The organism is uncultured Methanobrevibacter sp. (assembly GCF_937898925.1).
Taxonomy (GTDB): domain Archaea; phylum Methanobacteriota; class Methanobacteria; order Methanobacteriales; family Methanobacteriaceae; genus Methanobrevibacter.
In genome coordinates, this window is sequence record NZ_CALDKF010000067.1 from 1 (window position 1) to 57,228 (window position 57,228).

Annotated in this window: 52 protein-coding genes; 29 read left to right on the forward strand and 23 right to left on the reverse strand. The window is 31.8% G+C overall.

Annotated elements, in window-relative coordinates; genetic code table 11:
• The 3 genes from Q0409_RS05290 to Q0409_RS05300 all read left to right on the forward strand — a co-directional run.
• The coding region (locus Q0409_RS05290) for an alanine--glyoxylate aminotransferase family protein (protein WP_298535835.1) at positions 1-866 on the forward strand (866 nt) is incomplete at its 5' end.
• Positions 867-949: 83 nt separating this feature from the next.
• Positions 950-2,608, forward strand: a complete 1,659-nt coding sequence (locus Q0409_RS05295; protein ID WP_298535837.1) for a phosphorylcholine transferase LicD — start codon at positions 950-952, stop codon at positions 2,606-2,608.
• 32 nt (positions 2,609-2,640) lie between these two features.
• Positions 2,641-3,843, forward strand: a complete 1,203-nt coding sequence (locus Q0409_RS05300; protein WP_298535839.1) for a hypothetical protein — start codon at positions 2,641-2,643, stop codon at positions 3,841-3,843.
• Positions 3,844-3,888: 45 nt separating this feature from the next.
• Here Q0409_RS05300 and Q0409_RS05305 read toward each other — a convergent pair whose 3' ends face one another.
• On the reverse strand, positions 3,889-4,680 hold the full coding sequence (locus Q0409_RS05305) for a GNAT family N-acetyltransferase (protein ID WP_298535841.1): 792 nt from the start codon (positions 4,678-4,680) through the stop codon (positions 3,889-3,891).
• Between the two features lie 210 nt (positions 4,681-4,890).
• On the opposite strand from Q0409_RS05305, the gene Q0409_RS05310 reads away from it, so the two are divergent.
• The 5 genes from Q0409_RS05310 to Q0409_RS05330 all read left to right on the forward strand — a co-directional run bounded on the left by Q0409_RS05310 (position 4,891) and on the right by Q0409_RS05330 (position 12,014).
• Positions 4,891-6,549: a phosphorylcholine transferase LicD gene (locus tag Q0409_RS05310; RefSeq protein ID WP_298535924.1), complete on the forward strand. Its 1,659-nt coding sequence runs from the start codon at positions 4,891-4,893 to the stop codon at positions 6,547-6,549.
• Complete coding sequence (locus Q0409_RS05315) at positions 6,539-7,738, forward strand: hypothetical protein (protein ID WP_298535843.1); 1,200 nt, start codon at positions 6,539-6,541, stop codon at positions 7,736-7,738. Before Q0409_RS05310 ends, Q0409_RS05315 begins: the two co-directional genes overlap by 11 nt.
• Positions 7,739-7,813: 75 nt before the next feature.
• Positions 7,814-9,964 carry a glycosyltransferase gene (locus Q0409_RS05320; protein WP_298535845.1) on the forward strand — a complete coding sequence of 717 codons (2,151 nt, stop codon included), beginning with the start codon at positions 7,814-7,816 and terminating at the stop codon, positions 9,962-9,964.
• 53 nt (positions 9,965-10,017) lie between these two features.
• Positions 10,018-10,785 carry a phosphocholine cytidylyltransferase family protein gene (locus Q0409_RS05325; protein ID WP_298535847.1) on the forward strand — a complete coding sequence of 256 codons (768 nt, stop codon included), beginning with the start codon at positions 10,018-10,020 and terminating at the stop codon, positions 10,783-10,785.
• A complete protein-coding gene (locus tag Q0409_RS05330) occupies positions 10,743-12,014 on the forward strand; it encodes a CDP-glycerol glycerophosphotransferase family protein (RefSeq protein ID WP_298535849.1) in 1,272 nt (423 codons plus the stop codon). Before Q0409_RS05325 ends, Q0409_RS05330 begins: the two co-directional genes overlap by 43 nt.
• A 68-nt stretch (positions 12,015-12,082) precedes the next feature.
• Here Q0409_RS05330 and amrS read toward each other — a convergent pair whose 3' ends face one another.
• The 6 genes from amrS to Q0409_RS05360 form a co-directional block, all read right to left on the reverse strand.
• The gene (gene amrS / locus Q0409_RS05335) at positions 12,083-13,108 is read right to left on the reverse strand and encodes an AmmeMemoRadiSam system radical SAM enzyme (protein WP_298535851.1); all 1,026 of its coding nucleotides are present in this window, start codon (positions 13,106-13,108) and stop codon (positions 12,083-12,085) included.
• 76 nt (positions 13,109-13,184) lie between these two features.
• Entirely contained in the window at positions 13,185-14,306 is a 1,122-nt protein-coding gene (gene thiL, locus Q0409_RS05340) for a thiamine-phosphate kinase (protein WP_298535853.1), read from the reverse strand.
• A 76-nt stretch (positions 14,307-14,382) separates the two neighbouring features.
• Positions 14,383-14,844 carry a GNAT family N-acetyltransferase gene (locus Q0409_RS05345; RefSeq protein ID WP_298535855.1) on the reverse strand — a complete coding sequence of 154 codons (462 nt, stop codon included), beginning with the start codon at positions 14,842-14,844 and terminating at the stop codon, positions 14,383-14,385.
• 11 nt (positions 14,845-14,855) lie between these two features.
• On the reverse strand, positions 14,856-15,323 hold the full coding sequence (locus Q0409_RS05350) for a nucleoside deaminase (protein WP_298535857.1): 468 nt from the start codon (positions 15,321-15,323) through the stop codon (positions 14,856-14,858).
• Between the two features lie 166 nt (positions 15,324-15,489).
• A complete protein-coding gene (gene cfbA / locus Q0409_RS05355) occupies positions 15,490-16,473 on the reverse strand; it encodes a sirohydrochlorin nickelochelatase (protein WP_298535859.1) in 984 nt (327 codons plus the stop codon).
• 274 nt (positions 16,474-16,747) lie between these two features.
• Complete coding sequence (locus Q0409_RS05360; RefSeq protein ID WP_292776890.1) at positions 16,748-17,146, reverse strand: Zn-ribbon domain-containing OB-fold protein; 399 nt, start codon at positions 17,144-17,146, stop codon at positions 16,748-16,750.
• 329 nt (positions 17,147-17,475) lie between these two features.
• On the opposite strand from Q0409_RS05360, the gene Q0409_RS05365 reads away from it, so the two are divergent.
• Positions 17,476-18,513 carry a hypothetical protein gene (locus tag Q0409_RS05365; RefSeq protein WP_298535862.1) on the forward strand — a complete coding sequence of 346 codons (1,038 nt, stop codon included), beginning with the start codon at positions 17,476-17,478 and terminating at the stop codon, positions 18,511-18,513.
• 11 nt (positions 18,514-18,524) lie between these two features.
• A complete protein-coding gene (locus Q0409_RS05370) occupies positions 18,525-19,601 on the forward strand; it encodes a hypothetical protein (protein ID WP_298535863.1) in 1,077 nt (358 codons plus the stop codon).
• Between the two features lie 134 nt (positions 19,602-19,735).
• On the opposite strand, the gene Q0409_RS05375 is transcribed toward Q0409_RS05370, so the two are convergent.
• Entirely contained in the window at positions 19,736-20,905 is a 1,170-nt protein-coding gene (locus Q0409_RS05375) for a Cdc6/Cdc18 family protein (protein ID WP_298535865.1), read from the reverse strand.
• Positions 20,906-21,837: 932 nt separating this feature from the next.
• Complete coding sequence (locus Q0409_RS05380) at positions 21,838-22,308, reverse strand: DUF2299 domain-containing protein (RefSeq protein ID WP_298535867.1); 471 nt, start codon at positions 22,306-22,308, stop codon at positions 21,838-21,840.
• 152 nt (positions 22,309-22,460) lie between these two features.
• Here Q0409_RS05380 and Q0409_RS05385 point away from each other — a divergent pair, with 152 nt between their 5' ends.
• Positions 22,461-23,486 carry a cobalamin biosynthesis protein gene (locus tag Q0409_RS05385; RefSeq protein ID WP_298535869.1) on the forward strand — a complete coding sequence of 342 codons (1,026 nt, stop codon included), beginning with the start codon at positions 22,461-22,463 and terminating at the stop codon, positions 23,484-23,486.
• Positions 23,487-23,638: 152 nt separating this feature from the next.
• Here the strand turns inward: Q0409_RS05385 and Q0409_RS05390 are convergent, their stop codons facing one another.
• The 3 genes from Q0409_RS05390 to Q0409_RS05400 form a co-directional block, all read right to left on the reverse strand.
• Complete coding sequence (locus tag Q0409_RS05390; protein ID WP_298535871.1) at positions 23,639-24,640, reverse strand: ARPP-1 family domain-containing protein; 1,002 nt, start codon at positions 24,638-24,640, stop codon at positions 23,639-23,641.
• An 80-nt stretch (positions 24,641-24,720) separates the two neighbouring features.
• Positions 24,721-25,086, reverse strand: a complete 366-nt coding sequence (locus Q0409_RS05395) for an HIRAN domain-containing protein (protein WP_298535873.1) — start codon at positions 25,084-25,086, stop codon at positions 24,721-24,723.
• A gap of 317 nt (positions 25,087-25,403) precedes the next feature.
• Complete coding sequence (locus Q0409_RS05400; protein ID WP_295607239.1) at positions 25,404-25,658, reverse strand: UPF0147 family protein; 255 nt, start codon at positions 25,656-25,658, stop codon at positions 25,404-25,406.
• A 275-nt stretch (positions 25,659-25,933) separates the two neighbouring features.
• On the opposite strand from Q0409_RS05400, the gene Q0409_RS05405 reads away from it, so the two are divergent.
• From Q0409_RS05405 to Q0409_RS05420, 4 genes are all read left to right on the forward strand, one after another.
• Positions 25,934-26,440, forward strand: a complete 507-nt coding sequence (locus Q0409_RS05405) for a Panacea domain-containing protein (RefSeq protein WP_298535875.1) — start codon at positions 25,934-25,936, stop codon at positions 26,438-26,440.
• A 182-nt stretch (positions 26,441-26,622) separates the two neighbouring features.
• Entirely contained in the window at positions 26,623-27,336 is a 714-nt protein-coding gene (locus tag Q0409_RS05410) for a DUF2162 domain-containing protein (RefSeq protein WP_298535877.1), read from the forward strand.
• 59 nt (positions 27,337-27,395) lie between these two features.
• Positions 27,396-28,061 carry a MotA/TolQ/ExbB proton channel family protein gene (locus Q0409_RS05415; protein ID WP_298535879.1) on the forward strand — a complete coding sequence of 222 codons (666 nt, stop codon included), beginning with the start codon at positions 27,396-27,398 and terminating at the stop codon, positions 28,059-28,061.
• Positions 28,062-28,144: 83 nt separating this feature from the next.
• A complete protein-coding gene (locus Q0409_RS05420) occupies positions 28,145-28,477 on the forward strand; it encodes a DUF2149 domain-containing protein (RefSeq protein WP_298535881.1) in 333 nt (110 codons plus the stop codon).
• A 163-nt stretch (positions 28,478-28,640) separates the two neighbouring features.
• Here the strand turns inward: Q0409_RS05420 and Q0409_RS05425 are convergent, their stop codons facing one another.
• On the reverse strand, positions 28,641-30,731 hold the full coding sequence (locus Q0409_RS05425) for a right-handed parallel beta-helix repeat-containing protein (RefSeq protein WP_298535883.1): 2,091 nt from the start codon (positions 30,729-30,731) through the stop codon (positions 28,641-28,643).
• Between the two features lie 564 nt (positions 30,732-31,295).
• Between Q0409_RS05425 and Q0409_RS05430 the strand changes: the two genes are divergently transcribed.
• Positions 31,296-33,131: a nitrous oxide reductase family maturation protein NosD gene (locus Q0409_RS05430; RefSeq protein ID WP_298535885.1), complete on the forward strand. Its 1,836-nt coding sequence runs from the start codon at positions 31,296-31,298 to the stop codon at positions 33,129-33,131.
• Between the two features lie 65 nt (positions 33,132-33,196).
• Here the strand turns inward: Q0409_RS05430 and tsaA are convergent, their stop codons facing one another.
• From tsaA to Q0409_RS05445, 3 genes are all read right to left on the reverse strand, one after another.
• Entirely contained in the window at positions 33,197-33,688 is a 492-nt protein-coding gene (gene tsaA, locus Q0409_RS05435) for a tRNA (N6-threonylcarbamoyladenosine(37)-N6)-methyltransferase TrmO (RefSeq protein ID WP_298535887.1), read from the reverse strand.
• A 72-nt stretch (positions 33,689-33,760) separates the two neighbouring features.
• Positions 33,761-34,351, reverse strand: coding sequence for a class II aldolase/adducin family protein (locus Q0409_RS05440; protein WP_298535889.1), 591 nt, complete (start codon positions 34,349-34,351; stop codon positions 33,761-33,763).
• Positions 34,352-34,444: 93 nt separating this feature from the next.
• Positions 34,445-36,223, reverse strand: a complete 1,779-nt coding sequence (locus Q0409_RS05445; RefSeq protein ID WP_298535891.1) for a DNA-directed DNA polymerase II small subunit — start codon at positions 36,221-36,223, stop codon at positions 34,445-34,447.
• 365 nt (positions 36,224-36,588) lie between these two features.
• Here Q0409_RS05445 and Q0409_RS05450 point away from each other — a divergent pair, with 365 nt between their 5' ends.
• The 4 genes from Q0409_RS05450 (at position 36,589) to Q0409_RS05465 (ending at position 40,841) form a co-directional block, all read left to right on the forward strand.
• Positions 36,589-37,404, forward strand: a complete 816-nt coding sequence (locus Q0409_RS05450; protein ID WP_298535893.1) for a hypothetical protein — start codon at positions 36,589-36,591, stop codon at positions 37,402-37,404.
• A gap of 76 nt (positions 37,405-37,480) precedes the next feature.
• Positions 37,481-38,611, forward strand: coding sequence for a cysteine-rich small domain-containing protein (locus tag Q0409_RS05455; protein WP_298535894.1), 1,131 nt, complete (start codon positions 37,481-37,483; stop codon positions 38,609-38,611).
• A 121-nt stretch (positions 38,612-38,732) separates the two neighbouring features.
• The gene (locus tag Q0409_RS05460) at positions 38,733-39,341 is read left to right on the forward strand and encodes a potassium channel family protein (RefSeq protein ID WP_298535896.1); all 609 of its coding nucleotides are present in this window, start codon (positions 38,733-38,735) and stop codon (positions 39,339-39,341) included.
• A gap of 159 nt (positions 39,342-39,500) precedes the next feature.
• A complete protein-coding gene (locus tag Q0409_RS05465; RefSeq protein WP_298535898.1) occupies positions 39,501-40,841 on the forward strand; it encodes a magnesium transporter in 1,341 nt (446 codons plus the stop codon).
• A 109-nt stretch (positions 40,842-40,950) separates the two neighbouring features.
• On the opposite strand, the gene Q0409_RS05470 is transcribed toward Q0409_RS05465, so the two are convergent.
• On the reverse strand, positions 40,951-43,266 hold the full coding sequence (locus tag Q0409_RS05470; protein WP_298535900.1) for an alkaline phosphatase family protein: 2,316 nt from the start codon (positions 43,264-43,266) through the stop codon (positions 40,951-40,953).
• Positions 43,267-43,596: 330 nt separating this feature from the next.
• On the opposite strand from Q0409_RS05470, the gene Q0409_RS05475 reads away from it, so the two are divergent.
• From Q0409_RS05475 to Q0409_RS05495, 5 genes are all read left to right on the forward strand, one after another.
• Positions 43,597-44,301 carry an ABC transporter ATP-binding protein gene (locus tag Q0409_RS05475; protein ID WP_298535902.1) on the forward strand — a complete coding sequence of 235 codons (705 nt, stop codon included), beginning with the start codon at positions 43,597-43,599 and terminating at the stop codon, positions 44,299-44,301.
• A gap of 76 nt (positions 44,302-44,377) precedes the next feature.
• Positions 44,378-46,672, forward strand: coding sequence for an ABC transporter permease (locus Q0409_RS05480; protein ID WP_298535904.1), 2,295 nt, complete (start codon positions 44,378-44,380; stop codon positions 46,670-46,672).
• 229 nt (positions 46,673-46,901) lie between these two features.
• Positions 46,902-47,240 (forward strand): hypothetical protein, encoded by a 339-nt coding sequence (locus tag Q0409_RS05485; protein ID WP_298535906.1) that lies wholly within the window; start codon positions 46,902-46,904, stop codon positions 47,238-47,240.
• A gap of 18 nt (positions 47,241-47,258) precedes the next feature.
• Positions 47,259-47,603 (forward strand): hypothetical protein, encoded by a 345-nt coding sequence (locus Q0409_RS05490; RefSeq protein ID WP_295607199.1) that lies wholly within the window; start codon positions 47,259-47,261, stop codon positions 47,601-47,603.
• Positions 47,600-47,968, forward strand: a complete 369-nt coding sequence (locus tag Q0409_RS05495; protein ID WP_298535909.1) for a HEPN domain-containing protein — start codon at positions 47,600-47,602, stop codon at positions 47,966-47,968. Before Q0409_RS05490 ends, Q0409_RS05495 begins: the two co-directional genes overlap by 4 nt.
• A 2-nt stretch (positions 47,969-47,970) precedes the next feature.
• Here the strand turns inward: Q0409_RS05495 and pyrB are convergent, their stop codons facing one another.
• From pyrB to hisG, 5 genes are all read right to left on the reverse strand, one after another.
• The gene (pyrB, locus tag Q0409_RS05500; protein ID WP_298535926.1) at positions 47,971-48,894 is read right to left on the reverse strand and encodes an aspartate carbamoyltransferase; all 924 of its coding nucleotides are present in this window, start codon (positions 48,892-48,894) and stop codon (positions 47,971-47,973) included.
• Positions 48,895-49,037: 143 nt separating this feature from the next.
• Positions 49,038-49,181, reverse strand: coding sequence for a hypothetical protein (locus Q0409_RS05505; protein WP_292787820.1), 144 nt, complete (start codon positions 49,179-49,181; stop codon positions 49,038-49,040).
• Between the two features lie 29 nt (positions 49,182-49,210).
• Entirely contained in the window at positions 49,211-49,375 is a 165-nt protein-coding gene (locus Q0409_RS05510; RefSeq protein ID WP_298535911.1) for a hypothetical protein, read from the reverse strand.
• A gap of 100 nt (positions 49,376-49,475) precedes the next feature.
• The gene (locus Q0409_RS05515) at positions 49,476-50,285 is read right to left on the reverse strand and encodes a fumarylacetoacetate hydrolase family protein (protein ID WP_298535913.1); all 810 of its coding nucleotides are present in this window, start codon (positions 50,283-50,285) and stop codon (positions 49,476-49,478) included.
• Between the two features lie 70 nt (positions 50,286-50,355).
• Positions 50,356-51,219 carry an ATP phosphoribosyltransferase gene (gene hisG / locus Q0409_RS05520; RefSeq protein WP_298535915.1) on the reverse strand — a complete coding sequence of 288 codons (864 nt, stop codon included), beginning with the start codon at positions 51,217-51,219 and terminating at the stop codon, positions 50,356-50,358.
• A gap of 501 nt (positions 51,220-51,720) precedes the next feature.
• On the opposite strand from hisG, the gene Q0409_RS05525 reads away from it, so the two are divergent.
• Positions 51,721-51,924 carry a histone family protein gene (locus Q0409_RS05525; protein WP_292787827.1) on the forward strand — a complete coding sequence of 68 codons (204 nt, stop codon included), beginning with the start codon at positions 51,721-51,723 and terminating at the stop codon, positions 51,922-51,924.
• A gap of 134 nt (positions 51,925-52,058) precedes the next feature.
• On the opposite strand, the gene Q0409_RS05530 is transcribed toward Q0409_RS05525, so the two are convergent.
• The gene (locus Q0409_RS05530; RefSeq protein ID WP_298535917.1) at positions 52,059-52,931 is read right to left on the reverse strand and encodes a hypothetical protein; all 873 of its coding nucleotides are present in this window, start codon (positions 52,929-52,931) and stop codon (positions 52,059-52,061) included.
• 529 nt (positions 52,932-53,460) lie between these two features.
• Between Q0409_RS05530 and Q0409_RS05535 the strand changes: the two genes are divergently transcribed.
• From Q0409_RS05535 to Q0409_RS05545, 3 genes are all read left to right on the forward strand, one after another.
• On the forward strand, positions 53,461-53,928 hold the full coding sequence (locus tag Q0409_RS05535) for a hypothetical protein (protein WP_298535919.1): 468 nt from the start codon (positions 53,461-53,463) through the stop codon (positions 53,926-53,928).
• 39 nt (positions 53,929-53,967) lie between these two features.
• Complete coding sequence (locus Q0409_RS05540) at positions 53,968-54,429, forward strand: hypothetical protein (RefSeq protein ID WP_298535921.1); 462 nt, start codon at positions 53,968-53,970, stop codon at positions 54,427-54,429.
• Positions 54,430-54,655: 226 nt separating this feature from the next.
• Positions 54,656-57,228 (forward strand): hypothetical protein (locus Q0409_RS05545; RefSeq protein WP_298535922.1); only part of this gene is annotated, 2,573 nt, incomplete at its 3' end.

Sequence of the window (57,228 nt, forward strand, 5' to 3'; positions counted from 1 at the left end):
AAGCAGTTATCATGAACTGTTTTACTAAAGAAGATAATTTAATTGTTATAGATGGGGGATCCTTTGGCCATCGCTTCACTCAAATTTGTGAAGTTCACGAAATTCCTTATAAATCTGTCAAAGTAGAAAATGAAACTTTAACAAGAGAAATGATTGATGATGTTATCGGTGAAGAGGAATTTACCGGTTTGCTGGTAAACTTAGATGAAACTTCAATAGGCCAATTATATGATATTGAAATGTTATCTGAACTATGTAAGGAAAAAGATTTAATATTTGTGGTAGATGCAATTAGTGCTTTTTTAGCTGATGAAATAAATATGGATAAATATGGAATCGATGCAATTATATTAAGTTCTCAAAAAGCATTAGCTTTAGCTCCCGGTTTATCCATTGTGGCAGTTAGTGAAAGAATGATGGATAGAATTGATGTAATAGACTCTAAATCCCTTTACTTTGATTTTAAGGATTATTTGAAAAATGGTGAAAGGGGCCAAACACCATTCACTCCAGCTGTAAGAGTGATAATTGAGCTTGAAGATATGGTTAAACGCATTGAAAAGAAAGGTATTGATAATGTCATTAAAGATACCAATAAAATAGCTCTATACTTTAGAAAAAGAATAAAGGAAATTGGATTAGATTATCCAAGTTATCCGTTATCAAATGCTGTTACCCCTGTTATCTTTCCCGATGAAAATGCAGATATAGTTTATAGAGAATTAATTGATAAATACGGATTTACAGTTAATCCAAGTGGCGGAGAAAATGCTAAAAAAATGTTTAGAGTAGCTCATGTAGGTAATCATTCAATCGAAGATACTGAAGAATTGATTTTAGCTATTGAAGAGATAATTAAAAAATAATTTTAAATTTAATCATGAAAACAAGGTGAAATTTTAAAAAATATAATTTTTAAATGAAATAGGAGAGAATTCAATTGAGTAAAATGAATGATTTACAAAAAAATCTATATCAGTTATTAGTTGAATTTGATGAGATTTGTAAAAGATATGATATTAAATACCTCCTAGCAGCGGGAGCTTCATTAGGTGCTATTAGAAATCGTAGTTTTATGCCATGGGACGATGATATTGATTTATACATCACAAGAGAAAACTGGAATAAATTAAGACACATTTTAGAAACAGAAAAAAATGTTTTACCTGAAGGTCGTTCATTCGTCTATAAAGAAAACACCCCATATTATTGCAATCCCCTTCCTAGATATGTTGATACAACAACAACCAACATATATATTTCACAAGCATTTACAGGAAAAGCGTGTGGACAACACCTAGAATTATTTATATTTGATCCTCTGCCAGTTGGAGATGATGAAAAAGAAAGATATCTTGAAAAATTGCACATTTACACTGAATTGTTATCTCCTTATTTTATTGTAAACAAAAATACCTCTCTTGAAGACTGGCAAAAACATTACAAATTATATAAAAAATATTGTAAACGAGTTGATAGGGAAGGTGAAGAAAAGGTTCTAAAAGAGCTGGAAGATGAACTAACCCAGTATACACATGAAGAATGTAATCAATATATCATGCATTGGGGTATAAAAAATTACATTTATAATAAAGAACATTTTGAAGAATTAGGAGATTTTGGAAAATTTGAAGATGGACAATTCCCTATAGGTCACTATACTGAAGGAATACTTAGAGTCGCTTATGGTGACAGTTGGATGTACATTCCAGTTTATGATGAACAGATTTCACACAATGGTCTAAAAAATGATATCCCATTTGAGGAATATACTAATCGTTATCTTAAAAAGATTGATCGTGAAAAAGTCTTTAAGAAATACAAGAGGAACAAACGTAACAATGCTGAGGTATTTTACAATCGTAGAAAAGTTGATTTGTTAGTTGCAAAAGCTAAAGTTAAAGCAAGCTATATACATATCAGGGAAAAAATTGAGGGTAAAGAAGATTATTTGTATGATTTACTTGAAAATAAAGATTATACCTGTCTGAATGAACATTTTGAAGATTTTGCTAGATTACAATCTATTGGTGATGTAAGAAAATACAATATTATGGTTCCAATATCTGATAAGAACCTTCAAACATTCTTATTTGGTTTGATTGAACAAGGCCAATATTATGAAGTAAATAAATATTTAAATGTGCGTAAAGCACAAGAAAAACATTTAGGGGAAGAATTTAACGAAATTGAAAATATTTGTGAAATCTGTAGAGAATTGTCTATAGCCAGATACGATAAAAAGGATTTAGAATTAGTCCAAAAATTGGTTGACAAATATGAAGAATCATATCCTGATTTACTAGATATATACCGTGCTAAAATATGGGTAATGGAAAACAAAGCCAAGACCGAAGAGGATTATAAAGAAATTGATGAATTATGTAATAGTGTATTAAAAACTTATTTCTTCGATGGGGAAATAATGGCTATACAAGCTAAAGCAAAATTAGAATGTGGCCAGAAAGAAGAAGCTATGAAACTCTATAAAAAATCTGTTGAAAATACTCGTAATGGTATTATTTGGCAAAAAGTTGAAGATGAATGCGGTTATAGTCGTATGAATGTTGAACGTGAGCTTATTAAAGAACTTAATGGTGAGGAATAGCACTACTGAAAATCATATGGAAAGGGGTAAAAATGAAAACCAAACAAGAAATACAATTAGAGTTACTTCAAGAAATAGATGAAATCTGCTCACAAAACAACTTAAAATATATTTTTATTGGGATAAGTGCATTAAATGCATACATTAATCATTCAATAAAACAAGATAATGGAATTGTTAGCGTTGCGATGACACAAGGGGATATAGATCGGTTTTGTGAAATTGTAGAAAGCCAATCCAGAGATAATCGCTATGTTGAAGGAATTTTTAATAATCCTAATTTTTTGGAATTATATGTAAATTATGGTAATAAAAATACAACTGAAATCGACATGCTTGCTAGAAATAAAAACAAACATCATGGAATAAATGTGCGAATTTACCCTATTCTTAAAACAGTGCAATTAGATGGAACAAGAATTACAACTTATACACCTAGATTGTCAAAAGAAAGAGAAATGCGAAAATTTATGAGTAAAACCGTTGAAAATAAAAAATTTTGGTTTGGAAAGGCTGGAATTGACATTTTGAATGGTGCTTATAGTTTAACTGGTGGAGGCAAACGTTATTATAAAGAATTAAAAACCCATACTTTTATTGATAAATGGGAAGATATTCAAAAATATTCTAGAGTAAGTATCATTAAAAATGAATTAGATAGCAAATTATTTAAAGAAATTGATAAGATTGAATTTGATGGTATAAAATTATCAGTTCTCAAAGATATTGAGAGTTATTTCAGCGCATTATACGGAGAAAAATTTAAAGAAATAAAAATCATTCCAAAAAGACAGAAAATGCGTGAAATTGTTGATACTGAAATTGGTTATGAAGAAATTATTGAAGAGATAGAAGATCTTATCAAAGAAGCAAAAGCAACTCGTGAAGAAGTTATGTGGGGAAGATTAAAAGTATATAGAGAAAAAATAGCTGTTGATAATGTATGGAATTTAGTGAAAATGACAAATAGTGAAATTGAATTCACTGAATTTTTCGAAAAAAATATTGACCGTTTATCAAATTTTAACATTGATGATGATAAAGAGCTAGAAGAATTATACAAAGAATTAAGCCCAATTATTGAAACATTGCAAGATTATTCAAAAATAGGAATGACCTTCTCTATTAACCCTAAAGCTGATGATTTGATTAATAGAGTCTTAATAAAGAAAGGTAAGAAGAGTTTAGTTGATAAAATGGAAAAGATTTCTAAGAAAAAATTTTTTGTTGAATAGATATTAAAAATTAAAAAATTAATAAAAAAATAAATTTAACTATTTTCAATCGATTTTTGACAATTTAGACCATTCTTCGATTTTTTCAAAGCCTACTCCATAGTGCATCCTTTCTGCAGATGGAATATAGAAAAATGAAAAAATTCTTTTATTCTCTTCTAATAATTCCTTACAAAGAGAAGATAATGTTTCTTTAGAATAACCTTTTCCCCTATATTTAGGAGAAGTGATAACACCACCTATAATTGCCAATTCTGGAAGTTCAGCATATGTTCCAGCATGACAAATAATCTCATTGCTTTCATCATCACGTAAAACAAAGTTTCGTCCGAAACTTTCTTTTTTTCTTTCCATATATTGTTCAAATAGTGATTCAAAGCCATAAGGTTTTCCAATACCCTCATCTTCAGCAACTATTCTAACTATTTCTTCTATTTCATCCAGTGGCGCTGAATAAGCTTTAGGATTTGAAGGATATTTTAATTCCATTAACTCGCCAACAGTCCCAGTTTCTTGTTCATACTCAGGTAAAAAATCTTTGAGTTTATCTATAATTGGTTTAATTGCAAAGAGGACATGTGTATCTTTTTCTTTTATGAAATATGCAATTTCTTCTGTAATCAAATTTTGTTCTTTACTATAAATTTGGATACCGCCATAATATTCACTAATGATAGCACATATCTCCTCATTTTCACATTGTATCCAAACATTGAAATTTTCATCATCAAGTCCAAATTTCTTTAAATCAATATAAATGTATAAACATTTCCCGTAATCTTCACCAATATATTCAAAAACAGTTTCAATATTTTCATCATTACATGGTATAATCATTTGAATCATCACTCATAATCTTCATATCTATTTTTTTAATTAATTTAATATAAAACTATTCATAAAATGAAAAATTTATGAAATCTGTTGCAAAGCAAATATAAAATGAACAATTAAATTTTCATTAAAAAAAAGAAGATGAAACCATCGAAAAATTTATTTTATTTTATTATCATATTTTATATAAAGGAGAGAATTTACTTGAATAGAATGAACATTTTACAACAAAATCTGTTTAACTTATTAACCGAATTTGATGATATTTGTAAGAAATATGATATAACTTATTTTTTAGCAGCAGGAACTGCATTAGGAGCCGTAAGACACCATCGTTTCTTGCCATGGGACGATGATATGGATTTATATATTACTAGAGACAATTGGAATAAGTTAAGAAATGTATTAGAAACAGAAGAAAATGTTTTGCCTGAAGGAAGATCCTTTGTTTATCATGAAAACACAAAATATTATCGTAACCCTATACCTAGATATGTTAATAATGAAACAACAACTATTTATAAAACACAATCATTAGCTGGAAAAGCTTGTGGTCAACATCTAGAATTATTAATTTTGGATCCAATGCCTAAAGACGAAGAAGAACAACAGGAATTTATAGACTTGTTGAGGGTTTACACTGAAATATTATCTCCATTTTTTGTAGTGTGTAGAAATTTATCTTTAGAAGAATGGGAAGAGCATTACAAATTATATCAAGAATACTATGAAAGAGCTGAAAAGGAAGGAGATGAGAAAATTCTTCAAGAACTATCAGATAAATTGCAAAATTATTCACTTGAAGAATCTGAGAGATATTGTATGCGTTGGGGGAATGTTATATATACATACAATAAAGAACACCTTGAAGAAAGTAGGATTGGATTATTTGAAGGAAGAGAATTCCCTATAAGCAAATATGCTGAAACCATGTTAAGAATTGCTTATGGAGATAGTTGGATGTATGTGCCAGAAGTAGAAGATCAAGTTGTTCGTAGTCCAATTACAAATTTATCCATGCCTTTTAAAGAATACACTAGTCGTTATTTAGAAAAAATCAATCGTGAGGAAGTATTGAAAAAATATAGAATTCTTAAACATGGAAACGCTAATATGTTCTATAAACGTAGAAAAGTAGATTACTTGGTTGCTAAAATTAATGTAAATGTTGAATCAAAAGAAATTGTAAAAAATCTTAACAAAAATGAAGAATATTTATGTTCTTTATTAGAAGAAAAAGATTATGAAAGCATATTAGTTGAATTTAATGATTTTTGCAACTTGCAATTAAGGAGAGATGTAAAAAAATATAATATATTTGTCCCAATATCAAAAAGAAATCTGAAAACATTATTATTATGCTTTATTGAAAAAGGGCAATATTTCGATGGAAATAGATATTTAAAAATCTATAAAGATCAAGGCGAAACACTTGATGATGAATTAATCGAAATTGAAAATCTTATAAATATCTGTAGAGAATTATCTATAGCTCGTTACGATAAAAAGGATGTTGGATTGGTTGAAGAATTAATTGAAAAATATGAGGAATCATATTCTGATTTACTAGATATCTACCGTGCAAAAATATGGGTAATGGAAAACAAAGCCATGAACGAAGCGGATTATAAGGAAATTGATGAATTATGTGGGAAAGCATTAGAACTGTATCCTTTTGATGGAGAAATAATGGCTATACAAGCTAAAGCAAAATTAGATTGTGGTAAAAAAGAAGAAGCAATGAACCTTTATAATAAAGCTATCTATAATACTAGAAATGGTATTATTTGGCAAAAAGTTGAAGATGAAGTGGGAATTAGTCGTACCGATATTGAACGTGACTTGATTGAGGGGTTAGAAGATGAAAACTAAAACAGATATACAAATAGAATTACTTCAAGAAATTGAAGAAATTTGTTTAAAAAATAACTTAAACTATGTTTTAGCAGGCGAAAATGGGTTAAATGCTTATCTTAACCACACTATAAAAAATGGCCCTATAGATGTTTCTGTTGCAATGACCCAAGGGGATATAGATAGATTTTGTGAAATCATCGAAAAAGAATACAAAAACAATCGATACGTGGAAGGAATTTTTAATAGCCCTAAATATAATCCATTTTATGTTTCATATGGAAATAAAAATACCACTTACTTCAATGTTGTCAATATTGATAATAGAATTCATCATGGAATTCAAGTACGCATATATCCGATTCGTAAAGCAATGGATTTAAATGGGAATAAAATTGAAGGATGGACTCCAAAATTAAAGAAAGAAAGAAAACTTCGTCAAAAATTAAATAAAAGAATAGAAAGCAATAAATTTTGGAGAGAAAAATTAGCTCAAAAAGTATTAAATATCCCTTACTCATTAACTGGTGGAGGAAAACGCTATTATAATGAAGTTAAAAAGAACATATTCATAGACAAATGGGAAGATATTCAAAAATATTCAAAAGTCCGTATTATTAATAAAGAAATAACTACAGAATCATTAAAGGAAATACAGAAATACGAAGTTGATAATATAAAATTATCATTACCTAAATCTGCTGATACATATTTCAGTGAGATTTTTGGAAAAAATTTTAAAGAAAAAAAGATTAAATTTAAAAAAGATGGTGTTAGAGTAATAATCGATACAAAAACTAGTTATAAAGACATCATTGAAGAATCCAATGATTTGATCTTAGAAGCTAAAGCACTGGAAGAAGAAATTACAGAAGAAGCAAGTAAATATAATAGGGAAAGGAAAACAACTAAAGATCTATGGCATCTAGTTAATATGACTGATGATCAGGTGAAATTTATAGAATATTCAAAAGACAAAACTGATACTTTATTAAAATATAATTTGGAAGATGAAGAAGAATTAGATATAGTTTACAGTAAATTGAAACCTATAATTTCATCATTAAGAAAGTATTCCAAAGTAGGAATGACTTATTCGATTAATCCTGATATAGATACATTAATAGAAAATGTATTATTGAAAAAAAATAAAAAATTGCTTAAAAAAATTCAGAAAATAAAAAAACAAGAATATTATGTAGAATAATTTAAGCTGATTATTTGTAAAGATAATTAATGGAAGAGGAATACACCAATAAACTTTCAAGGAAAACGTGAAAAAATGGGAAATCCTAAAATATCCGTAATAATACCTATTTATAATGTTGAAGAATATATCGAAGATACATTAAATTCTTTATTAAATCAAACCATCATAAAAGATATGGAAATTTTAATGATTGATGATGGTAGTTTTGATGGTTCTAGATACATAATAGAGAAATATGCACTAGACTATGAAAACTTTTATGCATACCATAAAGAGAATGAAGGTCCTGGTATCGCAAGAAATTTAGGTATTGATTTGGCAAAGGGGGAATATATCCATTTTTTAGACTCTGATGATTACGTCTTGCCAACTACATATGAAAGGGCATATGAAATAGCTAAAAATAATAATTCAGATTTTCTTAGTTTATTTGGCGTTAGAATGAGAAGATACAATATCACTGATAGTTACATTTACAATAATGCTTTTAAAAACATCATAGGTACAATTGATTCCGCAAAGCTTGAGGATATGCCAGAACTCATATGGGATACCTTTGTCACAAATAAACTTTATAAAAAAGAATTTTTAGAAAAAAACCATTTGAAATTCATTAAAGAAAAAAAGTATTATGAAGATGTTATATTTGCTTTAGGGGCATATGGCCTTGCAGAAAAAATCTCATTGACAAAAGAAATTTTCTATTATTGGAGGAAAAGAGAAAATTCTAATTTTTCAATTACCCAACAGTATAGTGATATAAAAAATTTTAAAGATCGTATAAATATGATCAATTCATGTTACGAAATAGCTGAAAATGCAAATTTTAATGATGATATTAAAAATGAATTGTTTTTTAGATGGATTAATTATGATTTGAATATTTACTTAAGAATCTTTTATGAATATGATGAGAAATATTATCAGGAAATATTTGAGGAAATAAATAAAATTTTAAATATCATTCCAGCAGAAATGTTGGAAAGTTTAAATTCTGCAAAAAGAATTATGTATAAAATGATTAAAAATAAGGATTATATCGGTTTAAAAAATTTTTCAAAAAAATATAAAGAATTAATGAAAAATCCTCATATTCCAGATGGTCTAGATGATGACTACATAAAATACATAGATTTTAAAAAAGATGCAGAATATGAAAAACTTATTGTAAAAAGAGAAGAAATTACTTTTGATGACGAGAGTATTTATATAAATTTTAATGAAAAAATAAATTATTTAAATTATAATTATCCTCACGAAACAAAAGCAAAACTTGTTGACAGAAATAACAATGAATATTCTTTAGAAGTTTATGAAAAAATAGACGATGAAGTTACTTCAGAAGAGAAACTAAAACAAATTATCATTCCTATCGATTTGCTTTTTGAAAAAGATCATTTGAAAATTAAGATAGAATATATAACAGCCGATTTCAAAAAAGAATCTTTTTTAATAAATTCAAAAAGAGAAATAATAGAATTTGAAAATTTTGATGTAGAAATTGGGATTGAAACCAACAGATTATTTTTCATGAACATACGCCCAACTAACAATTTAAATATGCAGATACATGATATTGAATTTGATAATGGCATTTTTAAATTATATGGGGTTTCAAATGAAAGAATAGATAATATGTTTCTTGAAAATGTAATAAGTTTTGAAAAGATCTATTATCAAGTTGAATCCGAAAAGGAAGATGATGATGAATTTAATATTAAGTTTACCATTCCATATGTAGATATTTTAAATGCCCCCGTAAGAAAATGGGAAATAAAAGTAGATGGAACATTTAAAATTATTGAACTTAATAAAAGATATGAATTCTATAGTCAACATACAAAAATATACTTTGTAAATACTAGAAATAAGTTTCTAGTATCAAATGATTTCTATAATATATTTGATGAGTTATATGAGAATAATATTGAAATATATGAATTAACTAATGATAAGAAAGAATTAAAAATATCCAATAGAACATTAATCAAAGAAAACAAAAAATTAACAAAAAAGAATAAAAATCTAACAAACAAAAACAAAAAATTAACAAAAAAGAATAAAAATCTAACAAACAAAAATACTAATTTAACTGAAAAAAACAAAATTTTAAAACAAAATAATGATAAACTTAAAAAGAAAAACATTAAATTAGAAAAGAAAATTGAAGAGTACAAATCAAGACTTGCAGTTAGATTGGCAGATAAAATGAAAAATATTTAGTCATTGAAAATTATAGAATTATTCAAAAAATTTATGTTTATAAATGTGATAGAATGATAGGTGTTATATTATCAGCAGGAATGGGTACAAGACTGATGCCCCTCACTAAAGATATTCCAAAAACATTATTGAAAATAAATGAAGTCACTTTGCTTGAAAGAATGATTAAAAACTGCATCGATGCAGAAATAAGCAAATTCATAGTGGTAGTTGGCTACAACAAGGAAAAAGTCATTGACTTATGTCCTGAAATAGCTGAAAAGTATGATATAGAAATAAAGGCCATTGCAAACGAAAAATACGATGTCACCAACACTTCCGTATCAACATACATTGCAAGCAGTTTCATTGAGGAAAACGATCTGGATGACTTTGTCTTAATCAATGGAGACAATGTTGTTGACCCTGAAATAATTTCCAGAATAGCCGATTCAAACAATACAGGAATGATAATCGATAACTTCAAGGAACTTGATGAAGAATCTTTCAAGCTTATAATTGATGATGAATCATTCAATGAAGACAAGACAATGGCTAACGGCAAGATCAATTCAATTGGAAAAGGGTTGGATATCCCATCATCCACTGGAGAATTCATAGGAGTCTCTAAGGTAATAGCTGAAGATATTCCTGTTTTCAATAGGATTTTAGAGGAATTGATTCAAGAAGATCCTCAAAATTATTATGATTATGCATACAAGGACTTAAGTGAAATCAAAACCATAGACTTTGTCTTGACAAACGGCCTTAAATGGACTGAAATAGATGACCATAAGGATTGGGAAAATGCACAAAAGCTTGTAAAAGAATTGGAAGGATAGAAGACTTAAAACAAATAGAAGGTATAATGATGGTGAACTTTAAAAAAATCATGAAGGATATTGCTAAATACTCTGTAAGAGCTGTTTACATATTGGAATCATACATTATCCCTTCAAATGAAAAGGTCATCCTATTTGAATCAAGCAGTGGCCGCAATTATGCAGGAAGCCCAAGATACATCTACGAAGAGATGGTAAATCAAGGCCTTGATGATGAGTACAAATGCGTATGGTCCCTTTCAAATACAGACATTGAAATTCCTGGAAAGGCAATCAAGGTGAAAAGGTCCTTTTTCAAATACTTATTCTATACTCTAAGAAGCGGTGTCTGGGTCCTTGACTCAAGGCATTTGTATTACCTAAGGAAAAACAAGAATACACGATACATCCAGACATGGCATGGAACCCCATTTAAGAAATTGGGATTGGATATGGATGTACTGGACATGAGCGGAAATACCGATGTTGAAAGGTATCGTGAAGACTTCAAAAGGAATACAAGAGAGTGGCAATACCTTCTCTCACAAAATGAATACTCCTCCGAAATATTCAGAAAGGCATTTGACTTCAAGGGTGAAATGCTCGAAATAGGATATCCTAGAAATGACGTCTTGTTTGAAAAGAACAATGAATCAGACATTGCGGAAATTAAGGAGAAGCTCAATATTCCAAAAGACAGGAAAGTGATCCTATATGCCCCAACCTGGAGAGACAACCAGTACACAAAGGCAGGGGAATACAAGTTTGCAAGCACTATGGATTTTGATGCATTGCATGAAAACTTCAAGGATGACTTTACCTTGATAGTCAAGTTCCACTATTTGGTAAAGGACAAAAGCATTGACTGGAGCAAATACGATGACTTCATTATAGAATGCGATGAGGAATGGGACATTCAGGAACTTTACCTCATTTCAGACATCATGATAACAGACTATTCATCTGTCATGTTCGACTATGCCATATTGAAAAGGCCTATGATCTATTTCACTTATGACATTGACGATTACACTAAAAACGTTAGGTCATTCTATTTTGACATTTTTGAAGAAGCGCCAGGACCTAAAGTCGAGACAAATGAGGAATTGATTGAGCTACTGAAGAATTTTGATGTCAATGCCTACAATGATGAGTTTGGTGAAAAGTACAGAAAATTCAATGAGAAATACAATCAGTTCGATGATGGAACCGCTTCAAAAAAAGTTGTGGAATTGATTAAAGGCAATTAATCAATCTCCAAAAAAGTAGCTAACGATAATGGCTACTATCAAAAATAAAAAAACATTCTTTTTATTTATCATTTCAAAACAAAATTCAACTTATGGCCGCAATTGGCACAATGGCCATTTTCTATTCTATTTTTATCTCTGTTGCAATACCTTTCCCTTGCAATGAGAAGCTCACCGCAATTAGGGCAATAGCTATTGTTGTCAGCAGGCATGTTTCCCAAATAAACGTATTCAATTCCCATATCAACAGCTATTTCCTTAGCCCTTATGAGATAATCTATTTTTGTAGGACTCTTGTCGCTCATCTTATGCATTGGGAAAAACCTTGAAAAGTGAATGGGAACATCCTCTCCCAATTCATCCAATACGAAACTGCAGATTGACCTTATGTGATCCTCATCAGTGTTCAGGTCATTGATCAGTAAGGTTGTTATTTCCAAATGTGACTTGCTTTGATGAATGGCATGCAGATTGTCAAGTACAATGTCCAATTTGCCTCCACATATTTCCCTATATAGATTGTCATCAAAGAACTTCAAGTCAATGTTGAATGCATCAATGAATTTTAAAGTTTCGCTCAAGGACTCTTCACTCATATAGCCATTTGAAACATATACATTTTTAAGATTTTCCTTATGTGAAATCAAAGAGGTTTCACGGGCGAAGTCAAAGTATAGTGTAGGTTCATTATAGGTCCAAGAAATCGATAGGCAATTGTCATTAATGGCATTTTTAACGATGTTTTCTGGCAGTATTTTAGTTGAGTTGAATTCATCATAAGAATTCATGGATAACATATAGTTCTGACAGTTCAAACATGAGAAATTACACCCAAAACCACCTATTGAGTATGTTGAAGAACCAGGCAAAAAGTGATAGAGAGGCTTCTTTTCGATAGGATCAGTGTGGCAAGAAGCGATTCTCTGATAGTTGATTGAAAACAATTTTCCATCCATGTTTTTTTGAGTCTTGCAGAACCCTAAACCACCATCAGCTATTCTGCACATCCTACCGCATAGATTGCATTGGACTGTTTTTTCAGCTGATGAATTATCTTCATATAGTTTAGTGTAAAAGCTGGATTCCTTCATCATGAAAACACCTGATAGATTTGTTAGAAATTTTATGACATGGGATAAATTCTATTAATGAAACAAGGTTAAGCATTGTCTATTTGAGATGTTGATAACCTCTTGAGCTTATTTTTTCAATCTGACCATTTGAGAGTACTATTTCAACTGTATTATTGTCAGTGATTTCACCTATAACATAATAATTCATTTCTGTTGACAATTGATCCTTAATTTCTTCGTTTATTGTAAACAGAAATTCAAAATCCTCACCTACATGTAGGAACAGGTCAAGGTAACTTAAATCCAATATATTGGCTATTTCCTTGAATCCATCCTCTACAGGAAGCTTTTCCTCATAGATTCTTATTCCTTTAGTATAGGAATTTGATGAATTGCTGTCATGACAATACTTTTTATCTGAATTCAAGATTTCATAAAATTCGCTTGCAAGACCATCTGTAATGTCTGTTGCAGAAATTCTATTTTTGGCTATGTTATGTTCTCTTAAAATATGGCCTTCATCATATTTCGCTTCTGGCTTTAATGCCTTTAGAAGAGCCAAATCAATGATTGTTGAATCTATTTCCTTGATTTTTTCTATCTTTTCCTGATAGAGATTTAGGTCTTTTTCCTTAAGGGCCAACAATTCAAAGCCAAGTGCGGCATATCCCAATTCATCGCTTATGCAAACCAGGTCTCCCTTTTCAAATCCGTATTTCATCAAGGCCTTATTTTTGTCAACCTGGCCAATGGCTGTTCCTGAAATTATTATCTCATTTGCCTCGTTGGTGTCGCCACCAATAAGAGGAATGTTGTAATTGTCACAAGCCCTGATGACTCCACAGATCAAATCATCAAAGTCATCCAGCAGCATGTCTTTTGGAATGGCTATGTTCAATAGGAATCCTATGTTTTCTGCACCCATGCTAGCAAGGTCGCTTACATTGACCACTACTGACTTGTATCCCATTTGAAAATAAGTCATGCCTTTTGGGAAGTGGCTTGATTGAATCAGCATGTCTGTAGAAGAGACCAAATAGCTATTGTCATCCATATCAACATTTGTAAGTGCAGAATCGTCTCCAATTGATGTGGCAAAGTTGGAAAGGTCAGTGTTGTTGTCAAATCCACAAGATGAACATGTTCTGGATTTTTCTATTATTCTTTCAATAAGGCCTTTCTCACCAATTTCAGAGACTTTGATTTGGCTTGATTTCATATGAAAGTATTTGATTTTTTTAATATAAAAAATGTTTTAAAAAAAGAGTAAAATTTTAGGAAAAAATATAATTGAACTAGAAAATCAGGGACTTGAACTGTTTTTTCATGCAAATGCACAAATCGTCTCCTTCAAAGATGCCGAAATTATCGACAATTTCATAATCCAGTTTTCTATAGAGATTGATTGCTGCCTCATTGTCCTTGCCTGTTTCAATAACAGAGTACTTGAAATTCTCTTCCATTGCCAATTTTTCAAGCTGCTTTATAAGCTTATATGCAATCCCTTTTCTTCTGTATCTCTTCTTGACATAGACCCTTCTGATTTCGATTGTGTCCTTGTCAATCAATCTGAAGCTTGCACATGCAATCGGCCTTCCCCAATTCAAGGCAAGGATTACAATATGTGGATCTGTCAATGCATTGTAGTCCAAATATCTTTCAACCACATCCCCAAGCTTGAAGAAGTATTCATTGTCCAGCTGCCTTGTAAGCTCAATGAACCTTTCATCCTTTTCGTTTGTAATGACTGATTCCATATTACCACATATCATTTCTTTAGTTCTGTAGTGTTTCCTACCTTTGCAAGCTCACGCTCCCAAACTCCTGGGTTTTCACTTACAAAGCTTTCAAATAGCTCCTTGCATCTTGAATCGTTTAGAACGATGATTTCAACATCATTGTCCTTCAACAGATCTTCAGCACCCATCAAGGTTGTGTTGTCACCTATAACAACTTTTGGAATATTGTATAGGAGCACTGCTCCAGAACACATTGGACAAGGTGAAAGTGTTGTATAAATGGTGCATTTTCTATAATCATCATAATCAAGGCCCTTTGCATTTTCAATTGCATCCATTTCACCATGAAGAATTACTGAATCGTTCTGTATAAGTCTGTTATGGCCTCTGGATATTACTTCATCATCCTTTACAAGAACTGCACCAATAGGTATTCCACCTTCAGACAATGATATTTCAGCCTCCTTGATTGCTTCATCCATAAACTTCTTATGCATAAAATACCCCATGATTTAGTTTTATGATATTTCAATATTATATTTAAAAAAAGACCATTAATAATTTTTACTAAAAGAGGATAGAAATTGAAAAAAAGAAAAAAAGACCAAGAGTATAGAAAAAACACTACATTTAAAAAAAAGAAATAAGGGAATTAGAATATGATTATTCTAATGCCTTTTTAACCATATCTTCAAGGATTTCGATTAAGATGTCATCATCACAGATTGGGTCTGGGTATAATATTTCCCCATCAAATTCCATTTTGACATCGTCATGGCCATGATGATGGTGATGATGTCCATGAGAATGACTATGGCCGTGATCATGGTCGTGGTCGTGACTGTGATCATGGTCATGAGAGTGAGAATGCCCATGGTCATGATGATGGTGATGGTGATGGCCAGTTCCATCATCTTCAATGAATCCTAAAATTGTTGGAATGTCCCTTGTGGTGTGTGCTCCAGGAGCAATGAACACTGGAACGACAACCAGTCTTTCAACTTCGTTTTCGCTTACAAGCTTGTTGATTGAAGTTGGAATGTTAGGGTCTACAAGTTCCATGAATCCAAAGTCACATGGATAATCAGTTTGAGCTTCAAATTGTCCAAATAAGTCTGTAATGAACTCTTTGCTGTAATTCAATCTGCTTCCGTGCACCACCAATAATACTCCGGTTTTTGCATCTGCGTCAAGCTCTGACTCTTCAAGTGCGCCGCTTATTTTATTGTTGATTATTTTCAATAGCTTTGGATTAGGGCCTATTGGACCTAATAAGTCTAATTCTCCATCGAAATCAACCTCTTCAAGACCGTATAAGTAATGTCCTTCAGGATAGTTTCCATCAGGCTGTCTTGGGTCCACTTCCTTAGGCTCAAGGCCAAGAATGATCGGTATGTCAATGTTAGTGTGAATTCCTGCAGCCAAAAATACAGGAGTGGCTATAATGCGCTTTAAATCAGGGTTACGTTCCTTTAAAATTTCAATTGCCTGTGGCAAGTTTGGCTTTGCAACTTTCATGTAGCCTACTTCAGCATCAAATTCTGTCTTTGCCTTGAATTTAGCGCATATATTTTTAAAAACTTCCTCTGCATAGGGAAGAGTACTTCCATGACTTAATAATAATACGGCAGTATCTTCATAACTCATAATAATCACATATAAATATTATCAATATATTCCATATTCCATGATTAGTAATACTTTAATAAAACCATCATAAAACTGAAAATTCCTCGTGAATTTTACTTAAATTGTTTTATACTATAAATTATTGCTTTATAGTTAATAAACTTTGTTAATAATTAATTAAATTAAAATTAAGATAATTTCTAAGTAATAATATTTTAATAAAAATATTAAAAAAAGTATTACTAAAGATTTATAAAAAATAAAATAGCAAAATTGCTATTTTAAAATAAACTTATTTTACAATCTTAAATTTGAATCCGTATGAAATGACACCATCAGGGCCGTCTTCACGGATTTTTCTAAAGACCATTTCTACAGGGTCTCCGATTTGAATATCATCAACATCTGCGTCAACGATTTGTGCAGTTACCTTTGCACCTTCTTCAAGCTCAATGATAGCTACAGCATAAGGAGCTATTTTCTTGAAGTCAGAAGTAGGTGTTCTAATTACAGAATAGGTAAATATTTTTCCTTTTCCTGAAAATTGGATATCTTCAATGTTTCCTTTTCTTCTACAATCAGGACAGATTACTCTTTGTGGGAAAAACACTTGACCACAAGTAGTACATTTGGATCCAACAAGGTTATATCTTTGTTGGATATGACGCCAGGTTCTTACAGTATCAGACATTAAATTCCTCCTAATATAATAAGCATGATGAAAATGATTAAAAATTTCATTAATTATTTTTGTTTTTATTTATTTTTTAATTTTTTAGTTAATAAATATTATCTTTACTTATAACACTATTTTATTTATAATTCATCTATAATAAAGTTTTAAGTTAAATGGCTATTCTTTACCAAATGAAGTTTCAACAAATCATTAAATTATAACAAGATTGAAAAATTATAATCAAAAAGTAATTTACAGTATCTTTATTAAATTATAATGATTTTAAAAGATTAAAATTAAAATTGAGAAAGATATAAATATTATTTTTAATAATAAGGCTATTAATGAGATTTAAAAGAAAAATAAATAAAAATAATGAGGATAAGGATAATGGAAAAAATTCAATAAAATCTGCTTTCAATGATGAGAACGGAAATTTTTCAATAATTACAAGCAGCTTGCTTCTAATCGGTTTCCTCTTGCTCTCAATAATTGTCCTGAACATTGCAATTGAAGAAAGGAATGAAAGCCATGAAATCATTTCCTCAAATAATTACCAATATGTCATGAATGATTATATTCGAAATCTTCCAATTTTGGAGCGAGAATCCCTTGAGGAACTCAGTGAAGAAGTCATGAAGAATAAAAGGCCATGTTTGGATTCCAAAGGCGATTTGAAGGAAATTGTTGATGGGAAATTATCTGATTACAATCAGCAATACTATGACAACTATAATATTCAAATAAACTCTTCTCTAATAGCTATTGAAAATACATCCAACCCCTTCTCCTACAAATTCAAGACATGCATAAGAAGTGTGAAAGGGGATTATTATTTTGAGAATATTGCATCTTCAGATGTGGATTGCATTGGATTAAAGGATCCTGTTCCATTGCTGTATTGCAAAGGCTATCATGGCCTTAGCTTGAATGACACTGACTACTATTATGGTGATTCGTTATCTGAATTCTTAAGATCGAATGGTGTGGAGAATTACTCTTTTTATGTTAATGCCAACTCTCCATTGATTATTAGAAAATGTCCATTTGACCCTTACAAGCATCATGGAGATGACAATGGAAAGGTTATGAAAAACTGTAGGGACAATGGATATTATCATGAAAGCAGAGATGGAGCATGTTATCTATGCAGACTTGAAGGAAAGGGAGGGTGTGAGCATTACGGTTTTGAAACGTTTATTAATCCTCAAAAGACAAATGAAACAGGCCGTGTCTCTGCATGCGGATCAGACCATGTAATATTCAGTGATGACATTTATCCTGGAGTTGAAGTTATCTATAATAGTGAAAATGGATTGAATGAGATTCTGTATCTTGACCCTCATGGCCATAAGGTCAAGTATGGAATGAGTGGATTTTAGGAGTTGATATTATGGGTGATATAATCAAGGACCAATACGGCCTATTGTACTCCAGTGAACTGCTTCTATCAATCATAGTTCTCATTTTCATAATAGGGATAATTTCTAATCTAAGTGATGGCCTTAATGAAAAAATGCTAACTGAAGAAGAACTTTCATCTCTTGAAGCTATTGCTATCGAATCATCTGATTATCTTTTGAACAATCCTGGAAATCCTGAAAATTGGGAGGAAGATGAGAGATTGAATAATGGAATTGTTTCAAAGAACATCATTCCGGGTCTTGCCATCAAGAATAAGAATGTGGAGAATGGTGAGTTTTTTGATGAAAGTGCAAGTAGTGAAATGATAATGTCAAATGCTATTTCATACAATAAGCTGATGAAAATCAAAAACAATTACAATTCACTTGTAGATGAAAACATGTTTAATGATAGTGTTCATAGTTCAATGGCTATTTATCCTTTAAACAGTAAAATAAGGCCTATAGAGATGGGATATGATTTTGGTAATGAGAATGATAATGTCAATGATAATGACATTGTGACTGTGAATAGAACTGTGAAATGTGACTTTTATTCAAATTTTGCAGTGTATGATTTCAATGACTTCGAGCTGTTTGGAAATGATTATAACAAAGATATGTTTTGTAATCATGACACTAATCCTAATTTAACTAATCATTCAAATGATGGAAGATCTCTTTGGCTTTGTAAAAACTTTAGAGTCTATAAAGAATCTTTAGATGCGTATAATTATTATTTAATTAGTGATGAATGTGTGAAGAACACAGGCACTTATTGGATCTTAGAAAGTCTTAATAGAACAAGCGAAAATGAGGAAATTTTAAATCAAGAAGTCATTGAATTAAATCCCTTCTTTTTGGAAGATTTAGAAAATTCTTCTGGAGAAATATACTCTATACATTTTAATGTTCCAAAAAATAGAATTGATGATTTTAAAACTGTTTTAGTGGCCATTCCAAAGAATATGAGCGATGTTTTAATATCAAATGATGAATTGAATTATGATTACTTTAGAGTGCAGGATGTAAATTTCATATTAAAAGTAGGAATGAATAAAATATAAAAATTGAAAAAAAAGTTAAAAAAAGAAAAGATGATTTTATTTCATCTATAGGAAAGAATTTTGATCAAACTTTTTCCAAAAGTTTGGAAAATTTTGGTCCAGGTTTTGCGCTCCGAAGGAGCGGAAAAGCTGGGCTATAAAACACTATACAAATTCTCTTCCAAAAGATCTGTATCAATTTGCAAGTTAATGATATTGGTTCTACCTTTAGCTCTGCCTTTTGATACAGTGTTTGTGGAAATGATACCTAACATCTCTAACTCATTTACAAAGTCAAAGATTCTTCTATAGGTAACAGCATCACCTTTTGAAATCTCCTTATAAGCCTCAAATAACTTACCTGAAGTGATTTCCTCTCCTTCCTGAGTCAATCTTAAGATAGCTGCAAGTACCCTTTGCTGTTGGGTAGGCAATGTAACAATAACATCCTTTACCTTGTTGTACTCAATGACATCTTTAGCTTCACGCACATATTGGCCTAAAACCTTTTCAGATCCCTTGTCGATTGCAATGTCTCCTGCACTTTCCAACAAGTCAAGAGCGTATCTTGCATCCCCTTCCTCTTTTGCAGCCATAGCTGAACATAATGGAATTACGCTGTCTTCAAGAGTGTTTTCATAAAATGCAAGCTCTGACCTTTCATTCAAGATGTCAGCCAATTGCTCTGCATCATAAGGTGGGAATACAATCTCCTTATCCATTAGACTGCTTGCAACTCTTGGCTTAATGAATTGCTTGAAGTTAAGGTAATTACTGATTGACAAAATTGCAATGTTGTCTGTTCTGGTAAGGGTATACAACAATCCATCACCATCCTTTTCAAGAAGAATGTCCACTTCGTCTAAAATTACAATCAAGATACGGTTTCTTCCAAATACATTTCTCTTTAGGACATCTCTAAATGCATTTACAATTTCGCCTTTTGTCCATCCACGATTTGGAACTTCCCTTCCTAACTTTTGACATAAATAGGTAAGAACCTGATACTCTGTATTGAAATCTGTGCATCTTACATATTCAACTGAAAGGGTAACAGGCTTGTCACGAGCTGCTTCTATCAATTGCTCTCTAGCAAATTTTGCAGCTGCTGTCTTTCCGGTTCCTGTCTTACCATAAATAGTAATGTTTGATGGAGTAGTTCCCTTCAATGCCTCTACCCAGTATCTTGCAATGGCTGTAATCTGTTCTTTCCTATGTGGCAAGTTATCAGGTAAATAACGATGATCCAAAGGTTTCTTATCCTTGAAAATGTTATCGTCAAGAGGCAAGTATTCATCAAGCCCTTCGAAAATATTGTCACTCATAATAATCATCTCATAAATAAATAATGTGTTTTTTAAAGTCTGAAATGTGTTGCAGAATTTAAAATAACCCTTTTTAATAAAAATTAAGCATAAGATCTAAAATTAAATTTAAAATTTTAGAAAAATTAAGTTTAAGATATTAAAAAATAGAAATTTTCATTTTCAATAGTAAAATTTCAACTGTATTACTATTGTTTATCATACTATATATTTAAACCTTTTTATTATTTCAAAATTAAAGAACATTCTCAAAAATTCAAACAATGGAAAAACTTTAATAATATTAGCTGAATTGCAAGTGTAATAAAGAATTTAAAATTCTTATAAACCAATTTTACAGTTGAAATGATTGTCTATTTTAAAATAAATTCAAATTTTCACTTCAATTAGAATAATTCAATAAATTTATTATAATTTTTTAAAATTAATGAAAAGTTATCTTTTGATTTGAAAATTACAAGCTATTTATTATTTAACAATGATTTAATAATTTCCTGAGGCTTAAAAAGTAAAATATTTGTAAAAAATAGTTAAAAAAAGACAGAGAGTACCATTTCAAGTGAAAGCAAAATTGGTAAAAAACGAAAATGAAGGGATGTATTTCAAGTGTAAAATTTTTTCATCAAAAAATCAAAAATCATTATTTGAGCTTTAAATCATTAATGAAGAATTTTAATGAAGAATTTTTTAAAAAAAGACAGAGAGTTAAATTTCAAGTGAATACAATTGAAATAGACCCGTCGAGTCTTTCAAGACCCTCGAAATCGTTTCACTAGAAACACACCTCTCACTCTCTAAAAATCATGGAAAAAGTAGGAATAAAATAGGAAATCAACAAGCATAAAAATAGAAAAAATTCATTGAAAATAATTAAACAATAAATTATAAAAAATAAATGATAATAATAAAAAAATATAATAAAAAATATTTAATCATAAATCAATTTTATTACTGCTTTTAATAGATCCATATGTTTTACCAAGAATCCATATGCATTGAAGTTTTCCTTTGAATACTTTCTTTATTGATTTAATAAGAACATGTTTTGAGAGCCCATCTTCAAATATATCTTCTGTAATGATGAATCTTGTCAATTGGTCATTCGGATGTTCTAATTCAAAATCAAGAAGCATTTCATTCAATGAAAATCTCACATTCCAAATGAATTCCTGATTGATATCTTTAGGAGTGCTTTTGATAATGTCTTGCTCTTCTTGGGAAACCTCAGTTGCACATCCTATTATCAATACATCCTCTTTTGTTTTAGGATTTATTATGTCCATTGTATTATTGCTTGGAAAGTTAATTATATAATGAAAATTAGCGTTTTCATCATAAATTCTTTCACGAAGAATATCCTCTTCCAATAACCAGTTTCTGATTTGCTCTTCATCTATTGCCATATTATCATCCATTAAATAAAAATAATTAATTGTAAAATTTCTTATGAATTTTAATATAAATCTAAAATAAAAAATTAATAAAAGATTTGGACTTTCAATTAAATTTTTACTATCAATAAATTATATATAGTTTGCTAATATATTTAATTTTAATGATAACTGAACTTTACTCAAATTCAATTTACATGCTGCTTACAATACTTTTGTTTGCTTTGGCATTTGATTTGCTGATTGGAGAATTTCCAGCTAAAATGCATCCTGTTGTATGGATTGGAAACATCATCAGCTTTTTCAAGAAATATTTCATCAAATATGACAATAAGATCTCTGGACTTATTGTTTCAATCTGTGTAATAGCTGTTTCTTCACTTATCGTATTAGTGCCAATGCTACTTATCAAGCATTTCATGTATCTTAATGATGGAATGATATATCTGTTCAAGCTAGTGGCTCTATTGTTGTTGTCATCAACATTTTCAGTTAAACTGCTCCTTGATTCTGCACGTGATGTGGAAAATGACTTGAAAAACAACAATCTAAAAAAGGCACGTCAGGCAGTTAGCTACTTGGTAAGCAGAAAGACAAGTGAATTGAATAAGGAGCATGTCATATCCGCTATCATTGAAACATTAACTGAAAACATTCCTGATTCATATGTTTCAACTATTTTTTACTATTCAATTATCGGTATAATAGCATTCCTTTTAGGATTCAATGATTTCACTGTTGTTATATTGGCTGTGCTTGCGGCATTGATCCATAGGGTTGTCGATACCATGGATTCCATGCTTGGATACAAGACAGATGAGCTTTATAACATTGGATTTGTTCCTGCTCATTTGGATGATATATTGAATTACATTCCGGCCAGGATATCCGGATTTTTAATAATAATATCTGCAGCATTCTTGGCTCTCAATTGGAGAGGGGCATATTACATAATGCAAAGGGATGCAAGAAACTGTGACAGTCCAAACTCAGGATATACAATGGCAACAGTTGCAGGAGCATTGAACATTCAACTTGAAAAAGAGGGAGTCTATACATTAGGTGACAATTTGCATCCATTGAAAGTAGAATGCATTGAAAATGCTATAGACATTGCAAGACTTACCATATTCCTGATTACAATATTTTTCTTTTTCGTATTTATGGATCTTATTCTTCTTCAATTATAGAAGAACTATTTTTTAATTTTTATTGATTTTTTTAAAAAAAGAATGTTAATTTTTAATTTTGATTATAATAAAAAGAGTATGGTGTAAAAGGATATTACTTTATAAGTGATTAATTGATGCAAAAAGAGCTTATAAAAATAAGAAAGATGAAGTTATATGATAACTTCATTAATTACTAAATCCTTGAAGAAAGTCATGTGAATGAGTTCATCTTCCCAGATAAGGCCTGAACCAGATCCGAAATCATTTGAAAACTTGATATTGTCTCCAAGCCCAATGGATTTTTGGGACTTGAACTCGCTATCGGAAATGTTTTCCAAAACATTCATGAGCTCCAATCTGTCAATATTGTCAACGGATTTCTTCTCTACAATAGCTTCAATGATATAGCTTCTGCAGAGCTTTTCATGATACTGCTTGTAAATGCTATGATTGTAGAACAATTCCAATCCTTTGATTTCACCATTCACAATGAAGATAACACCATTTTGCCCATCTTCAATATGGAACTTGCTTAAGTAGTCATTTTGCTTATCCTTAAGGTTTTCATAACTGTCATTCAATGCACTGGTCATGGATTTGAAATTTGATCTGGATTCAAATTCACTTATTGAATCCCAGACTTCCCCTTGATAGTCACGGTCTTCATAGGAAGCTCTTGATTTTCTGCTTCTTGTACTGTGATTAGCAGAATACAATGATGGCTTGAAGGTTCTTGATGCCTCACCTTCTCCTCTGGTGTGCCATCTGCCGTGTTCAGTGCAGCTGACAGGAATATTGATATTTGATTTAGCTGGAATAAGCAAGGTGTCATTTATGATACGGTTTTGCATTGCACCGGTAATCTCATCACCATCAATCAATATAAGTGGAACAACAGAATCGTTTTTGCATGAAACGGTATTTACAGTTGAATTATCCAATTCCTTGATTTCAACAAGGCCCATCTCATAACCTTTCTTAATGGTAAGGAAATCCTTTTTCCCAAAGAAATCAGTCTTTATTGGAATTGCTTCAACATTTTCATACTTTTGGCTATCCAATAGCTCTATGGATACTTTAGTGCCGTTTATGTCAATGAATGCAAAGTTTTCAATATTCTTTAAATCTTCATTAATTCCACCCTTTTCAAGTTTTTCGTTTGATTTTTCCACATTATCACCCCGTATTTGTTTTATACTATTCAAACTAATTTGCATTAGATAATTTATAATTTTAATTTTTGATAAAATGCTTAAATGAAATTCACATCATTTTCAGGATCTTTTCTAAGTTCAGCAAGCTCATCCTCTTCGATGACTTTAGCGATTACATTCTGATGTGAAATGAACTTTACGATTGCATATGCATTTTCATCATCAATCTTATCGTAAACCCTACCTGAACTCATGGTACCTCTAACAACAGTTTTAGTGCTGTTAGCCAAGTATCCTACCTTGCCGGCATATCTCATTTCAACTCTGATTGCCTCTGAGTCATGATTATTATCCGGCTCTTTGATAAGCTTTAAAATAGAACCAATTTTGAATATTTTCTTTCCATGAAATTGGTTAAAACAGATTACAGTTACATATTTTTCATTAAATTTTTCATCGTTCATACATTTCACCCCTTAAAAAATAGCATGTACTCTATGTTATGAAATCCGTTACTTATAAAGGTTTTTAATTTTGAAGATTTTTGATAAAAATAAAATTATTTAATAATAAAATCTATTAATTTTACACTTGAAATGCACGTCTAGATTTTCTATAATTCTATCTAATTGAAATATAGCTAATTATAGCAAATATTAATGTCTTAAGAATTTTATAAAAAATGAAAAATAATGATAAATTATTGTAAAAAATAGAGAATTGTTAAAAAATTATTAAAATATTTAAAAATAGTAAAAAAGAATAAATTAAATTGGAAAATTTATACGGTGATAGCTTCCAATTTAGATAAGATTTCCCAAATTAAGGTTCTTGCATGAACTGGGATATTAGGGTCGTTACTGATTTCATCTAACTTTAAGATTACAGCACTAGCTCTTACAGTTGGATCTTCACTTTCATCATTTAAGGTTTGGAAAGATTCATCTGCAGCTCTTCTGATATTACGTGGTACGCTTGGGTTTTCCATAATATGTTTTAAAATTGCGGATACTTCTTCAAAAGTTTCTTCTACCATAATTATTCCTCCCTATTCATCAATTTTTGAAAATATTATCAAAATAAGTATAAATCAGTTTCAAAAAAAGTAAATAGTCTATAACAATATAAAATATGCTTTTTAAAGTATATATATTTATGGTATATTGTTAGTAAATTAAGAAATGATTATCTTTTTTAAGTTTTAATGAAAAGTTTATTTTGAATTAAATCATTATTTTTTATCTTTTATAGGTTCAAATAAAAAGTTTTTAATAATTCATTTGTGATATATAATTTCAAAGAGGGTTTAAAATGGAATTTGATAAGGATAAATTCAAAAACGTATTGCATTTCATAATCTACAAGTGCGGTTTCAAAAATACTGTTGGAAGAACAGTGCTTCACAAGCTGCTTTACTTTTCAGACTTCAATTATTATAAGGAGTTCAACCAATCCATAACAAATGAATCATACATAAAGAAGGAAAGAGGCCCTGTACCAATTCATTTTGAAATGGCTATAGAGGAATTGGTTAATGAAAATAAGATAAGCTTGGGAAAGCGTAGATTGCCATGCGGAAAGATAATGAATAGATACTTTTCCCTAAAAGGGCCTGAAATGGATTTCAAAAAAGAGGAATTGATTGTAATCAATAAGGTCATTAAGGAATTGAGTCATTTAAACGGCAAGCAGATAGGGGAGTATTCTCTATCAGATTACCCTGTAAAAAAGACTGAAGATAATGAGATCATTGAATATGGATTGGCATTATCCGGTAAGTCTAAAAGCAAAGATAAGGTTTTTGTAAAAATAAATTGAAATATTCTATTGAATGTAACTTATTTTCATATTAATAAAACTTCATAATATACTTATTTTTTTAATTTTATCAAAAAATTAACTTTTTTTCTTCTTTGATAAGAATGTATTTATATATTGTAATACATATTTTAAAACACCGATATATTATTAAATGATTTTTTTGAATTACAGGTGTTTTTATGGATATATTAAGTGCATTATGGCAACTAGGGGTTTTTGCAGCTGTTATCCTTTTTGGCACAAAGCTTGGAATAGCCAGTGGATTGGCAAATCTCTCAAAAAGGAATTTGGCTCTATTGTGTTTAGCTTATGGTGGAGGAATAATGCTTCTATCTGCTATTGCATCCTTATATACAAAGCAAATTACAGAAATAATTAACAGCTATAACTCTATTATTTACCTAATCATGGCCATCATCATGATTTTTTCAGGAATATATACAATTAAAGAGTGGAAAAAACATGAAAACAACACCATGAGAACTACTAGAATGATTTTAGTTGCTCCTTGTCCTTGCTATTTTGGATCTATTTTAGCCAGCATTATAATGGCAGCTCCTACAATTGGATTAGGTGCCTTTTCACTAAGTCAGTATGTTGCCATTGCAATGGTTTTGGTGATATTGATAGGATATTTTGCATCTAATTTAATAGTTAAATTCCTTAAAAAGCCTTATCCAATCGTTATTGGAAATTTCATGTTGTTTTTAGGAATTTATTTCCTTTTGTCCTCTATATTGATACCTAATATAATTCAAGCATTCAATCAATCCATGAGATTCATGACAATTCCCTCTTTAACTTCCTTGGCCTTGACATTTTTGCTTGCTATTGGAATTGCAATTATGGGAATCATGATTTCTCGAAGGAATGATTTTTTAATAAAGTTTTGATTTTTTGATAATTATATTGAATTTATTGAAATGATATTTTTTTATTGTTTGGTGGTGAAATGGTAACGGTAATTCCAGGAAGTGATATATTAACTTCTGCATTGAATGTCATATCTCAAAGTTTGCAGATACCAGTAATCATATTTCTATTGGCATTTGCAGTATTCGCAGTATATATTATAGGAAGTCTTATCTCAGAATACAGTTCTCATAAGAAAGTGCCTGTTAAATTAGTCAGAGATTTGATTTATAGGATAGCTAATTGTGAGGACATAAATGATATTCAAGCCATTATAAAGAATGCTCCTATTCAACATTCTCAAAAAGTGGTTTTAATAGAGATTGCAAAGTCAAAAGACTTAAGAGAAGACACTAGACGTGCTTTGGCTAGAAAGTTATTTGAAGAGGAACAGGATAAGATTGAAAAGAATCTTCAAAAAACAGACATTGTAACAAAAATTGGACCTACCCTTGGATTGATGGGTACACTCATTCCAATGGGACCTGGGCTTGCTGCACTTGGAAGCGGAGATGTAAACACTCTTGCAAGCGCTATCATAGTTGCATTTGACACTACTGTTGTAGGTATTGGTTCAGGGGCAGTGGCTTATGTGGCTGGAAAGATTCGCAGACGATGGTATGAACAGTATCTTTCCAATTTAGATGCTTTGGCTGATACTGTTTTGGACAGGTTAAAGAAAGAGGATGAAATTAGAGGTAAATAATTTTTTGATTATTATTACTATTATTTTATTTTATGCGATTCTATACGATTCTGATACTTAATCTATGTTTTAGGGGTAATGAGATGGTACGTCGTCAAGGTGGAAAGAGATTGTCTGAAGATACTGAGGATCCCATGTCTGGAACTGCAAATTTAGTTGATGCAATGCTGGTTATTGCAGTGGGACTTTTGGTGTTTTTGGTTATTTCATGGAATATGCAAGGTGTCATTTTCTCTGACATGACTCAAGAGGAAAAGCAGAATGTCATGCAACAGATGAGTGAAGTCAGTGAAGTGGATCAAGGCCAGCAATTGAACGAGACTCCTGATGTAAGCAATAAATCCGGTCAAGGATACACTGAAATGGGTAAGGTATATCAGGACCAGTCAGGAAAATTGATTATGGTGGAAGAGTGATTTCCTCTATCCTTTTTTTTATTGAGCTTAAAAATAGTTCGTTAATATTAAAATTATTAATTTTTTATTTATCGAGTATTCATTATAGTTTTTTGCGAAATGATAATAAAAGAAAAAAAGAAAATAAGATTTTTGAGAAATTCCCAAAAATCTAATCATATACTTATTTTACTGTAAAGTAAGCTTTTTTGCTAATTGCTTTGTAGGTGTTGTCACCTGCAAATTTAGCGGTTGCAGTGAATTTGCCTTTTTTACTTACCTTTACCTTGATTGTAGCTACACCTTTAGAGTTAGTATTAGCAGAGAATGTTTTGCCATTTACTTTAATGGTGATTTTTTTGCCTTTAATCGCTTTGCCTTTAGAGTCTCTAAGAGTGAATTTTACTTTTTTGACCTTTTTCACTTTTAAAGTAGCTTTAGCAAAAGTAGCTTTAACCGCTTGTTTTTTGACAGTTACCTTAACGGTTTTAAATGATGCTTTATAATCATCATCACCAAGGAAACAAAGTGCATAGTAGTATGTTCCTGCAACTCTGTTTACAGTGATTTTAGCCACACCATTAGCATTTGTAGTAGCTGTTTTTGTAACGCCATTCACGGAATAAGTAATTACTTTGTTTGCAATGGCATTTCCATTTGCATCTTTCAAGCTAATGGATAGAGTTTTGGATATTTTTGCAGTTGCATTCATTGCATTAGCATTGATGGAAGTGGCTGTTATGGTTTCAACTTCACTTTCACCATTTTCACCGATTTGCAAAATAGCACTCCAAGTGGATTCCTTCAATCCGTTGTAACCAGGATATTTCACTGTCATATAATGTTTGCCTTCTTTAAGTCCGGTAATGTCTACATATACTGCACCAGTAATGTCAGATTCTCCACTGTAGTCAACGCCATCGATAGTTACATTGATCAACTCCCCTGCATCTATGTGGTTGTTGTCATCGTTCCTCCAGATTTTCACTGTAATGTTATTGTTTAATTTAAGGAGAGTGTCGGTGATTACAGTAATTGAATCAGCGCTAATTTCAATTGGATCCATAGTTTCCTCATCTCCAATACCGAAGTATACTTGAACATATGTGGTGTTGGTAGCTTCTGTTTGAGAAAATGTTCCGCTTGTTAAGGATACATAATCGGAGTTAGCTTTCACTATGTTATAGGTGAAGGTAGGAGGCATTGGAACAAATACTAAACCAGAGTAATCGTTGTTTTCTCCAATGACAATATTACTGTATCCGCTTGCAAGCAAGAACCCGATTTTTGTTTGATTGGTGAATTTGTTTCCATCACAGAAGATGTTTGAGGAACCATAACAGGTAATTCCTACATCACAGTTATTAAGAGTGTTGTTGATTGCCTTGTGTCCAGCACTGTGCATGAGATATATACCTTCCCTTGCACCAATGACAGTATTGTTTTCAACGATACAATTAGGGCCAGATCCATGTCTTACATCAATACCATGATTTTTTGGATTGATAACAGTATTGTTGTAGATGTGAGTGCGAGCAGAACCAAAGGAAATAATACCCATATCGCTTACACCAGTAATGGTATTGTATCTTACAATGGCATCGTAGTTTGGATTGGTGAATTTACTTCCAACGTAAAGACCAAAACGTCCACCGGTGATGTTGTTGTTTTCGATTATACCGTTGGTGGTGTTGAAGATAATTACACATGATGGTGTTTTCATATTAGCTTGAGTTACTCCTTTACAAATGAAGTTAAACCCACTAAGGGTAAATCCATTAACATTTGCAACTTCAAAAATACCATCATAATAATTGCTCATTGGAGGTTGTCCAATTAATGTTGCACCATTACCATTGATGATAATGTTGTTCAAAGTTGTTTTTTGAGTCACATTTTTCTTAACAGGATTTCCATCATCATCCAATACAGGATTTCCTTCCTCATCTAACTCAGTTTCCTCAACAACTTTATCTTTGGTTATTTTTAAATTAACATCATTATATTCTCCTGGAGCAAAATTGATTTCAGTATTATCTTCCAATTCTGCATCTAATTTTGCCTGTATCTCTTCATTAGTCATTGAATTGTCAATATCTAGGGTTTTTGTAGTGGCTTGCGGGGTTTCGCCATCTCCATCAGCCAATACAACATCTCCAGCATCAGATGTAACAGAATCATCGATTGCAGAAACATCTTCAGATGCGGAAATACTACCAAGTGAAAGGATAGTCACAATGACTAAAGTAGCAATTAGTAATATTTTTTTATTCATAAAATTTCCTCATTTTTGTTTAATTATAGTTATAATATTACAAAATAACATATAAAATAATAAAATTATTTATTTTTAAAAAATAAAAAATAATTGTTAAATTAAAACATAATTAACAATTTTAAATAATTTTTTTGATACACGATATGAAAAATTATACATCTTGTATCTTGAGTAATTATTTATTAGTTATTCTATTTAAGTTTTTATTCTTATGAGTTTTGTTTTAAAATAGTTTTTTTATAATTTTAAGGAATTAAATTGGTAAAATCTATATATATAAAGATTTAAATACTTGTTTATTAATAAAATTAAATATAAATCTTTTAAATATATTTTTTTATTTTTAAAGGATCTAATTTTTAAAAAAATAATTTATTTAAAGTTGTATTTTTCTTAAATAATGGATTATGGATTGATAAAATGATTTTACAGATAGGAAAATTGAATAATTTAAAAAATAATCATTTTTTATTTTTAATTTTTCTAATTATCTTAATTTTTTCTTTAATAAGTTCTGTATCTGCATTAGATAATTTAAATAATGAAAATTATGATAATACTATGGTTTTAGAATCAAATAATGATTTAAATTTAGATAATTCACTTTTATCCGATAATAATCTTAAATCAACTTTTGAATTTGAAACTGAAAATAATATCAGTTCGATAAATTCAGTCCATAATATACGTTCTAATACATCAAACGATGATATACAATTTATCTTCGATAATTCAAAAGACGGAGATACAATTCAATTTAATGATAAGGAATATAACAACATTTCCATCATCGTAAATAGAAAATTAAATATTATTTCCGAAAGCAATTCCATAATTCACACTTCAAGCTCTATAAATGATAATGCAAACAAAAATGGAATGATGAATTCATTTGGCTTTTATTTCACTGAACTTGCTACAGGATCTACAATTAAAGGGATAAGATTACAGGTGAATTCCGATTACGGAATCATTGTTAAGGATGCAAGCAACATTATCATTAGTGATAATATTGTTTCAGGTGGGAAAAAGGCAGGGATTCTTTTGGAAAATTCCAATTTCAATACAATAAACGATAATAATATTACTAAAGGCTATGATGGATTAAGACTCGAAAACGTTAACAGAACCAATATAAAAAACAACAATATTTACTCCAATAAACGCAATGGCCTGGTTCTTGACGGTGTTTTTCTAAACAATATCACAAGGAACTATATTGCAAAAAACAAATTGGATGGTTTTCTTTTAAGAAATGCCAAATCCAATCGCATTCTAAACAACACTATAATTGACAATGCAAACAGCGGATTAAGGCTTGAGGGGAACACTACCAGAAACACTATCCAATATAACAATATTTCAGCTAATGTAATGAACATATATGCAAATTCATTGACAAATGGGGATATTATATCTCAAAACACCATTATGTATGCAAAGAAGTCAAGCGACACTTATACTACATTGGACAATACCGGTGCAGCTATTGTATTTGCTGAAAATTACAGTTCATCCCCATATGGGAAAATGTTGTTTGAAAGGAATTCAATTGGCTTTAATGAGCAATGGGATGCAAAAAGCACCATGGATCATCCAGCGGTAGATATTGGTGCTAACTGGTACTTTGATAATGACGGAGAATATGGATTGGGTCATATATGTCCTATGGTATTCGGTAAAGCTTTAGACCCTGAAGACTTTAAACACTTGTCTATGGGTTTTGGTGGAGATGAAAATGGAATATTTGGCCAACTATACAATGGAAACACTCCAAGTGGAGCCGGATCATTTTACATTGATAATGTCAATATCAATGGAAAGGATTATGGGTCCGTTAGGGTTGGTGAGGATGGCCGTTTTGATTTGAAAGATTTGAATCTTGATGAATTGCCATCAGGGTCTGTAATAACCATTACAATTGGCAGCCATAGTTTCAACATCACCATTGATGATAAGGTGTCTTCAAACAAAACAAAAGATTATAATGAATCCAGTAAAGACCCACAGAACAATAATATGCCTAATGATAGGGATTATTCTAAAAAAGATGGGAATAATCCAAAAACCATAGGCAATGGTACCGGTAATGGATTAGGAATCAATAAAGGTTTAGGAAGTGGAGAAGGCAATTTTACAGGTAGTGGAATTGCAGTTGGAGACCTTTCAGGTCAATCTAATGGCGGTACAGGAGACTCTGGTGAAAATGGTGGTGGCAGTGCATCTGAAGGAGCAAAAGCTTATGAGATTTTAAAGGAAGAAAATACTCCAATCACAGCTAAAAACAGTCAATTGATTGCGGTCTTTGGTGTTGCACTTGTAATATTGATAATAGCATTAGGATACAGAAGCAAAAATAAGGATGATTTCGCAGATGATGGAAATTATAATCTCTAAAAATCTTATTTTTATTTGTCATTTATAAAACTAATTAGATTTTCTTAAAAAAAAGAAATGATAAATTATTTGAAGAATCTATCATCTGCCTTTTGGTTTTTAGCCTTTTGATGCTTGGTTTCAAACCATCCGATCTTGATGTCATCAACTAAAGTGTCTTCAAATAGCTGAGGAACGTATGGCTTGATGTCAAGAAGTGGAGTGCCGTCAAGTATGTCCACATTGGAAATGTACAATACATCATCTTCCACCTTATCCAATTTTACAGTAGTCATTCCAATATTGTTAGGTCTTTTTGGAGATCTTGTAGCAAAGACTCCATGTGTTTTATTGTCCATAAATGGCTTTACTTCCAAAGCATTTCCATTTGTCTTATGTAAGTGATAGATAAGTATTAGATGTGAAAAACCATCAATATCCTTTAATCCAGGCTTGAATTCATCTTTTAGACATATTTTTCCTTCAATTCCTTTTGCACCAGTTGGTTGGATTGGCATTCCCTCTAATTCCTTAAATGGGGAATGGATTGTTCCAATAATTTCAAATTCGATTTTCATACTATCCTATTTTATTTTTGATGTATATAAACTTTTACAACGAAAAATAATCATCATTAATTTTCAAGTTCATTAATAATTTTGTTCAATTGAATTCAAGACATGGGTTACAAATTGGGTTTTAGCTATTTCCTCAACGAATTCAACAAGAGCAGCAGCTTCTTTTACTGTTTCTCCAGTAGCTATAACTCCATGGTTTTTTAGGATGATTGCATCCTCTGTCTTAAGAGCTTCACTTGCAGCTTCAGCAAGTTCCTTGCTTCCAGGCTTGAAGTATTCAATATCCTTCAAGTATTCAGACTTAATGGCTCCAAATCCTTCAAGACGCTTTATTTTCTTCTTTGAAAATGCAAATCCTGTTGCATAAGGTGAATGGGTATGTGCAATTCCATAAACCTCAGGCTTTTCCCTGTATATTGCCAAGTGCATTCCAACTTCAGATGATGGCTTTCCTTTGGTTAGGAGCTCACCCTTTTCATTCACGAGAACAATGTCCTCTTCCCTTAAGTCTGCAAGGGATTTTAAAGTAGGTGTAATGGCCACTATGTCGCCGTTTTCACCTTTGAATCTTGCACTTACATTGCCAGCTTTTCCAGAGACCAATCCTCTTTCAAATACATATGCTGACATTTCAACCACGGATTTAACAATTTCCTTTTCCATATTATCATCCTTAATAAATATCAAAGTTCATAAAAAAAGCAGATAATATTAGCTATTAAATAGCCAATTATCTTAAATTTCTATTTTAATCAATTAATCAATGAATTTCAATTGCTTGTAATTGCCGCCTACATCAATTATAGGAACCTCTGCAGGGGTTGGCACGATGTTATAGATTTTCTGGAACTCTGTTTGAGTCTGGAAAGTACCTGAATTTATGCAGTGAATTCCCTTATAGTTTGTATAGGTGTTAATGTGAACGTGTCCTGTATGCAATACATCAGGGACGCTATCAATAACCAAATGATCCTCAAGCTCTGAAGCAAGTGGGGTTCTCTCACCATACAATGGAGCCAAATGCCTTTTTCTTAGGAATTCCTTCATTACAAGGTCATTGCGTTCATGTGAGAAGTCATTTGATCCCATCACCATGTCATCTATTCCTCTTCCATGGTAAATCAATACCTCAAGGCCATCCAAGCTGACAGTACTTGGATTTGATAGGAACTCTACATTATTTAGCTTGTATAATGATTTAGCGTACTTTTCAGGAACAGCTGGCTGTGGCTCTGCAACTCTTGAAGCATCGTGGTTTCCAGGAGTGATGATGATTTTAATGTCACTTCTGATATCACCAACCAAACGTGCTGCCTCATCGTATTGGGCAGTGATGTCCTTAATGGCCAATTCCTTATCCTGGTTTGGATAAACTCCAATACCGTCTACAATATCTCCACCGATAATCATATACTTAACGTTATTAGCCATTTCCCTTTGCTCTTCGCTTCCAAAATCTCCATTAAGCCATTTGGTGAATCTGACAAATGCATCTTCAAGGAATGTTGAACTTCCTATGTGGATGTCGGATGTGAATACAGTACCGAAGTCAACCTCTTTCCTATCCTTTCTTGGAACATCAGGGTCAATGAGATTTTGGCAAATTGCCAATTGGTTTTCACTTTGGCCAGCTCTTTTTTGTGCAATTACACCAATCACTTCATCTCTCATTAGGTTTCTTGCAGCTCTGATAAGCTCATCATTGTCCTTGCTTACTAAAATAGGCATGGAACCTGTATCATCTTCCACTTCAATAAGGTAATGGCCGTTTTTAGTGCTTCTGATGTCTGTAATCATTACGATTAGGTTCAAGTCAGTTTGGTTTTCAGTGATTTCATTGATCTTTTGCCAGGTTCGCAGTTCAGGTCTTTTTTCCAATATTCCAGATAATTTCTTGTATCTGTTTTGGAAGTAATCGATTAGATTTCCAATCTCTCCGCTAGTGTATGATTTATTGCTTGTGTCTTTCAGGACCTTGAATTTGTCAAAGCTGACTTTTGATTCAGTCAAGTTTCTTTTGTATTTAACTTCAACCTCTTTTGAAACCTCAGCATCTTCGATTTTCACCACATGCTCACTAGCATAGCCAGGATTGACTTTAGCTTTAATTTCTTCCTTAGGCTTTTCTTCAGCTTTAGGTTTATTAAGTTCAATGCCTTTTTCTGGTGTAGTTTGAGGTTTTAGTAAGTCTATACCCTTTTCTTCAGCTTTAGGTTTTTCAAGCTCAATACCAGTTGGCTTGTTTGTAGGAGCTTTAGTCTCCAGTGGTTTTGTTTGTATCTGTGCTGGCTTTTCAACTGCCTTAGGCTTTTCATCCATAATAGGGCTTTTCATTTCTAAATTGAGCCCTTCCATTTTCATAATGGTGTCAACATCAACTGGAACCATGTCTTTAGAATAATTTCCGCTTTTCAATTTAACAATAATTTCTGAACTTAAATTTATAGGATTTTTAGAGCTTTTGATTAAATCATATGCCTCTGGAGATAATATTATCCCTTTCCTTGCAAATTTAATTAGAATTTCAGCAGTCATGTACATTACTTCCTTATTTTTGGCAAAATCATTTTGTCGTTTTTTAGATTTTGCTCACGAAACAGTTCCATTACATTCGTCATTACATTCGTTAATGTTTTTATTTCAATCTTATAATTCAATCTTATATTTATATTATCTTTTTATTGTTAATAAAATAATCTATATTGCATTATTTTTCGATAATCTTATTATATATAAATAATATAAACTATATCATTATAAGATACTAACAATATATCTTCATCACATTTAAAACTTATTGAAGGCAATGAAAAATATAAGTTTTATTGATGAAATATAGAAATATTTGCTTATAAAAAATTTAAAATAATTAAAAAATTAATTCATAAAGGGTATATAAAATGAAAATTTCAAGAATAATACTTATCATATTGTTATTTTTTGTCTTTTTTGAAATAGGACTATTCAGTTCCTATACTTTAGCAACTGGAGAAGTTCCTGATCCAGGAGAATTAATAAATATGCAAGTCAGCACTGTAACCTCATTTTTCAGTCCTGACAATGTCGGCGGATTGCTCATTAAAGATCCGGACAATGTAAATGTAACAAATAGATATGAATTGGCTGACAAGCTATCAGAAGTGGCGGATGTAGATGGGGTCAATGTAGATAACATGACTGTCACAACCGTGGATGACACTGACAAGGATGAGTTTAATGTAACTGTAACCGCTTTCGGTTATTCCAAACCTAGTGGAAAATCCGGTTCAATCATCATCAATGGTGAGCCTGATTATAAAATCATTGCTACAGCTACTGCTGAACACAACATAAACGGTATTGAAGTTAAGTTGGATACATTGAAGGTTGATTCAATCTTGAAGATATTTGATGCTGATGACAATAGCTATTCCATATTGGATGAAGGCAATTCAAGCTCTAAGTCAAGTTCCAGCTCAAAATACAAATCAAGTTCAAGTAGCAGTTCAAGCTCCAGCTCAAGCTATAGCAGTTCAAGTTCATCCAGTTCCAGTTCCTCTGATTCAGGATCAAGTTCCTCATCTGAAGGAGGCTCTTCTTCCGGAGGATCTTCAGGAGGTTCTAGTGGCGGATCATCATCTGGTGGAGGCTCTTCCTCTGGTGGTTCATCTGGAGGGTCCACTGAATCTACAGGCGAGCTATTAGCGCCTTTATTCTATATTTTTAGCTTTAGCTAATTTTTAGCTAATCATATTTATTAAAGATTTACAAAAGATAAAAACAATAACAGAACGTCCTTAAAAAGGTGATATGATGATTAATCTTATTAGCATGGGTTCTGATATAGGAAACATTACCATAAATGCATTCAATGCCATAATTGAAGCAGATATTATAGTCAATTATGACAATATCGATTTAAGCGATTTGGATACATATTTAAAAGACAAGGAAATCATTTCAAATGGCTTAGAAAAGTCAAATGAGGTAATCGTTGGCTTGGATGAGTCAGAGTCTATTGAAGAGAATGATATCTATTCAAAACTTGAGGAATCCTATTCAAAAATAGAATTGGCCATTTCAAGGTCTCAAGACAATAATGTCGCTTTAATCTGCTCCAACAGGAGTAACATTTATGGCATAGCCAATCTATTGATTCAAATGAGCTCAAAGTATAATGATGTCGAGTTTAAGATTTATCCGGCTGTTTCCCCTATAGATTACAGTTCAGCCGTATTGGGAGCTCCATTGAATGATTTTGTAGCTATTGACTTAAACAATCCTCTCGTATCAGACAAAGAGCTTAAAAATAAGATTAGGTTGGCCTTAAAGAATGACTTTGCTTTATTCATTCACAATCCAATTGGCGACAGTGGTGACAAGGCCAATTTCAATATCTTGAAGGAAGTCATTGATGACTTCAACAATGAATTATTGGTAGGAATCGTGAATGAAGGATATAGATATGAAATCTCAAAGTTCAATGACATCAATGATGAGAGCGTTAAAGAGAATTCATCTTTGATTATAGGAAACAAGTTGACTCACAAGCTTGAGGATTATATGGTGACTTCCTCTGACTATATAGTCAAGCCTAAGTTCATTTCACAAAACATTGATTTCTTTGAAAGGTACTTGAAGGACGAGACACCTAAGGGCCTTGACTATGATTGCGAATATTTGCCATGCCATAAGGAATTGGAGGCATGTGATTTCTGTTATTGTCCTTTCTATCCATGTGCTGATGGATTGACTGGCGGTGAATGGATCAAGGACAAGGATGTATGGAGCTGTCAACACTGTGACTGGATACATCTTGAAGAGCCATGTCAGGCAGTAAGAAAAGGACTTGAAGACATTTTGGAAGATAAAAATGATTTGAAATCCAAACACATGGAACTATTGAAATTGAGACGTGAATGTCTATTGAAAACTTTAAAATAAATTTTTAATTTAATTTTTTATAAAATTAATTCAATCAATATTTTTTAATTTAATTTTTTAAATTATAGAATAATCAAATTATACTTATTTATTACATATTAAAATAAAGAAGGTTTTGAAAATGCCAAGTGTAAAAGATATTTTAATTGAAATGAAAGACATGTCGGAATTAATGGTTGATTTGGCTTATTCTGCTGTTTTATTCAACAACAAAGCTGCAGCAGAAGAGGTATTGACCCTTGAAAACAGACTCAACAGCATGAATTATGAGATCAAGAAGCAATCTCTTGTAGCTGCACGTTCCCTTGAGGATGCGGAAAAATTGACTACCTTGCTTGAGATTGCAGAAGCTGCTGAATCCATGGGAAACGCTGCAAAGGATTTAGCTGACTTGACATTAAAGGGATTCGAGCCACACCTTGTATTCAAGATGGTTATGGAAGAATCTGAAAGGAACATCATTCGTGTAAATGTTGAGGAAAGCTCTGCTTTAACAAACCAATCCTTAGGAGAATTGTTACTCCTCAACCGTACCGGTATGAGAATCATTTCCATCAGACGTGGGGATTCCTGGATTTATGGTCCTGACAAAAACACTGTTATCCTTGCAGGAGATGTTTTGATTGCTAAAGGATCCGAAACAGGAACTGAAATTATTGAAAAATTAGCAGATGGAGAAATGCATTTAGAAGATTTAGGAAATATTGAAGAATTTATTGATGACGATTAATTCAAATTTTGATTTATTGTTTGTGTACTTTTAGAGTTTATATGAATTTGATTTTTTTTATTGTTTGTGTATTTTTAGAGTTTATATGAATTTGATTTCAATTAAATTATTTATTTAATATGTATGGATGTGACACTATGATGATAGGAGGTGAACCAGTTGAAAAGTCTAATGAAGATGGTACGTCAATTTGGGGAATCTCTCATCACATTGGTTGTTAGCATTATTCTATTTTTATTCAATGCTGTAAAGTTCATCGTTTCACTTCCAGCACGTTTTGTAAGCTATATAAGAGAATTTTTAGCTGACACCGATTCTGTTTTAAAGGAAAGCCTTATCGCCCTTTCCATTTGTGCTGTAGGTGACTTGTGTGCAGGTATCATTTTAGGAAATATGGAATTCTTCCTGCAGACCTATCCTGGACTTATGGTAATCATTCCTGGAGCTATTGGAATGAGAGGAAACATCTTCGGTTCCTTCGGTTCAAGATTAAGCACTCACCTCCACATTGGTACAATATCTCCAGAATTCAAAAGGTCAGACCTTTTGGATGAAAACATTACAGCATCAATTATATTGACTATGGCTCTTTCAGTCTTGCTTGGAGCTATTGCAAAGGTAATCTGCATATTATTCAATTTCCCAAGCATAAGCCTATTTGACTTTGTATTGATTTCATTCATTGCAGGATTGATATCAACTGTAATCATGCTTCCAATTACAATGTTCATTTCACTTAAGAGTTTTGAAGGGGGTTGGGACCCAGATAACATCACAACACCTTTCATTGCAGCTGTAGGAGACTTCTTCACCTTGCCTGCAATCATTTTAAGTGTCTTGATTGTAAATCTAATAGGTTTCGATCCAATCGTCAAGATGGTATTGTTTGCAATCATTATCTTGATTACAGTGGTTTCATTGATTTCAGGATACACTGCTGACAATGAAGTAAGGCATATCGTTAGGCAATCCACTCCAGTCCTGTTCTTCTGTTCCATATTGGGAACCGTTGCAGGTGGAATATTGAACAACTCACTTAGCACACTCCTTAAGAACCAGACATTGCTGACCTTGGTTCCATTGTTCTCTGGTGAAAGTGGCGGTTTGGTAAGCATTTTAGGTGCAAGATTGTCTTCAGGTCTTCACTCAGGTTTGATTGACCCAGTCTTGAGACCTAAAAAGCACACTATGGAAAACTTCATAGCTATTGTGACATTGGCTGTAGTGATGTATCCTTTGATTGGATTCTTGGCTGAATCATCTACAATAGCTTTCAATAACATTGGTGTAGGATACCTTCAATCAATATTGATAAGCCTGCTTGCAGGTATGATCTTGATTTTAATCATGTTGCTTGTAGTCTTCTATATCTCTACCATTTCATATAGAAGAGGTCTTGATCCTGATAATATTGTGATTCCTTTATCTACAAGCCTAACAGATTCAATATCCACATTGATTTTAATTGTAGTGTCTTTAGGTCTTTTAAGCTTGATTTAATCTTGAATAGTTATTTATAATGTTTTTAGGTATTAAACTTGATTTAATTTAAAAAAATAGTTGGTTTTATTGATTAGTTATTTTAAAAAAGACCTAATTCTTTTTTATTCTATTTTTCATTCCAGGACTTTTCCATTTCACTTTTAAAGAACTTATATACATTTTCAGAACCGAATATTTCCTCTTCCAATGACCATTCGCTTGGATATAGGATGAATGGATATTGCTGGTTTCCTCCAGCACCTCCATGGCTTCCGATCAATTCCTCAAATGCATAGACCTCATCACTGTCAATGTCATATGCACTGTTTACCAAAATGTCTGGCACATGTGCGAATCCATCTGTTCTTTTAAGCTTTCTGATGGTGTTTTCTCCAAACCTGTCGAGGAAATGATTTCCATAATACTCTTCTGTGTCAAGGTAAAGCACATCATCATCTGAAAACACTATTGTATCATATATCTCAGATTTCACCATAACGAATCCTATTCCTTCATGATGGGCTAATCCACTGATGAGTCCAGGAAATGCATCCTCTATCTGCTCATATGTCATTCTATTGGACCAGTCTGTAAAATAAATCAATCCTAAATTTCCAGAAGCGAGAACCAATGTTTGAGCGGTTTTCTCACTCACTTTTGTCTTTTTTGAAAATTGTATATTCAAGTTCAAGTCAGTTGAAATGTTATTAAGTCTTTTGGCGAATGGCTCATCGCTGTTTAGGAAACTTCTTTCGCTTTTCAGTTTATTGAAATACTCTAAGGTTGAGGAGTTGTTTTTTATCTCATTGAACTTTTCACGTGGGCTTATTTCAAAGTCAAGCCTGGAATCTATCCTTTCCTTGGTGTTGTCAATTCTTGTGTCTATTTTTTCTTTTGTGTTGTCTATTCTTGTGTCTATTTTTTCTTTTGTGTTGTCTATTCTTTCCTTGGTGTTGTCTATTCTTGTGTCTATTTTTTCTTTTGTGTTGTCTATGGATTTTTCAATTCTTCTATCCACCTTTTCAAGATTGTCTTCAACATATGGCTTTAGAGAGTATTTTTCCCTAAAGTGGTCATCATTTGAGTGAAGAATACTGTGAACTGTAATGTCATCAGGCAAGAGATCCTTTACCAAATCATTCAAGCTTTCACCGTATTTTTCCTTGAATGTGAATCCATTGGATTGGCCATGGTCTGACAATACAATTATCTTGTAGGTTCTGGCAGATTTTTCCATTGCCTTTTCCAAACGCTTGAATTGCCTGTCTATTTGCCTAAGTGCATAAAATGAATCGTAATCCTCTACACCTGAATGGTGAGCTATTTCATCATAGCCCATATATGTTGCATAAATCGCATTGTAGTTTCCTGCAAGGATATCCCCGATTAAGGTGAGTGTTGTAGCTTCCCTCATGGCCACATTTGTACCTGCCCTTGCAACATAGTATGCCAATCCTCTCCACTTCAATCTAGGCTGGATGTTATTGAATAAATGTCTCATCCTTGAGGCGAATTCCATGATCATGTCAAATATGAAGAGTATCAGGATTCTTGTAATTGCATACGGCTTTGAGTACAAGTAATACCAGCTTCTTGACTTGATAGCTTTGGAAATTGCGAATTTGCTGAATGTCAATATGTGGTCTGTTGCATCACCTGAAAAGAGGTTGCTTCTGCTTGCTCCATTGTTTGAAAGAAGGCCTTTTCCATTTGATATTCTCTTTTCAATGAGTTCAGAGTTAGTCCTTCCGTTAGAGGATATTATACGATTGTCCTTTTCCTTTTCGACCCAACGGAATGCTGGAATGTTATTGTTGTTTCCATGAAGTATCCCTGCCTGTGATGAGGATGTCTGGCTTGACAAGTCTGTTTCCCATCTTGCAAGCTTATGGCTTCCATCGGATATCCATTTGGACAATGTAGGCATATCTCCATTTTCCAATGCATTTCTTAATGTATGATGGGAAAGCCCATCTATTTCAAGGAATATGAAACCTTCCTTCTCATTGGTTTTGGGGTAGATTGCCTTCATTTCCTTTTCAAGAATGTTGTGGTAATAGCTATCGTCATCATCAATGTTCAATACAAGTGAAACAAGTGAGGAAATGAGTCCAATCAGAAGGGGAACGGAAAACAATGCTATTCCATTGATATGAACGCTAGGAATGAATAGGCTTATGATGTAAAGGAGTATTCCGTCGATAAGGAATGTTCCGAATCCAAGTGTCACCACAATGAATCTAAGTGAAAAATAGCTTAATAGAGGCCATAATATGGCGTTTACTAAAGACAGCAGTATTATGACTATGAATGCGGTTCTAAAGTTAGGTATTGCTATTCCTCCAAGAGTTTTTGTAATGATGAAGAAGATGCTTACCTCCAGAACCAAGTAAACGATGAAAACAATGATTTTCTTGATCTCTTCTCTTATTGTGCTAGTCATAATATGATGCCTGTTTGAATTTATTATAAAAAGTTTATCTTCCTATCCTAATATATGATTTTTATTTTATTAAATATTTTTTTAGTTGAATTGTTAAGTATATTAAGTATTCTTTCTATAATATTAATGGGAAGTTTTATATTGTTTAAAAGATTGTATAAAATATTTTTTTAGAAATTTATAATTCATTCGAAATAAAATTGAATGTTCATATCATATAATATTTTGGTATACCTAAATATTTATATAATTTAAAATATAAATTATATGCTGATAATATTTAATTTGATAATTAATCATCTTGCTTAATCATTTTTTTAGAGGGTTGACATGTCAACAATGATAGAATTTGAAAACGTATCCAGAATCTATAAAAGCGGAGACCATGAATTGAAGGCATTGGATAATTTAAGCCTTAAAATCGATAAAGGGGAATTCGTTGTTATTTTAGGACCATCCGGTGCAGGTAAATCCACCTTATTGAATCTGCTAGGTGGCTTGGATTCAGCTACAAGCGGAAAGATAATAGTTGATGGGCAAAACATTGTAGATTTTGATGATGATGAATTGACAAAATACAGAGCCAAAAGCGTTGGCTTCATATTCCAGTTTTATAACCTGATTCCAAACTTGACTGCAAAGGAAAACGTTGAATTGATGAAGGATATCACAGATGTGGATGTCAATGGTGATGAGATCCTTGAATCCGTAGGCCTTACAGGCCATGGAAACCAATTCCCAGCTCAACTTTCAGGTGGTGAACAGCAAAGGGTCTCAATTGCAAGGGCTTTGGCAAAGGAGCCTGCAATGCTACTTTGTGATGAGCCGACTGGAGCTCTTGATTCAAATACTGGTGTATTGATTCTTTCATTGCTTCAAAACAAGTGCCATGAGAAGGACACAACTGTAGTTATTGTAACACACAACTCAAAGCTTGCTGATGCAGCTGACAAGTTGATTAGAATCAAAAACGGAAAGATTGAAAGTGTTACTGTCAATGAAAATCCTTTAGATGTTAATTTGATTGAATGGTAAGTAATTCTTTCTTTTTAAAAGTGATAATATAATTTGATTGAATGGTAGGGATGCCTTTCTTTTTAAAAGTGATAATATGAAAATGCTATTTAGGAAAATGCTACGTGATTTCAAGGATCATAAGGCCCAGTTTCTCTCTATTTTTTTAATGGCTCTTATAGGAGTCTTTGCATTTACAGGAATCAGCGGTGAAGTTGTAGGTATGGTGGAAGTATCAAGCAGCTATTATGAAGACACCAACCTTGCTGATGGCTGGATCTATGGAGAGGAAATAGCTGATGATGTATTTTCCGACATAAAGTCCATGGATGAGATCAAGGATGCCCAAAGGGAGATGGTAGTCAGCACGGTTGCCAATTACTCTTCAGACCCTGACATCACTCTACATATTGTAGAGGGAAAGCAAAACATCTCTAAATTCTATCTTTTCAAAGGGCAAGACTTCAACCCAAATGATGAGGAAGGAATCTGGATTGACAAAAGGTTTGCAGATGGCCGTAATTTGGATATTGGAGATAAGATCACCTTAAAGTTCGATGGAAAGAAAGTCTCTAAAACAGTTAGGGGCATAATGTATTCACCGGAATATGTCTATTATATCCAAGAAGGCAGTTTGCTTCCAGACTTTTCTCAAGTGGGCTTTGCATACATGCCATCTAAAGGTGCTGATTTTGACATTGTGTACAATACAATAGCTCTCGATGGCTATGAGGAATTGGATGAGAAGGATTTCAAGTCTGCATTGGAAGAGAAATTAGGCCAAAAGGCATATGTTCAGTATGTAGACCGTGACAATAATGTTGGAATAAAGACATTGCAGGATGAGATATCACAACATCAAATGTTTTCAGGAATCTTCCCTGCAATATTTGTTCTTGTATCCCTTTTGACTTTGGTTACAACCATGTCCCGTGTCATTTCAGCTCAAAGGATGCAGATAGGTACCCTAAAGGCTATGGGTTACAGCAACAAGTCAATAGTCCTTCACTATCTCTCTTATGGATTCGTATTGTCCTTAACCGGTTCTGTTATAGGGCTTATTATAGGGCCTTTGACCATACCTTATCTATTCTATCCAACAATGTCTTCAACATATTCACTTCCACGTTGGGGACCTTCATGGGACATCAGCTTCTTTATCGTTGCAGGATTGATGGTTGTCTCTTCAGTATTGATAAGCTACATTTCAGTGAAGGGAATCAGTGATGAGAACCCTGCAGAAACAATCAGGCCAAAGGCTCCAAAGCTCGTAAGTTCAGGCCTTATTGAAAGGACAAAGATATGGAAAAGGTTCAGCTTCAATGAAAGATGGAACTATAGGGATGCAAAAAGGAACAAGACCAGAGCTATAATGAGTGTCTTTGGAGTGTTTGCATGTGCCCTTTTGGTAATGTCTGCATTTGGAATGGTTGATTCAATCAACGATGTTGAGGATTGGCAGTACAATCAGATCTATAACTTCAATTCTAAGCTTATATTGGAGGAAAACATCACAGATTCACAATTGGATCATATCCTGGATGAGACTGGCGGTGAAGGAATCAGGGAAGAGGCCATAGAATTGAAGTACAAGGGAATCAAGAAGACAGGAACCCTTACGGTAATGAACGATTCTGAGTATTACAAGGTTACGGATGCCAATAGAAACTATATTAGTCTTGATCCTAAGGGAGTGGCCATTTCAGACAAGATGGCTGAAGTCCTTGGATTGAAGGTAGGAGATAAGGTAAGGTGGCATGTTGCAGGAAACCCTAAATGGATTGACTCTGAGATTACAGAAACCTATTCCATCCCATTTGGACAAGGATTGATAATGTCTCCAAAGACATTTGACAAGGAGGGTGGAGATGATTACAATTATAGCTCAAATGTTGTCCTCACTAAGGAAAATGTCAGCAAAAACTATACTGGAGTAAGCAGCATTACAACAAGTGAAGACATCAGAAAGGGATGGAACACAATGACTGAAGCATTGGACTTGATGGTCAGTGTCCTCACCACCTTTGCAATTGTCTTGGCAGTTGTGGTATTGTATAACTTAGGCCTGTTGTCATTCACTGAGATTCAAAGGGAACTTGCAACCCTTAAGGTTCTTGGATTCAATTCAAAAAGCTTGAGAAGGCTATTGCTTACTCAAAACCTATGGTTCTCAACCATTGGATTTATTCTAGCTATTCCAGGAGCTTATATCCTGATGGCAATCATGATGGGGTCAACTGGTGATGAGTATTGCTTCCCAATCAACATTTACTTATGGAACTTTGTAGCTAGCTTCTTGATCACATTCGGTTTATCTGTTCTTGTTAATCTGGCATTTTCAAGAAAGATCAAGAAGGTGAATATGGTTGAATCCTTGAAGAGCAATGAATAGATTTTCATAATTTTTCTTTTTTTATTTTAATTATAATTTTTCATTTTTCCCATGGTTTACTATATAAAACTATATCTGTTAAAATCACTCTAATTTTACTATATCATTGTAATATTGATTTAATTTCGTTAAAAAGACTTTTTAGTTTAGTTACCTTTAAATATAACTTTTTTTAAAGTATTATTTAAGAAATAAAGATTTTTAATTAATTTTTAAAAAAGGTGATATTTTGTTAATTCATGAAAGTAAAAAGGGGTGTGTATTGGATAATTTTAAATTGATAAATCGTGATGAGATAATAAATTTTATAAGTTCTCATAATGGATTATTGGAATTGATAGAAAAGGCATATCCTTTGCTAAAAAGCTATTTTCCAAAATATTCTTATTGTTTATTATATTCAATAGATCCTGAAATTATCAATCTCGAGCATATCATGCTATTTATCAATGGTGATGAAAAGGTTTATGATGAGGATTGTTTGAGATTAAAAGAATTGGAAAATGAAATAGAGAAATTGAAAGTTTCTAATTGCAATGTTAAGCCATTACTTTTAGTTGATATATGATTTGATACAAGTGATAGTATGTTAATTGAAGAAAATAAAAGAGATTGCATATTAGATAATTTTAAATTAATCAATCAAAAAGAAATCATTGATTTTATCCGTTCAAATACTGGATTATTGGAGTTAATTGAGAAAGTCTATCCTTTGCTTGAATCTTATTTTCCAGATTATTTCTATTCATTATCATATGCAACTGATCCTGAAATAAAGGATTTGGAAGATTTGATGCTATGCATTCATGGTGATGAAAAGGAATTTAAAAGCAATCGTAAGAAGTTGCATGATTTAGAAAGGGAAATAGATGGATTGAAAGTCTCTAACTGCAAGGTAAAGCGTTTGCTATTAGTAGAGGTATTGTTTTGACTTTCAGTTGGGATAAATTTTATGATGTTGGAAGTTGTATGAAAAATATTTCCAAAAAGGAAGAGTATCAGCGTTCTGCAGTTGGTCGTTTTTATTATGCTGCTTTTGGTTTAGTGAAGAATTATTATGAGGAAAAATATCAAAAAACTGTTCCTTCTAATGATTCTCATTCATTTCTAATAAAGGAATTGGAAAAATCTTACGGTGATGAGAGGACTTTAGGTGAAAACTTGAGAAAAATTAGAAGATTTAGGAATTATGCTGATTATGATAATAAGTTCTATATTAAAAATGTTGGAGTCAGCGAAGAAATCTATAATGAGATTATTATATTATTGAATAATTTGAATAAAAAAAGTAAATGATATTACTCATACCTATGAGTAATCAAGTTTCTTAAGATAGCCATTCTTACTGGAATTGCATTTGCAGCCTGTTCAAAGTACTTGTTGTACTTTGTATCGTCAACATCATATGCAATCTCATCTATTCTTGGAAGTGGGTGCATGACGATAAGGTCCTTTCCTTCAAGCAATTCCTTATTTATCAGGTAAGCTCCCTTGATTTGTTCGTATTCCTCTTCGTCAGGGAATCTTTCCTTTTGGATTCTTGTGACGTATAGAACATCAACATCATCAATTACATCCTTAAGGTTGTTTGTTTCCTTGAACTTGATATTGTTCTCTTCAAGGTCATGCAATGTTTCCTTAGGCATCTTAAGCTGGTCCGGTGAGACAAATGTCATCTCCACATCATACATTCCTAAAGCGTATGAGAGGGAATGTACGGTACGGCCGTATTTCAAGTCTCCAAGAAGCGCTATGTTCAATCCGTCTATTTTTCCGAAGTGCTTTTTGATTGTGTATAAATCCAATAATGTCTGGGTTGGGTGTTGGCCTGCACCGTCACCTGCATTTATGATTGGAACATCGACGATATCAGATAGGAAACGTGACACACCTTCAAGGTCGTGCCTTATTACAATTGCATCACAGTATGATTCAAACATCTTAGCTGTATCAGCTATGCTTTCCCCTTTAGCCACTGAACTTATTGAAGTGTCTCCAAGTTCAATGCATTCCCCTCCAAGCCTTTTCATGGAGGCTTCAAAGGAAAGTCTTGTTCTTGTTGAAGGTTCGTAGAATAAGAGCCCTAATATTTTTCCTTCAAGCTCTCTGGATAGCTTTTTTGATTTAGCAACATCTTCGAGTTTGCTAGCTTCATCTAAGATGAATTCAATTTCCTCTTTTTTAAAATCCTTTAATGAAATAAGGTTTTCATGGCCAAATATATTATTACACTCCTTAGATTTACACTTGGAATAGTGATCTTATAAATAAAATGAAAAAAATAGAAAATATGAATTTAATTTTAAAAAAAATGAAAAAAAGTTTTTAATTAGATTAAAAACCTTTTAATTCCTTCACCATGTTTTTAGAATATGTATCCTAGCAATGCCATGATGATGAATACAAGAATTGCTATAATAAACACTTTCATGCCGATTTTCATCATCCATTTCAATAGCCCAAATATAATCATCAATAGTATAGCTATTATTATAATCTCTATAATCATGTTTTCACCAAGCTATATAAAAAGGATACTTAAGGAGCTATTTCGTCTCCTTTGAACCATCCGATGATTCCTACAATAACGGAAATGATGATTCCTAAAATTAACATTTTCCAAAAGTGGTGCATAAAGAATCCTATTATTGGGAATAAAAAGAATAATACGATCGCACATAAACAAATTTTATTTAATTCCATATTTTCACCTCTTTTTTAAGAACTCCTTTTTGAAAAAGGTGTTCTGTTTAATAATATTACTAAAGTATTATAATAATTTATCTATTTTATTCAATTTTGTTCATTCTTCTTTGATTAAATAGCTCTTTAATGTTCCAATGTCTTCTATTGTCACTTCAACAATGGAATCTGCCTTCATTTCACCTACACCTGGAGGTGTTCCTGTAGCTATCACATCTCCTGGATTCAATGTCATTGTCTGTGAAACGTATGAGATGATTTCCTGTGGAGAGAATATCATTTGTGAAGTGCTTGAGTTTTGTCTTGTTTCTCCATTTACCTTGGTTATGATCTTTTGATTCAATGGGTCAAGGGCTGTTTCAATATATGGCCCTATTGGAGCAAAGCCGTCACAGCTTTTTCCTCTTGTCCATTGGCCATCTCCAAGGGTGAAGTCCCTTGCTGTAACGTCATTTATTATTGTGTATCCGAAGATGCAATCATCCGCTTCTTCTACACTGACTTGTTTGCTTGTTTTTCCTATTACAACAGCAAGCTCTCCTTCATAATCTATTTGCTTTGACACTTTAGGATAGACGATTATGTTGTCTGTTCTATTTACTGTAGTGGATGGCTTTATGAATATTACAGGGCTTTCAGGCAGCTCAAGATTCAATTCCTTTGCATGATCCTTGTAGTTGAGGCCAATGCAGACTATTTTAGATGGTTCAGTTGGAGACAGTATTTCAATGTCATCTAAGCTGTGTGATGATACCATATTGTCTAAAATGAATTTTATGTCCTTATTGAAGTAGTCTAAGATGTCTCCCTTTAGTTCGATGACTTTGCCTTCATCGTCTAGGAAACCTGATTTGGTTTTTAAGTCATTGTTTAGACTATCGGCCTTGTTCTTGAATCTTAGGAATTTCATTTAATCACTGAAATGATTATTTTTTTCAATTAAAATCTTCATATTAGGAATTTCATTTAACCACAGTAATTTATTGAATGATCCTTTCTATTGGAACTACAAGAATGTCACGTGCTCCTGCATTTCTAAGCTTGTTTACAAGCTCGAACACTTCGTCTTCAGCTACCACTGCTTGAACTGCCATTGTTTCCTCTTTTGACAGGACTTCAGATACGGTTGGTCCGCTCATTGCAGGCATGACCTTTTGAACTTCACATAGGTCCTTTTTAGCCACATTCATCATGATCAATTTCTTTCTTCCAGCTTCAAGCACACCTTGAATGGAGGTGCTTACAGCTTCCACAAGGTTTTTCTTCTCTTCAAATGACTTCTTGTTTGCAATTAATTTGATTGAGCTTTCAAGGATTGTGTCAACAATCTTCAAATGGTTCATGTTGAGTGTGGTTCCTGTGCTTGTAAGGTCTGTGATTGCATCAGCTATTCCAATGAATGGAGCTATTTCAGTTGATCCTGTAAGCTTTACAATCTTGATGTCCAAGTTGTTTTCCTCTAGGTACTTTCTAGTGAGATTTGGGAACTCTGTAGCTATTGTCATTCCGTCTTTTAAGTCATCTTTTGTTTCTATTTCACTGTCATCAGGTGAAGCGAGAACTAATTTTGTTGCTCCAAAGTTCAAATCCAAGAGTATTTCAACATCTGCATCGTTTTCCTCTATGAGATCGTATCCTGTGATTCCCATATCACAGATTCCCTCATCCACAAATTCAGGTATGTCTGCAGCACGTGCAAACATCACGTCTATGTCTTCGTTGTAAGTTTGTGAGAATAATTTTCTGTTTGTGCTGTCCTTGAGGCCAAGTCCTGCCTTTTCCAGGATTCTTACTGCAGGATCACTGATTCTGCCCTTTGACGGCACTGCAATTTTCAGTTTCATGATTTCATCCATTTAATTATTTTTTATCTACAATTATTTTAGTTTTATTTCTATATAATATTAATCAATTTATGGAATTTTTTCCAATGTTTGAATTATGAATAATTTTAATATTTTTTCATCGTTTGTATATATTTATAGATTAATTTAGACTTTTGTTTAATTTCAATCTATACTAACAAATTTTTTTTATCATATATAAATAGTTAGAATGTTAATTTGTACTATATATAGTTTATGTTTTTTAATTATAAATCATTATAATTAGTGGATTCAAATTCTATATTCTAATATATCATATTTTCTTAATTAAGGGCGTAAAAAGGGCTATTTTTTAGAAACCTTTATATACTAGTAAATATTAAGATAATATTGTACTTATGAAAAAAAGCTTGTTCAGCTAGTATTTTTTAAAAATATGAACTCTGAATAAGTTTACACTAATTATTGCATTAGTAATAAGTATAGTTTTTTAAAATAAAATTATGGAGAATGATATTTATGGCAATTCCTGTAGCTCCTATCGGAAGAATCATTAAAGATGCTGGTGCTGAAAGAGTAAGCGAAGACGCTAAAAAAGAATTAAACGCTTACGTAGAAGCACAAGCTGCTAAAGTTGCTAAAAAAGCTATCAAATTCGCAGAATTAGCAAAACGTAAAACCGTTAAAGCTGAAGACATCGAATTAGCTATTAGCGAATTATAGACCCAGCTTTTCCGCTCCTTCGGAGCGCAAAACCTGGACCAAAATTCTTATCACTATTATTTAGTGATAAGCATTTTACTTTTTACTGTTTTTTTATATTTTTTTACATTTTTTTCAAGATCCTATTTTTAGATTTATTTTGAGCATTGTTGTTTTAGTTTTTCATACTCTTTTTGATTTAGTTTTGTTATTCTTTTTATTGTTTCGTCATCTAGTCCTTCTTTTATGAGGTTTTTTGCTATTTGATTTTTTATAATTATTTTTCCTTCGTCTATTCCTTCTTCGTAGTATATTCTATATATTCTTCCTAGTATTCCTTCAAAATCAAGTGCACTTTTCTCTATCATATTCATCACTTCCTTATATTCCTCATCATCCGTTACGAATTTTTTAGCTAAAAATGATTGGAGAACTGCTGTGTGTAACTTATCTGTTTCATTCATTTTTGCATGGCATGTTAACTCGATTGATTTGATTAGCAATTCTTTAGGTGATCTTTTTGATTTCATAAATGTAAGTATTCTTAAATCCCCTATTTCCGATTTACTAAGCTCTTCGTTGTTATTATTTTTCAAACTTATATTATTTATAGTTTTATCTCCATCAAAGCTCTTAAACGATTTATAAGGTATAGTAAACCTGTCATTGTTGTGCCAATTTAAAATAAACTCATCATTGTCCTTATAATGAGTGCTAAGGATTAATGTGTGGACTTTTCTTCTATATTTAGTGCTCATATAACATGCATAGTCAAAAAATTTTTCCTTATCTTCCTTTCTTATTGCTGTTGAATGTGCTTCTAGACTAATTATGTCATTATTGTCCAATTGCCCAAAGAAATCTGCCCTTCTTTCCTTTCCATCATATGTCACGATCTTGGTTGGACAAGGTCTCACTATTTTATATGGAAATCCAAATTTTTCAAGAATTGAATTTATTCCAGGATATAGAAGGCAAAAGTATTTGTCTTCAATTTTTTCCAAATCTATTTTTTCATTATTTTTCATTGTTTCGCCAAAATAATCTATAAATAATCCTAATTTAAAGTTTATGTTATTTAAATTAATTAGTTTTTTTAAATATTGGATTTCAATTGTTTTTTAATATTATAACGAAATTAAAACAATCTTTCAATCTGATATTCATTTTCCGAAAGATTTAAATATAACAATTGTTATATTATAGTATAGAGAAATATAACAATCGTTATATTTTTTCTAAAGAAGAAATTTTAATCATTTCTAAAATTTCTTTTTTTAAAAAACGATACCCTCCTTAATATGCAATTTTATTGCTAAAGACATAGTTTTATCGCTCTTAAAACACAAATCATAACACACATTAAAAACACGATATGATTAAAATAATGCAATCTCCTAAAAAGTAATTTCTTGTACAAGTCTTCAAATCTCAATCATTTTATTATTATTTTAATCATATTAACTACTTTTTTTATTTTATTTTATTCAATTTTTTAGCCAATTTTATAAAAATTTATTAAAAACAAATAATAAATCCTAAATTAAAGGTGATTGAATGAGGTTTAAATATTTGTTTTTATCCATGCTTCTTTTAATATTGGCATTCAACATGGGAGCTATTGCAGCTGAAGATGCAACTATAGGGGATTATAGCTTCACAATACCTGAAGACTATAATATTACAAACCAGACTGATGATGTGATCCTTTTGGAGGATTCCGTTCAATACTACTCCCTTTCCATAACAGACGTCAAGGAAAATTTGGACAATGAAGAGATATTGAAAAGGCTCATGTCACAGGGATATGAATTGGAGAAGGAAGGCAATTCCACAAAGGGAATATTTAATGTGACTGAATATACCTATAACTTTAAGGATGCATATTACGGTTTCCTATACATCTGTGAAAATGGGGATGACAAGCTTGTAATAACCCATGGGACTTCAGGTGAGGACGAGTACTTCCTAAGCGCTCCGGATTTCGATGTAAATGACATTCTTGAGTCAATGAAGAAAAATTGATTTTAATTTTTTATTTTTAAAAAATATAAGGTGATAACGATGAGATTTAAGTATTTGTTTTTAGGCTTAATGCTTTTGATTTTGGCAGGAAGCATGACAGCTATTGCAGCTGCAGATGACTATGAGTCATTAGGTGACTATACCTTTGACATTCCTGATGGATATCAAGTGACAGATAAGACTGATGAAATGGTGACAATGCAAGTTGATGAGGATCATCCTATTATTGTTTATAAATTGGATTCAGTAGCTGATGTTGATTCCTTCATCTCACTTTTGGAAACTACTGGATGTAAATTAGTAAGCGAGGATGCTTTCCAAGCTGGAAGCTTTAATGTAACTCCATACGGCTACACTTACTTAGACGCTCAAGGATTTTTCTACATCTGTGATGATGGAAAAGGAACTCCTATTTTAGTTGCAAGTTCAGGTCCATCAACTGAAGATCCTTTGACTGTAGATGATAATCCTGCAAGAATAGTTGTTGATTCTTTAGAATAAGTGTTTTCACTTATTCTCTTTTTTTATTTTAAAGTCACAATAAATTTTTTTCTTTTTTTACAAAACTTTATATATTACAATGCTCTTTTTATTGTAACTAATATAATGAATAATTTTATAATTTAGTAAAAACAAATTCTATTATATAAAATATTTTGGGGGTTGTAGTATAACAATTGATTATGGTGAATATCAAAGGTTTGCTGATATTTTAACTGAAGATATTATGTTAAAATTAATTGGTAAACATGATAATTTTTTAAGATTTAAGGAGACTCATACTCCTTCAAGAACTATTTTTGTAGGAAATTTGCAAGAAGCAAACAGTGTTGATATCAATGATTCTAAATCAGTGAGTTCAAACTCTTTATCCGTAAAATTTTTATTGGACAATTTAATTGATAAAATTGATGTTGATTTATCATTATCTATTTTTTATAGGGTTTATCCTACTTTTGAAGAACAACAAAAATTTATAGAAACAAATTATAAAGAACCAGATGAGAGAAAAAAATTTGGCATGGCTAATATTTGGAGAAGAAAAGATATTACTATTAATACAATAAGTTTTAATGAAGATGAAATTGTTAAAGTAAATCTAAAGCCATATATCACTGATATTTTAGATTCTGATGAATTATATTTAGGGTCTAAAGATATTCCTGTAAGTTTTATTGAAAATGAAGAAAAATTCAATTCGTTCATTGAAAACATTACTCGTAAAAAGAAAGATTTCTTAAATTGGGAAGTTGAGATTCGTTTAAAAACTCAAAATTTTACCCAAAAAGGAGAAAAATTAAAATTATGTACTATTTCTTTAGAAAATAAGTCCAGAAGTCCTGAAGATAATCCTAAATTATATGATGGGGATATCTTTGCACCTTCTTTTGATATTAATTTAAATAATAATATTTCAGTTCCTTTTGTTTATAATTATGAGCATGATGGACACAAAAGGGTATATGAAGAATATTTAAGATGTATAAATTGTCAAGGACAGTTAGAAAAGAATCACATAATAACTTCTGCTTATTCTTCATACCCCCAACCTAAAGTTGTTCCAAAATCTCAAATTAAAGGAGCGGATATTAGTTTTAAAACTTTATCCATGGAAAAAGGAGTGGAAGAACTAGAAAAAATTCTTTCTTTAATGAATGAACATCTTGCGAATTGCGAATTATATTATGAAAAGGATAAATCCGAAATTAAATATGATTCTGAGTATAAAGAAGGAATTTCTAATTTTAGGAATATGAGAGATAATTTTTCTCAAGGAATAAAAAAATTAAAAAATGATGGAAATATTTTAAAAGCTTTTTTATTGATGAATAAAGCATTTGAAAACAATTCCCAAGATAAAGCTTACCATTCCTGGAGATTGTTCCAGATTGTTTTTATTGTTTCAGAGTTAGTCGATGTGGTAGATAAGTCTTATTCTAAGGATACTTGTTCATTATTACATGTCATGACTGGGGGAGGCAAATCTGAAGCATATTTCGGCTTAGTTATCTTTTCAGCATTTTATGATAGATTAAGTGGAAAAACATTTGGTGTTACTGCATTTACAAAGTTTCCATTAAGAATGTTATCTATTCAGCAATTACAAAGGATTGCTAATATTTTTATTTGGGCTGAAGAAATAAGAAAAGAAGAAAATTTGGGCGGAGAACCATTTTCTATCGCTTACTATGTTGGTTCTACTGATGAGGAGTTTCCTGATTATAATTATAAGGTCATTCGTATCATGGAAAGAGATAGAATGAATGACAAATTAACACCTGGAAAAATAATTGATGAATGTCCTGTTTGTCCTAATCACCCTCCAGTATATTTATCTATTGATCTTGATAACCAAACAGTTGTTCATAAATGTAGTGAATGTGGGCGCGAATATCGCTTGTATTTTAGTGATGATGAAATTTATAGGATGATTCCAACATTTATTGTCTCTACAGTAGATAAACTTGCTGCTGTATCTTCAAATAGAAGATTTAAAAATTTATTTGGTGGAAAAATTGACAAATGTCCTGATGGTCATGGATACAATTCTAGAAACGACATCTGTTTTTATAAGGATATTAATGGTAAGCAATGCAAGATGACTGGAGAACCTGTCAATGTTAGTTTTAACACAGGCCCTAGTTTAATGATACAAGATGAAATGCACCTTATACGTGAAGGATTTGGTACTATAGATTCTCATTTTGAGTCCATGTTTGAAAATTTAGAACAGGAAATGGCAGGATCTACATTTAAAAGAATAGCTATGACTGCAACAGTTGCTGGTGCAGAAAATCAGATAAAAGAATTATATGATAAGAAAACGGTTGTTTTTCCTCCAAAATTGATGAATTCTAAGGGTGAAGACTTCTTTTTTGATTATGAGAAGGATGATGAAGGAAAACCTAAAATTCAAAGACAAATTATTGGAATTAAACCTAATCAATCTGTAGTTTCTCCTTTAACTGCTATATTGAGATATTCTGCTCAATTTTTTAAATATTTGGAGGAAAATTTAGAGGATTTTGCTGATGAGCATAACTTTGATGTTAGTGTCTTAGAAGAAGTCAAGGAGTATTATAAACAAATTTTAACTTATCATAGAAAGAAAGATGCGACACAAGTTGTAAAATATTTTGCAAAGAGCTTTATTAATGGTCGTGAAGACTCTTATGATATTGAAGCCCGCTCATTAACTGGAGAAAATGATTTAGATTATATTAAGGAAACTATTGATTTAGTTGATGGTTTTTATGATAATCCAAATAATAAAGATAAATTATTGGCTGTAAATGCTAC

What these genes read in the sequence shown, in the direction of transcription:
- Q0409_RS05510 (WP_298535911.1), bottom strand. Translation starts at nt 49,375, where the DNA reads ATGGAATTAAATAAAATTTGTTTATGTGCGATCGTATTATTCTTTTTA.
- Q0409_RS05490 (WP_295607199.1), top strand. Translation starts at nt 47,259, where the DNA reads ATGTTAATTGAAGAAAATAAAAGAGATTGCATATTAGATAATTTTAAA.
- tsaA (WP_298535887.1), bottom strand. Translation starts at nt 33,688, where the DNA reads ATGAAAATCGAATTTGAAATTATTGGAACAATCCATTCCCCATTTAAG.
- Q0409_RS05350 (WP_298535857.1), bottom strand. Translation starts at nt 15,323, where the DNA reads ATGCATAAGAAGTTTATGGATGAAGCAATCAAGGAGGCTGAAATATCA.
- Q0409_RS05295 (WP_298535837.1), top strand. Translation starts at nt 950, where the DNA reads ATGAATGATTTACAAAAAAATCTATATCAGTTATTAGTTGAATTTGAT.
- Q0409_RS05325 (WP_298535847.1), top strand. Translation starts at nt 10,018, where the DNA reads ATGATAGGTGTTATATTATCAGCAGGAATGGGTACAAGACTGATGCCC.
- Q0409_RS05445 (WP_298535891.1), bottom strand. Translation starts at nt 36,223, where the DNA reads ATGACTGCTGAAATTCTAATTAAATTTGCAAGGAAAGGGATAATATTA.
- Q0409_RS05455 (WP_298535894.1), top strand. Translation starts at nt 37,481, where the DNA reads ATGATTAATCTTATTAGCATGGGTTCTGATATAGGAAACATTACCATA.
- hisG (WP_298535915.1), bottom strand. Translation starts at nt 51,219, where the DNA reads ATGAAACTGAAAATTGCAGTGCCGTCAAAGGGCAGAATCAGTGATCCT.
- Q0409_RS05480 (WP_298535904.1), top strand. Translation starts at nt 44,378, where the DNA reads ATGAAAATGCTATTTAGGAAAATGCTACGTGATTTCAAGGATCATAAG.
- Q0409_RS05360 (WP_292776890.1), bottom strand. Translation starts at nt 17,146, where the DNA reads ATGTCTGATACTGTAAGAACCTGGCGTCATATCCAACAAAGATATAAC.
- Q0409_RS05310 (WP_298535924.1), top strand. Translation starts at nt 4,891, where the DNA reads ATGAACATTTTACAACAAAATCTGTTTAACTTATTAACCGAATTTGAT.
- amrS (WP_298535851.1), bottom strand. Translation starts at nt 13,108, where the DNA reads ATGATGAAGGAATCCAGCTTTTACACTAAACTATATGAAGATAATTCA.
- Q0409_RS05470 (WP_298535900.1), bottom strand. Translation starts at nt 43,266, where the DNA reads ATGACTAGCACAATAAGAGAAGAGATCAAGAAAATCATTGTTTTCATC.
- thiL (WP_298535853.1), bottom strand. Translation starts at nt 14,306, where the DNA reads ATGAAATCAAGCCAAATCAAAGTCTCTGAAATTGGTGAGAAAGGCCTT.
- Q0409_RS05365 (WP_298535862.1), top strand. Translation starts at nt 17,476, where the DNA reads ATGAGATTTAAAAGAAAAATAAATAAAAATAATGAGGATAAGGATAAT.
- Q0409_RS05475 (WP_298535902.1), top strand. Translation starts at nt 43,597, where the DNA reads ATGTCAACAATGATAGAATTTGAAAACGTATCCAGAATCTATAAAAGC.
- Q0409_RS05375 (WP_298535865.1), bottom strand. Translation starts at nt 20,905, where the DNA reads ATGAGTGACAATATTTTCGAAGGGCTTGATGAATACTTGCCTCTTGAC.
- Q0409_RS05300 (WP_298535839.1), top strand. Translation starts at nt 2,641, where the DNA reads ATGAAAACCAAACAAGAAATACAATTAGAGTTACTTCAAGAAATAGAT.
- Q0409_RS05395 (WP_298535873.1), bottom strand. Translation starts at nt 25,086, where the DNA reads ATGAACGATGAAAAATTTAATGAAAAATATGTAACTGTAATCTGTTTT.
- Q0409_RS05535 (WP_298535919.1), top strand. Translation starts at nt 53,461, where the DNA reads ATGAGGTTTAAATATTTGTTTTTATCCATGCTTCTTTTAATATTGGCA.
- Q0409_RS05505 (WP_292787820.1), bottom strand. Translation starts at nt 49,181, where the DNA reads ATGATTATAGAGATTATAATAATAGCTATACTATTGATGATTATATTT.
- cfbA (WP_298535859.1), bottom strand. Translation starts at nt 16,473, where the DNA reads ATGAGTTATGAAGATACTGCCGTATTATTATTAAGTCATGGAAGTACT.
- Q0409_RS05400 (WP_295607239.1), bottom strand. Translation starts at nt 25,658, where the DNA reads ATGGTAGAAGAAACTTTTGAAGAAGTATCCGCAATTTTAAAACATATT.
- Q0409_RS05540 (WP_298535921.1), top strand. Translation starts at nt 53,968, where the DNA reads ATGAGATTTAAGTATTTGTTTTTAGGCTTAATGCTTTTGATTTTGGCA.
- Q0409_RS05380 (WP_298535867.1), bottom strand. Translation starts at nt 22,308, where the DNA reads ATGGCAATAGATGAAGAGCAAATCAGAAACTGGTTATTGGAAGAGGAT.
- Q0409_RS05440 (WP_298535889.1), bottom strand. Translation starts at nt 34,351, where the DNA reads ATGGAAAAGGAAATTGTTAAATCCGTGGTTGAAATGTCAGCATATGTA.
- Q0409_RS05370 (WP_298535863.1), top strand. Translation starts at nt 18,525, where the DNA reads ATGGGTGATATAATCAAGGACCAATACGGCCTATTGTACTCCAGTGAA.
- Q0409_RS05315 (WP_298535843.1), top strand. Translation starts at nt 6,539, where the DNA reads ATGAAAACTAAAACAGATATACAAATAGAATTACTTCAAGAAATTGAA.
- Q0409_RS05420 (WP_298535881.1), top strand. Translation starts at nt 28,145, where the DNA reads ATGGTACGTCGTCAAGGTGGAAAGAGATTGTCTGAAGATACTGAGGAT.
- Q0409_RS05415 (WP_298535879.1), top strand. Translation starts at nt 27,396, where the DNA reads ATGGTAACGGTAATTCCAGGAAGTGATATATTAACTTCTGCATTGAAT.
- Q0409_RS05410 (WP_298535877.1), top strand. Translation starts at nt 26,623, where the DNA reads ATGGATATATTAAGTGCATTATGGCAACTAGGGGTTTTTGCAGCTGTT.
- Q0409_RS05385 (WP_298535869.1), top strand. Translation starts at nt 22,461, where the DNA reads ATGATAACTGAACTTTACTCAAATTCAATTTACATGCTGCTTACAATA.
- Q0409_RS05450 (WP_298535893.1), top strand. Translation starts at nt 36,589, where the DNA reads ATGAAAATTTCAAGAATAATACTTATCATATTGTTATTTTTTGTCTTT.
- Q0409_RS05305 (WP_298535841.1), bottom strand. Translation starts at nt 4,680, where the DNA reads ATGATTATACCATGTAATGATGAAAATATTGAAACTGTTTTTGAATAT.
- Q0409_RS05430 (WP_298535885.1), top strand. Translation starts at nt 31,296, where the DNA reads ATGGTTTTAGAATCAAATAATGATTTAAATTTAGATAATTCACTTTTA.
- Q0409_RS05515 (WP_298535913.1), bottom strand. Translation starts at nt 50,285, where the DNA reads ATGAAATTCCTAAGATTCAAGAACAAGGCCGATAGTCTAAACAATGAC.
- Q0409_RS05525 (WP_292787827.1), top strand. Translation starts at nt 51,721, where the DNA reads ATGGCAATTCCTGTAGCTCCTATCGGAAGAATCATTAAAGATGCTGGT.
- Q0409_RS05530 (WP_298535917.1), bottom strand. Translation starts at nt 52,931, where the DNA reads ATGAAAAATAATGAAAAAATAGATTTGGAAAAAATTGAAGACAAATAC.
- Q0409_RS05460 (WP_298535896.1), top strand. Translation starts at nt 38,733, where the DNA reads ATGCCAAGTGTAAAAGATATTTTAATTGAAATGAAAGACATGTCGGAA.
- Q0409_RS05320 (WP_298535845.1), top strand. Translation starts at nt 7,814, where the DNA reads ATGGGAAATCCTAAAATATCCGTAATAATACCTATTTATAATGTTGAA.
- Q0409_RS05345 (WP_298535855.1), bottom strand. Translation starts at nt 14,844, where the DNA reads ATGGAATCAGTCATTACAAACGAAAAGGATGAAAGGTTCATTGAGCTT.
- Q0409_RS05425 (WP_298535883.1), bottom strand. Translation starts at nt 30,731, where the DNA reads ATGAATAAAAAAATATTACTAATTGCTACTTTAGTCATTGTGACTATC.
- Q0409_RS05405 (WP_298535875.1), top strand. Translation starts at nt 25,934, where the DNA reads ATGGAATTTGATAAGGATAAATTCAAAAACGTATTGCATTTCATAATC.